This is a genomic window from Vibrio sp. QJM3NY_27, assembly GCF_057785955.1.
Genome location: NZ_CM173511.1, coordinates 1441788 through 1499458, shown reverse-complemented (window position 1 = coordinate 1499458; position 57671 = coordinate 1441788). Strand labels below are relative to the sequence as shown.

At 42.8% G+C, this 57671-nt stretch carries 46 protein-coding genes and 3 pseudogenes (2 of these 49 cut by a window edge); 26 read left to right on the top strand and 23 right to left on the bottom strand.

Features of this window, described 5'->3' with window-relative positions; translation table 11 throughout:
- The 5 genes from AC3CIA_RS06730 to AC3CIA_RS06710 form a co-directional block, all read left to right on the top strand.
- On the top strand, nucleotides 1–240 hold the 3' portion of the coding sequence (locus AC3CIA_RS06730; protein WP_249632665.1) for a YcxB family protein. The gene continues 264 nt to the left of window position 1, outside the view; the window shows 240 of its 504 coding nt (coding positions 265–504); its start codon lies off the left edge, out of view; its stop codon occupies nucleotides 238–240.
- Between the two features lie 79 nt (nucleotides 241–319).
- The gene (locus AC3CIA_RS06725) at nucleotides 320–1045 is read left to right on the top strand and encodes a metallophosphoesterase family protein (RefSeq protein ID WP_488518745.1); all 726 of its coding nucleotides are present in this window, start codon (nucleotides 320–322) and stop codon (nucleotides 1043–1045) included.
- A gap of 185 nt (nucleotides 1046–1230) precedes the next feature.
- Nucleotides 1231–3273: an FUSC family protein gene (locus tag AC3CIA_RS06720; RefSeq protein ID WP_488518744.1), complete on the top strand. Its 2043-nt coding sequence runs from the start codon at nucleotides 1231–1233 to the stop codon at nucleotides 3271–3273.
- Nucleotides 3274–3943: 670 nt separating this feature from the next.
- A complete protein-coding gene (locus tag AC3CIA_RS06715; protein ID WP_428786662.1) occupies nucleotides 3944–4912 on the top strand; it encodes a nucleoside hydrolase in 969 nt (322 codons plus the stop codon).
- Nucleotides 4913–5714: 802 nt separating this feature from the next.
- Nucleotides 5715–7334, top strand: coding sequence for an endonuclease (locus AC3CIA_RS06710; protein ID WP_065205425.1), 1620 nt, complete (start codon nucleotides 5715–5717; stop codon nucleotides 7332–7334).
- A gap of 370 nt (nucleotides 7335–7704) precedes the next feature.
- Here the strand turns inward: AC3CIA_RS06710 and AC3CIA_RS06705 are convergent, their stop codons facing one another.
- Nucleotides 7705–8616 (bottom strand): LysR family transcriptional regulator, encoded by a 912-nt coding sequence (locus AC3CIA_RS06705; RefSeq protein WP_488518743.1) that lies wholly within the window; start codon nucleotides 8614–8616, stop codon nucleotides 7705–7707.
- A gap of 121 nt (nucleotides 8617–8737) precedes the next feature.
- Here AC3CIA_RS06705 and accD point away from each other — a divergent pair, with 121 nt between their 5' ends.
- Together accD and AC3CIA_RS06695 are read left to right on the top strand one after the other, a co-directional pair.
- Nucleotides 8738–9604: an acetyl-CoA carboxylase, carboxyltransferase subunit beta gene (gene accD, locus AC3CIA_RS06700; protein ID WP_488518742.1), complete on the top strand. Its 867-nt coding sequence runs from the start codon at nucleotides 8738–8740 to the stop codon at nucleotides 9602–9604.
- Nucleotides 9605–9913: 309 nt separating this feature from the next.
- Nucleotides 9914–10156: a hypothetical protein gene (locus AC3CIA_RS06695; RefSeq protein WP_048611711.1), complete on the top strand. Its 243-nt coding sequence runs from the start codon at nucleotides 9914–9916 to the stop codon at nucleotides 10154–10156.
- A 331-nt stretch (nucleotides 10157–10487) separates the two neighbouring features.
- Here AC3CIA_RS06695 and AC3CIA_RS06690 read toward each other — a convergent pair whose 3' ends face one another.
- Together AC3CIA_RS06690 and AC3CIA_RS06685 are read right to left on the bottom strand one after the other, a co-directional pair.
- Nucleotides 10488–10850: a NirD/YgiW/YdeI family stress tolerance protein gene (locus AC3CIA_RS06690; protein WP_114633338.1), complete on the bottom strand. Its 363-nt coding sequence runs from the start codon at nucleotides 10848–10850 to the stop codon at nucleotides 10488–10490.
- 446 nt (nucleotides 10851–11296) lie between these two features.
- Nucleotides 11297–13108, bottom strand: a complete 1812-nt coding sequence (locus AC3CIA_RS06685; protein WP_488518741.1) for a PLP-dependent transferase — start codon at nucleotides 13106–13108, stop codon at nucleotides 11297–11299.
- A gap of 132 nt (nucleotides 13109–13240) precedes the next feature.
- Between AC3CIA_RS06685 and AC3CIA_RS06680 the strand changes: the two genes are divergently transcribed.
- Complete coding sequence (locus AC3CIA_RS06680; RefSeq protein WP_488518740.1) at nucleotides 13241–13696, top strand: Lrp/AsnC family transcriptional regulator; 456 nt, start codon at nucleotides 13241–13243, stop codon at nucleotides 13694–13696.
- A gap of 11 nt (nucleotides 13697–13707) precedes the next feature.
- Here the strand turns inward: AC3CIA_RS06680 and AC3CIA_RS06675 are convergent, their stop codons facing one another.
- A complete protein-coding gene (locus AC3CIA_RS06675; protein ID WP_488518739.1) occupies nucleotides 13708–14334 on the bottom strand; it encodes a type II secretion system protein in 627 nt (208 codons plus the stop codon).
- A 411-nt stretch (nucleotides 14335–14745) separates the two neighbouring features.
- Between AC3CIA_RS06675 and AC3CIA_RS06670 the strand changes: the two genes are divergently transcribed.
- The 11 genes and pseudogenes from AC3CIA_RS06670 to folM all read left to right on the top strand — a co-directional run bounded on the left by AC3CIA_RS06670 (nucleotide 14746) and on the right by folM (nucleotide 25996).
- A complete protein-coding gene (locus tag AC3CIA_RS06670) occupies nucleotides 14746–15654 on the top strand; it encodes a dienelactone hydrolase family protein (RefSeq protein WP_054546520.1) in 909 nt (302 codons plus the stop codon).
- Between the two features lie 184 nt (nucleotides 15655–15838).
- Nucleotides 15839–17170, top strand: coding sequence for an IS4 family transposase (locus AC3CIA_RS06665; RefSeq protein WP_488518170.1), 1332 nt, complete (start codon nucleotides 15839–15841; stop codon nucleotides 17168–17170).
- 238 nt (nucleotides 17171–17408) lie between these two features.
- On the top strand, nucleotides 17409–18212 hold the full coding sequence (locus AC3CIA_RS06660; protein ID WP_488518738.1) for a MetQ/NlpA family ABC transporter substrate-binding protein: 804 nt from the start codon (nucleotides 17409–17411) through the stop codon (nucleotides 18210–18212).
- 217 nt (nucleotides 18213–18429) lie between these two features.
- Entirely contained in the window at nucleotides 18430–19110 is a 681-nt protein-coding gene (locus AC3CIA_RS06655; RefSeq protein WP_428786941.1) for a haloacid dehalogenase type II, read from the top strand.
- Between the two features lie 76 nt (nucleotides 19111–19186).
- Nucleotides 19187–19282 (top strand): annotated as a pseudogene (locus AC3CIA_RS06650) (Lrp/AsnC family transcriptional regulator); the annotation flags it as partial.
- Between the two features lie 426 nt (nucleotides 19283–19708).
- Nucleotides 19709–20761 carry a polyamine ABC transporter substrate-binding protein gene (locus tag AC3CIA_RS06645; RefSeq protein WP_488518737.1) on the top strand — a complete coding sequence of 351 codons (1053 nt, stop codon included), beginning with the start codon at nucleotides 19709–19711 and terminating at the stop codon, nucleotides 20759–20761.
- Nucleotides 20758–23148, top strand: a complete 2391-nt coding sequence (locus tag AC3CIA_RS06640) for a putative bifunctional diguanylate cyclase/phosphodiesterase (protein ID WP_488518736.1) — start codon at nucleotides 20758–20760, stop codon at nucleotides 23146–23148. Before AC3CIA_RS06645 ends, AC3CIA_RS06640 begins: the two co-directional genes overlap by 4 nt.
- Before the next feature lie 453 nt (nucleotides 23149–23601).
- A complete protein-coding gene (gene folK, locus AC3CIA_RS06635; protein ID WP_488518735.1) occupies nucleotides 23602–24099 on the top strand; it encodes a 2-amino-4-hydroxy-6-hydroxymethyldihydropteridine diphosphokinase in 498 nt (165 codons plus the stop codon).
- A 157-nt stretch (nucleotides 24100–24256) separates the two neighbouring features.
- Nucleotides 24257–24634 (top strand): dihydroneopterin triphosphate 2'-epimerase, encoded by a 378-nt coding sequence (folX, locus tag AC3CIA_RS06630; RefSeq protein ID WP_054546529.1) that lies wholly within the window; start codon nucleotides 24257–24259, stop codon nucleotides 24632–24634.
- A 10-nt stretch (nucleotides 24635–24644) separates the two neighbouring features.
- Nucleotides 24645–25283 carry a GTP cyclohydrolase I FolE gene (gene folE, locus AC3CIA_RS06625; protein ID WP_488518734.1) on the top strand — a complete coding sequence of 213 codons (639 nt, stop codon included), beginning with the start codon at nucleotides 24645–24647 and terminating at the stop codon, nucleotides 25281–25283.
- Nucleotides 25280–25996, top strand: coding sequence for a dihydromonapterin reductase (gene folM, locus AC3CIA_RS06620; RefSeq protein ID WP_488518733.1), 717 nt, complete (start codon nucleotides 25280–25282; stop codon nucleotides 25994–25996). The genes folE and folM overlap by 4 nt, the downstream gene beginning before the upstream one ends.
- 123 nt (nucleotides 25997–26119) lie before the next feature.
- Here the strand turns inward: folM and AC3CIA_RS06615 are convergent, their stop codons facing one another.
- From AC3CIA_RS06615 to AC3CIA_RS06605, 3 genes are all read right to left on the bottom strand, one after another.
- A complete protein-coding gene (locus AC3CIA_RS06615; protein ID WP_488518732.1) occupies nucleotides 26120–26488 on the bottom strand; it encodes a hypothetical protein in 369 nt (122 codons plus the stop codon).
- 15 nt (nucleotides 26489–26503) lie between these two features.
- Complete coding sequence (locus tag AC3CIA_RS06610) at nucleotides 26504–27376, bottom strand: patatin-like phospholipase family protein (protein WP_017077913.1); 873 nt, start codon at nucleotides 27374–27376, stop codon at nucleotides 26504–26506.
- Between the two features lie 83 nt (nucleotides 27377–27459).
- A complete protein-coding gene (locus AC3CIA_RS06605) occupies nucleotides 27460–27798 on the bottom strand; it encodes a cytosolic protein (protein WP_488518731.1) in 339 nt (112 codons plus the stop codon).
- Between the two features lie 507 nt (nucleotides 27799–28305).
- Between AC3CIA_RS06605 and AC3CIA_RS06600 the strand changes: the two genes are divergently transcribed.
- Together AC3CIA_RS06600 and AC3CIA_RS06595 are read left to right on the top strand one after the other, a co-directional pair.
- A complete protein-coding gene (locus AC3CIA_RS06600; protein WP_488518730.1) occupies nucleotides 28306–29814 on the top strand; it encodes a DUF3360 domain-containing protein in 1509 nt (502 codons plus the stop codon).
- Nucleotides 29815–30496: 682 nt separating this feature from the next.
- A complete protein-coding gene (locus tag AC3CIA_RS06595) occupies nucleotides 30497–31579 on the top strand; it encodes an MBL fold metallo-hydrolase (protein ID WP_488518729.1) in 1083 nt (360 codons plus the stop codon).
- 179 nt (nucleotides 31580–31758) lie between these two features.
- Here the strand turns inward: AC3CIA_RS06595 and AC3CIA_RS06590 are convergent.
- The 4 genes and pseudogenes from AC3CIA_RS06590 to AC3CIA_RS06575 all read right to left on the bottom strand — a co-directional run.
- Nucleotides 31759–31866, bottom strand: a pseudogene (locus tag AC3CIA_RS06590) (alpha/beta fold hydrolase); the annotation flags it as partial.
- A 10-nt stretch (nucleotides 31867–31876) separates the two neighbouring features.
- Nucleotides 31877–33019, bottom strand: a complete 1143-nt coding sequence (locus AC3CIA_RS06585; RefSeq protein WP_473577390.1) for an MFS transporter — start codon at nucleotides 33017–33019, stop codon at nucleotides 31877–31879.
- A 45-nt stretch (nucleotides 33020–33064) separates the two neighbouring features.
- Nucleotides 33065–33796, bottom strand: coding sequence for a GTPase (locus tag AC3CIA_RS06580; protein ID WP_102551805.1), 732 nt, complete (start codon nucleotides 33794–33796; stop codon nucleotides 33065–33067).
- A gap of 75 nt (nucleotides 33797–33871) precedes the next feature.
- Nucleotides 33872–34015, bottom strand: a complete 144-nt coding sequence (locus AC3CIA_RS06575; RefSeq protein ID WP_157938716.1) for a hypothetical protein — start codon at nucleotides 34013–34015, stop codon at nucleotides 33872–33874.
- Nucleotides 34016–34744: 729 nt separating this feature from the next.
- On the opposite strand from AC3CIA_RS06575, the gene AC3CIA_RS06570 reads away from it, so the two are divergent.
- Both AC3CIA_RS06570 and AC3CIA_RS06565 read left to right on the top strand, forming a co-directional pair.
- Nucleotides 34745–35002 (top strand): hypothetical protein, encoded by a 258-nt coding sequence (locus tag AC3CIA_RS06570; protein ID WP_017085640.1) that lies wholly within the window; start codon nucleotides 34745–34747, stop codon nucleotides 35000–35002.
- Between the two features lie 60 nt (nucleotides 35003–35062).
- Nucleotides 35063–35185: a hypothetical protein gene (locus AC3CIA_RS06565; RefSeq protein WP_258183960.1), complete on the top strand. Its 123-nt coding sequence runs from the start codon at nucleotides 35063–35065 to the stop codon at nucleotides 35183–35185.
- A 118-nt stretch (nucleotides 35186–35303) separates the two neighbouring features.
- Here the strand turns inward: AC3CIA_RS06565 and AC3CIA_RS06560 are convergent.
- Nucleotides 35304–36176: pseudogene (locus AC3CIA_RS06560) on the bottom strand (alpha/beta fold hydrolase).
- A 336-nt stretch (nucleotides 36177–36512) separates the two neighbouring features.
- Between AC3CIA_RS06560 and AC3CIA_RS06555 the strand changes: the two are divergent.
- The gene (locus tag AC3CIA_RS06555) at nucleotides 36513–39128 is read left to right on the top strand and encodes a hypothetical protein (protein ID WP_488518728.1); all 2616 of its coding nucleotides are present in this window, start codon (nucleotides 36513–36515) and stop codon (nucleotides 39126–39128) included.
- 205 nt (nucleotides 39129–39333) lie between these two features.
- On the opposite strand, the gene AC3CIA_RS06550 is transcribed toward AC3CIA_RS06555, so the two are convergent.
- The 9 genes from AC3CIA_RS06550 to AC3CIA_RS06510 form a co-directional block, all read right to left on the bottom strand.
- Nucleotides 39334–39768, bottom strand: a complete 435-nt coding sequence (locus tag AC3CIA_RS06550; protein WP_479275223.1) for a hypothetical protein — start codon at nucleotides 39766–39768, stop codon at nucleotides 39334–39336.
- A gap of 576 nt (nucleotides 39769–40344) precedes the next feature.
- Nucleotides 40345–41676 (bottom strand): IS4 family transposase, encoded by a 1332-nt coding sequence (locus AC3CIA_RS06545; RefSeq protein ID WP_488518170.1) that lies wholly within the window; start codon nucleotides 41674–41676, stop codon nucleotides 40345–40347.
- Between the two features lie 136 nt (nucleotides 41677–41812).
- A complete protein-coding gene (gene pheT, locus AC3CIA_RS06540) occupies nucleotides 41813–44218 on the bottom strand; it encodes a phenylalanine--tRNA ligase subunit beta (RefSeq protein ID WP_488518727.1) in 2406 nt (801 codons plus the stop codon).
- An 18-nt stretch (nucleotides 44219–44236) separates the two neighbouring features.
- Nucleotides 44237–45220, bottom strand: a complete 984-nt coding sequence (pheS, locus tag AC3CIA_RS06535; protein ID WP_004734764.1) for a phenylalanine--tRNA ligase subunit alpha — start codon at nucleotides 45218–45220, stop codon at nucleotides 44237–44239.
- A gap of 395 nt (nucleotides 45221–45615) precedes the next feature.
- Nucleotides 45616–46788, bottom strand: coding sequence for a diguanylate cyclase (locus AC3CIA_RS06530; protein WP_488518726.1), 1173 nt, complete (start codon nucleotides 46786–46788; stop codon nucleotides 45616–45618).
- A 271-nt stretch (nucleotides 46789–47059) separates the two neighbouring features.
- Nucleotides 47060–48292 (bottom strand): hypothetical protein, encoded by a 1233-nt coding sequence (locus tag AC3CIA_RS06525; RefSeq protein ID WP_488518725.1) that lies wholly within the window; start codon nucleotides 48290–48292, stop codon nucleotides 47060–47062.
- Nucleotides 48293–48301: 9 nt separating this feature from the next.
- Complete coding sequence (locus tag AC3CIA_RS06520) at nucleotides 48302–49057, bottom strand: outer membrane lipoprotein-sorting protein (RefSeq protein WP_488518879.1); 756 nt, start codon at nucleotides 49055–49057, stop codon at nucleotides 48302–48304.
- A gap of 95 nt (nucleotides 49058–49152) precedes the next feature.
- A complete protein-coding gene (locus tag AC3CIA_RS06515) occupies nucleotides 49153–51699 on the bottom strand; it encodes an efflux RND transporter permease subunit (RefSeq protein ID WP_488518878.1) in 2547 nt (848 codons plus the stop codon).
- Nucleotides 51700–51819: 120 nt separating this feature from the next.
- Nucleotides 51820–52605, bottom strand: coding sequence for a TetR/AcrR family transcriptional regulator (locus AC3CIA_RS06510; RefSeq protein WP_017074568.1), 786 nt, complete (start codon nucleotides 52603–52605; stop codon nucleotides 51820–51822).
- A 553-nt stretch (nucleotides 52606–53158) separates the two neighbouring features.
- Here AC3CIA_RS06510 and AC3CIA_RS06505 point away from each other — a divergent pair.
- The gene (locus AC3CIA_RS06505) at nucleotides 53159–53932 is read left to right on the top strand and encodes a hypothetical protein (protein WP_004734757.1); all 774 of its coding nucleotides are present in this window, start codon (nucleotides 53159–53161) and stop codon (nucleotides 53930–53932) included.
- On the top strand, nucleotides 53853–54626 hold the full coding sequence (locus tag AC3CIA_RS06500) for a hypothetical protein (protein ID WP_488518877.1): 774 nt from the start codon (nucleotides 53853–53855) through the stop codon (nucleotides 54624–54626). The genes AC3CIA_RS06505 and AC3CIA_RS06500 overlap by 80 nt, the downstream gene beginning before the upstream one ends.
- Nucleotides 54627–54777: 151 nt before the next feature.
- Here the strand turns inward: AC3CIA_RS06500 and AC3CIA_RS06495 are convergent, their stop codons facing one another.
- A complete protein-coding gene (locus tag AC3CIA_RS06495; RefSeq protein WP_114633312.1) occupies nucleotides 54778–55272 on the bottom strand; it encodes an outer membrane beta-barrel protein in 495 nt (164 codons plus the stop codon).
- Between the two features lie 142 nt (nucleotides 55273–55414).
- Nucleotides 55415–57671: the 3' portion of an ATP-dependent RNA helicase HrpA gene (gene hrpA, locus AC3CIA_RS06490; RefSeq protein ID WP_488518724.1), read on the bottom strand. 1841 nt of this gene lie beyond the right edge of the window; only the last 2257 of its 4098 coding nucleotides appear in the window; its start codon lies off the right edge, out of view; its stop codon occupies nucleotides 55415–55417.

Here is a 57671-nt window from a genome sequence, read left to right as displayed (position 1 = left end):
TCAGGTGCTGGCAGCAAAGTGATCTTTCAAGGTGACGTTAACGGTGTGAGTTATAAAAACGCTAAAAACACCAATACTATCGCTTGGACTGACATCTCCCAGCTGCAACAAACCGATTTAGGTTTTATCCTTCATATTGGAAAACAGCGCCAATACGTCAGTAAGTCTTGTTTAAGCGATGAAGCCATTGCGTTCATGGTTGAGCAACACGAAGCGTCCAAAGCACCCAAAGCACATTAGCATCAATAAATGCCTGCCAATTTGGCAGGCATTTTTTTATCATCTTTAATAATTCGTATGGCATAACCGGACAACAACAATGAACACCGTTTACCAAATCAGTGATTGTCACCTTTCCGCTGAATCCAGCTATGAAAACCTGCGTAGAGCACTGGAATACGTCAGCAAAGACACAGCATGCAAGACCATTTTTCTAACTGGTGATATTTGTTGTAATCCAAAGTCTGGCGACTACATTCGATTAGAGGCGTTCATTAGGCAACACATTAGCGACCAATCCATTTACGCGATTGCGGGCAATCATGATGACTCTCGCTTAATGCGTACCGAGTTAAAAGGATCGTCGATTTTCGTCACCAATAAAGCAATGACCAATGAACGAGAGTTTGTATTTCTGGACTCTAGCTTCAAGCCGCTGGATAAACGTCATCCACTCGGTTCTGGGCGCATTGATAACCTTGGCATGGCTCGGCTAAAACAACAGTTGAGAAAGGCTAGTGATCCTATCGTGGTTGTTCACCACCCTGTTATTCCAGTCGGAGCTGACTGGATGAAAGCCATCCGTCTAGAAAACGATGCCGATGTGATGAACGTGCTTCGAAAATATCGCGTTCGTGACGTGATCTGCGGCCACGGCCATGACGGGATAACGGCGACACAACAAGGCGTAACCCAATACATGGCGCCTTCGACAGCCTATGGCTTTGACCACTCGATCAATAAATACAATCGCAGCGAGAAGATAGGATTAAGTCGAATTTCGTTCTCTGCTGATTCCATCGACTACCAAACTGTCTATTTTTGAACCCTCTATCTTAAATCTTGCTGTCTTAAACCTTGTGGATTCGCTTTCGAATAAACCAAGCTATATAGCGTTCTATGCCAATAGAAGAGGCTTGCAGCGATTCAATTTATCAATCTGTGATTGAAGACAGCACGCGAAGAGGTTTGGCGTTACACTCATTAAGATCAAACAAATAACGAGGGTCTATGACGTTTTCTCCTGCCATTTTGCGTAAAGTCTGGTACTCCCCTTCCATTAACCTTGGGCTTCGCGCCACCAGTGCCATTGTGCTGTTTCTTGGTTTAGGGGTGTTGTCGAATCAAACCACTATCGCCATGACCGCGCTGATGACCATGCCAGCCGCTCTGATTAGTGGCCTCGATGCAGCAGGGCCAAGGAGGTGGACACGTTTTGCGATCACCGCAACCGCTTGGGGCATGACTCTGGCCATCAGTTACGCTCTGCTGAAAAGCGGACTGCCTTTATGGGTGACTTATGGTGCTATGGGTGCTTTGCTTGCCAGTGCTGCGGTCAATGGTCCCTTTTGGGCGAGGCTCGGTATGTCGAGCCTATTGATAGCAGTCGTCACTCTCTCACTTCACAATTCCAACACAGCGCTAAGCTTGTACCAAATGTTGGTGCTTGGCCCCCTTACTTTTTCGCTGTTTAGCTGGCTTTGGTTTGCGTTGTGGAAGCACTATGCACTGCGCGTGTGTCTGTCCGCGATTTACGAAACCTTGGCAGACTACATCCAATATCGACAAGCATTCTTGTTAGGTAGCGAAAGTGATGCACCGAAAAGACGCATCAAATACCAACTCATCGAGTTGTTCCAACAGGCTCTTCAATCTGAATCTTTTCGATCTAAACAAGAAGATGCTAACTCGCTTCGACAAGCCTTGTTCCTCGCTCTTGATACGTTTGAAGTGATAATCAGCAGCCACACCACGAATCCCGATCTATTAAGCCAATTTCAGTCCAGTAAGCACAAACGAGACTTGCTATTGGTTTGGAGCCAACATTGTCAGCAAAGACTAAGACACAAAGCCAAACAGCTTCTACACAACACAAACGAAGAGGTGAAGCACTTAAGCTCATTAGAGCAAGAAGCTAATGACTTGATTGAAGCGGTCAAGCTCGAAGACCAACCCCGCTTTCGTTATTGGGCATACGCAGTGAAGCATATTTCCCGTCGTATTGAGCTTAATGAACCCGCTTATGAACGTTCTTTTGAAGTGCAGCCGTTCGAGTTGTCTTTTCGCCTACCAAGCCGAGGCAATCCGATTTGGCATCATGTTATCCGTGTCGGTTTGATGTTCGCACTTGGTGCTGGAATTGCGGAATACTTTGAATTGATTCGCCCTGATTGGGTTCTGATTTCGATGTTAATGGTTATTCAACCAAGCTTCTTGGCGACACGAAGTAAAACGTGGCAACGCTGTTTAGGTACGGCGCTTGGTGTGCTGTTCGCGACGTCTTTAATTCACATTGGCGTACCAACGACCGCGATGTATACGCTTATCGTTATCCTCTTGCCTGTCGCAATGCTTAATATCATGCGCCATTACTCGCTAGCCATTGGTTGCATTACAGCGCTATTGATTTTGGTGTATCAGACCATGGCGCATCAAGGGCTCGATTTTGCAGCACCACGTTTGATCGACAACATAGTCGGGGGCGCGATTGTCCTGCTCGGTTATGGTTTGTTATGGCCGCAATGGCGAGGTAAAGAGATCCACAATCAAGCGTTAAAAGCGCTTAATAGTTCAAAAAGCTTATTTGTGTATTGCTACGAACAGCTGCAAATTGGCACCGAACAACATGACCATATTGCGCTAACCAAGCAACGTGCCGCTATGCTAACCGCCGAAAGCGACCTTGAGCTGATTTACAATGAGATGCAGCAAGAGCCAAAACATACTCGAGCCGATCCACACTATTATGAAGATATGCTGAGTCACTATCGATTATTAAGCCATTACCTCTGCTTGCTGATCCCACTGGTCAGAAAAGGCACGCAATATCAAGGCTCTCAACAAGTCGAACGCTTGATTCATGATGCGATGGATGCATTGATCAATACCATTCGTGATAACCGCGTCCATGAGCTGCCCGCGCTCACCAATCAAACTGAAGCCCAACACCTAACTTCCACAACGGGTCAACGTTCGGTAGAAGAAATCATCTGGTTAGCACTGATGGCAGTAAAACAAATGCACGATTTAGTTCGGCAGAATCTAGAAGGCTAAATCAGGGCTTAACTATCAAAGGACTTAAATACCAAAGATCTTAAACACCAATAGCCACTCAGATTTTGACCTGTATTTTTAGAGCGAAGCGTTTGGCGCACCTTTGGGAAAAAGAAGAGTATCTAAAACTTGTTATTTAACCCATTCCAATACTTACGTTCCTTTTCAGTTATTGAATATATATGGTCATAACGACCACATCGACCTAATTGCCTTAAGTGACCGTGCAAAACCAATTCGTTTAGAGAATTTATAACGTTTACAACATCATTATTTGTAGATGGTATCCATTCCAAATCAGGACCTACTTCGCTGTTGGTCTTGGAATCTTAAAAATGAAAAACCCCATCATAAGTAACTAATTCACAAGTCATTATTAAACTCACCACATACATCGTGATAACTTTTTTTAATATCGAACATTCTATTCTACTGGTGGTCCATCACTGTCGAAAAACTTGTAGTGACATGGTGAATTTTTCCAATATTTTAAAGATACTAATACCTTAGAAAAGGCGGAAACAAAGTGACCGGAGTACAATATTCATACGAGCAATTCAAACCTTGAGAGTTTAAGTTAAATTGCTCTCATCATGAGATTCAAGTCACGTTCATCAGTGTTTTTTCTAGGTATCGTCTACTCCTCTCAACTGTTTAATTAGAAGCTGATATGACAAAGAAAATCATCCTAGATACAGATCCGGGCATCGATGATGCAATGGCAATCCTATTTGCAGAAGCACATCCAGATATTGATCTGATGGGGATCACGACCGTTTATGGAAATGCGACGATAGACAATGGCACTCAAAATGCTCTCTATCTGAAGCAAAAATTCGCTATGAAGGCACTCGTTGCTAAAGGTTCGGATAAGCCCTTATTAAGAGATCCTGTTGGAGCAACGGTTGTTGTGCATGGTGAAACGGGGTTGGGTGATGTGACGGCACCAAGTTCGCTAGATTATGAAGCGATTAAAAAGCCAGCTTATCAGTTCATTATCGACAGTGTTCGAGCTGAACCAAGAGAGATCACTCTTGTGGCTGTCGGTCCTCTGACTAATCTTGCACTTGCACTGGAAGCTGCTCCTGACATCGTCGACTTGGTAAAAGAAGTGGTCGTTATGGGTGGTGCATTCGGTGAAAACGGCCACAGAGGGAATGTAACACCATTTGCCGAAGCGAATATTCATGATGACCCTCATGCTGCCGATAAGGTGTTTACGGCATCATGGCCAGTAGTAATTATCGGGCTCGATGTTACAGAGGAGAGTTTTTTTACCAGTCAATACCTTGATGAGTTGCGAGATGACGCTGGAGAAGTTGGGCAGTTCATCTGGGACATTAGCCGTTACTACTTAAAGTTTTATTCTGACAAAGTAGGAATGGATGGTTGTCATGTTCATGACCCATCAGCCATTGCTTATGTTATCCAACCGTCTCTTTTTACAAGTCGTAATGGCCCGGTCAGGGTTGTCACAGATGGGCCAGCGGAAGGGATGACCATTCAGAAAGCTGATCAACGTAACTATATGAATGATGAATGGGGTTTATTTCCTGCACAACAAGTCGGCGTTCAAGTAGATAGCGATACTTTACTCTCACTCTACAGAGAGACATTGATAAACTATTCACAGCAGTAAAGTGGGCCTGTCGTAAATATTGAGAAATGCGCGACAGGCTAATGCTCTAGATACAATAATCCTACAATTGCGTAGAAACGCTCAAAGGCACTGTTAGCTTCATCTGGTTCAGATGAAACTGATCTTCAATATCAATACACGATCTAAGTGTCTATCCATATTAAAAAGTAATTTTCATTGACTAAGTTCGAGAATTGACTAGCTCACTTATGCCCCCAAAGTGAGCCTGAGAGGGATTGAACTCAGTTTCAAACCCTGCAACTTGCCTTACTTTTCCTGATGTCTAGAGTTCCAACAATGTAGCTAAATGTTTTAATCCACAACAGACTGACCTTTAATCACACTTACGCACGAATATGTTGTTCAACTATTTCTAAGCCATTGAATAATAGAAAACTAAAAGGAATTTTTTGATTGATAACGCGCCTTGAATCGGAAGCAACATGTGCTTGCACGGTTTTCAACTAGAAATTAGAACCAAACTGAATTATATGCATAATTTTCAGTTGGTTAGGCAAGGGCGGGATCGAACTTTAGTAAAGGTTACATTTACTGTAGGCAGGGCTTGTGGATAAGTGCTTCTTTTTGGTTCATCGCGGCTTTCCCCTGAAAGCCGAGATGAACCTTTTTTCAATAATCTAGCGTGTGAAAGCATTTGACAGATCGATAACGCATTGCTTTACATCACATATATTAATAAAAGTGACAATGCTTACATTTATAAATGTGATGTATATCCCCATTCATCTTTTGATTACTTTCTAAGCTTAGTTGGTTTTTATCCGATTAAACAGAAGGTTATATGATAAATAGAATAATAACACTAAGTGGCGTTGCATTACTTTGTTCAGCGAGTGCGCATGCGCAAATGCAAAATGGAAGTTTCGAAAACTGGGAAGGAAACGTACCATCTGGATGGAGTGTGATTGACTCCGGCATTGCACTTTCCCTCTCTACCGACCCTGTAAATAACGGCAGTTTCTCTGCGCAAGTAACAGTGAATACAAGTACTCAAAGTAATACCGACTTACTTCAAACGATAAGTGTTGAACAAGGGAAAACTTATGATTTCTCTGTCGATGTTTATCACACTGAAGGTAACGTGAAAGCTCGCCTTTTTGTTGATGGCTATTTAGGCTACTCGAATAATGGTTTAACGAATCAGTGGCAAGCATTAACTCACTCGTACAGCGCTACCAGCACTAAAGATATCGTTGTGGGCATACGATTTTATGATGATGCAGGTTTTGATGGTTCAGAAGTGGTGTATTTAGATAACTTTCAGCCTACGGAGACTCCACCAACACAAAGCTGCAATGACACAAGTGCCGCACTCACGCTAGTGACGGATAACTATGGTTCTGAAACCAGTTGGTCTCTCAAAAACTCAGTTTCTCAAACTCTTTATTCTGGTTCAGACTATCAAAGTAACACCAACAATGAAGTGGAAATGTGTTTAGCGGATGGTAGCTACACCCTAGAAGTCTCAGACTCTTATGGAGATGGAATGTGCTGCAGTGTGGGGAATGGTTCATACAGTTTGTCGGTAAACGGAACCGTTGTGGCATCTGGTGGTGATTTCCAAGCAAGTCAGAGTACAGAATTTACGATTGGTGGCTCAACGACTACACCACCAACTGAACCACCAGTGTTAGGTGAGTATTACAAAGACGCTGAAGGCAAAGTGGGCTTTGCGTTAAAAACGGCCTTATATCAAATTATTGATAATCATAGTAGTCAGGGTTACACCGCTATTTGGAAGTTAGTGTCTGAGGCTGACCTAGACGCATACTATGACACTGATGGGTCGATTCTCGATATGTATTCAGAGAAACCTTCAGGCTCAGATTCAATCCAATTTACTAAGGTGGCCGATCAATGTGGTCAATACAGCAAAGAAGGTGATTGCTACAACCGTGAGCACTCATTCCCGAAAAGCTGGTTTGGTGGGAAAGTCGAGCCAATGAACTCTGACGGTCACCATTTATTTGCCACTGACGGCTACGTTAACTCGAAACGTAGTAATTGGCCATTTGGTGAGGTAAGTAGTGCAACATACACATCAAGCAATGGTTCTAAATTAGGCAGTGCAGCAAACTCTCTTGGTTATGTGGGTACGGTGTTTGAGCCAATTGATGAGTTTAAAGGTGATTTCGCAAGAGCATATTTCTACATGGCAACACGCTATGAAAATGAAATCGCTAATTGGGAAGGGAACTCTACAAGCTCTGACGCCGTTCTGGATGGAACCAATACAACCGTTTTTGAACCTTGGCTACTTACCATGCTAAAGCGTTGGCATTCTGAAGATCCAGTAAGCCAAAAAGAAATCGACCGAAATAAGGCGGTACATGACTTCCAAGGGAATCGTAATCCGTTTATTGACCATCCTGAGTTTGTAAGCCAAATCTGGGGAAATTAATCGGAATATAACCACCATGACAATGGTTTTATGATTATTGAATTGAGCCCAATCCTTTGTTTGGGCTTCTTTTTTGATAGGCATTAGAGAGCATGATTTTAAATATTTGAAAAAGCATATTGTCATGAAGGTCCGTATGCTTGTCAGTGATCTGCACCATCAATACTAGACGCTACATTAAGCGACTTTCCATACCTTTAGTTATCTATGAATTGCTAACTTAGGGGAAGTTGTAGCTCATTTATGTCAAAAAGTTTGTTATCACTACCCGAAAAACAAAAATCCTCGCAAACGCGAGGTCTTAGTTTTATCCATCAATAGTGAGTACATCTCTAACCTAGGGAAGAGCCCCTAGCCTCCGCATTTTCTGTTATTTTTGCCCGTCTAGATTTGCTTGATGTAGTAAGTGCTCAATGAACACTGGAACCTTTTTCGCTATGTGCTTTCTAGAAGCATAAAAGGCATATAGCACCAAGTCCTCAGGTTCGTATTCAAGCTCTATAACTTCTAGAGAACCCGAATCTATTTCATTACGACAGAATTCAGCAGGGAGTATCGCAAGCCCCAAACCAGCCAATGCACCTGCTTTAGCGAGTTGTCCACTATTCACTTTAAATGCAGATTTTACTCTTTGAGTAATTACCTGACCTGTTTCGTTCTTAAATACCCATGGCATACCATTTAACGCGGTAAAGCTGCTAATACAAGGTACATGTTTCAAATCCGTAATCTTAAAAGGCTTAGAAGATGTATGAAGAAGTTTGGGTGAAGCCACAACAACACTAGTCCAACGCTTAATCTCTTTCGCTATCCAATTGTTATCCTCTAGCTTCCCTCGATGAAAACTCAAAATAACGTCAAACCCGTCAAGCGGATCCTCTTTAGGGCTGATACTCGTATCACAACATAATGAAATAGATGGATATTGAGTACAAAACGAAACGACGGCTTGGGCCAAGTCAGGTGAGTCTGGCATTAAAACATTGAGTTGCCCTATGACTTCACGAGAGTGTTGTGTCACCTCCTCAAGAGCATCATTGAGTTTATCCAACAATGGCTGAGTTCGTAGATAGAGGTGGTCCCCAGCTTCTGTCGAAGAAATTCGGCGAGTCGTTCTATCAAAAAGTCGAGCATCCAGCTGCTCTTCTAGCAACGCGATATGACGACTGACGTTTGATGTCGGCAAACACAGAAACTCCGCAGCTCTCTTAAAGCTATTGTTCTCATAGACACAGTGAAAACTTTTTAGCCATTGTTGATCAATCTTCTCAAGCATTCCCATTAATCCCACTCATTTCAATAATCCCACCAGATTGGATTATAAAGCCAATATTAGCCACTTTATTACCAGAAACAGGCTTATACAATACTCATCATTAAAAGTGAACTGGATAAGGTTACCAATGAGTTGGATAGAAAAACTATTAGATAAGAAAAATATAATCAGTACGCGTAAAGCGAATATTCCAGAAGGCATATGGACAAAATGCCCCTCTTGCGACCAGATTCTGTACCGCATAGCCCTTAAAGAAAATCTGGAGGTGTGTCCAAAATGCGACCACCACATGAGGATGTCCGCACGCTGTCGCTTAGAAAATTTTTTAGATAATGGCGAGCGAACTGAGATTGGCAGTGAACATGAACCGAAAGACTTACTAAAATTTAAGGATAAGAAACGCTACACCGAACGCCTGGCTCTTGCTCAAAAGAACACAGGAGAAAAGGATGCGTTAGTGGCCTTGAAGGGAGAGCTTTTAGGATTACCTGTTGTAGCGTGCGCTTTCGAATTTTCTTTTATGGCAGGCTCAATGGGGGCCGTTGTGGGCGCTCGCTTTGTTGACGCTGTTGATGCAGCAATCGAGGCTAACTGTGGATTAGTATGCTTTTCGGCTTGTGGTGGAGCGCGCATGCAAGAATCGCTCATGGCTTTAATGCAAATGGCAAAAACAAGTGCTGCTTTAATGCGACTATCAGATGCAAAGCTCCCTTATATCTCCGTATTGACCGATCAAACTTTTGGCGGTGTATCGGCAAGTATTGCGATGTTAGGTGATATAAATATCGGTGAACCCAAAGCGAGAATTGGTTTTGCCGGGCGTCGTGTAATTGAGCAAACAGTACGAGAAAAGCTACCTGAAGATTTTCAGCAGAGCGAGTTCCTATTAGAGCATGGTGCTTTAGACATGATTGTTGATAGACGTGAGATACGCGCCCGAGTAGCTAAGCTAATCGCAATGATGACCAACACTCAGATTCAAGTTGATCATTAAAAACCTCCCCCTCTAGCTCCCCCTCAAATGACCAACAACGACCTCTTTAGATTAAGGACCGAGGGGGAGAACATTCTTTATCGCTGAACATCTGGCCGTACTTGTAACGTTCGCATTCAGTTCCCCCCCTTTCCTTCCCTACGATCAATAAGAGATTGAGAATACGAACCGCACCCAGTACATTCCTTTAAATTACTGTATTTTCACTAGCTTCTTATAGTTAAAATACCGTATGGTACAAACCATAAAATTATTAAGACTTGTGGTCTTTGCCACAGAGACTCTCCATTTAAAGCGAAAAGACTTACTATGAATTTTGATATCAATGCACTGAAACACCACCAACTGGTCGAAGATGGTCAATTAGAAGGGTGTTACATTCACCAGCCTGTGCAGGGCAGTCAACCAGATGACAAGGCAGTTTTAGAAGAGCGCCAAGCGCTGGAAAGCCAAGGATATAAGGTAGTTCAGGTTAAAGCGAAAGGCGGAACAACAACGTTTGCCGAGGCTATGCAAGAGCTTGCGAAGAAGACAGGCCACCAGCCTAAATAGTAAACGAGTGAGCAGAGAGAGTTACACCGTTTTCCCCAAAATGAGTCACCGCTATATTTGGTCCCAAACACAAAAATGGGCTGGTACAGCCGAAATTCAGTCTATTACCTAAGAATCTAGCTTTATTAGAGACGGAGACTGTTTACTGAATTAATGTTGGACGGGTATGGCACTTAGCTATGAGTTATGAGTTATGAGTTATGAGTTATGAGCAATAACACAAAGTAAATACATGCTCTCTATTTGTCATAGTTATAAAACTTTAAAGGAGCCACAATGAGCTCCTTTGAGGTTTAAGTTATCGCTTCAGTTACTACTGCATTCACTCGATTTAGCTACCAATCGCAATTCTATCGACTTCAATTGTTGCCTCTTCCCAGCTATCTTTTTCAACGTTGCCAACAATCGTTATCTTGTCATTTGGAGCAATCGTCAAACCAGCCCAAGCTTCATCCTCTACTTCGATCACAATTGTGTTTTTGCCATCAGTAAACTTGTACTCGTCATCTCCCAAAGAGTGCACAATGTTACCCGTCACCTGAACTTGGGTATCATCTCTTGCTTCTAGGACTTGAGCAACCGTAACAGGAGCGCTAGCCGTCGGGCCACTAAATCCGCCCGTTGCTGGTAAAGTGTTTGCTGTTGCTAAGCCTGAAGCCAGAACCAGTGTAGTAGCAATAAGTACGTTTTTCATAAGAACCTCTAAGGAGTCATAGTTTGTTTTGATGGGTGTACTATGCAGGAGGTGGTATTAATCGCGGATGAAAGTAGCGTTCATAATTCATTCATGTTGAAAATACGTAGAATGACAATACCCAAAAAAACCATAACCATATGATCTTAAACGCTATCTTAATCGAATAATTTTACTTTTTACGAAAATCATTCCTTTTCTAGAGCTCTTGCTCTTTGTTATTCAGTATTCGCCCAGTAATAAGTCATCAACAGAGTCGCTTTCCAAGCACCAATTAAATAGCACTCGATGAAACTACACAGTGAGAGCTTTCTAAAACTAAGGCCTCGCGTGCGGCCTTAGTTTTTCTATCTAGTGATTATAACTGCACTCTAACGGTTACAGTTACCCTACTTCACTGACTTTTCTTGCTAACCTTTATTGCCAGCTTAGCTTACTGACCTAAGTTACTGAGTAAGCTGACTGAACTTCGGCAAGCTCTTCACAAACCTCTGATGTACATCCATATAGGTTTGCATATAGATTTCATCGATACTGTTACCACTAGGGAAACTCGATGAGAAGTCTGCGTGTTTGCGGTCGATTGACAATTTGGCTGCCTCGATAATGTGAGCAATGAACATTCGAGGATCTTCCAAGCCGATAGAGATACGCATTGTGGTCGGTTTGATGCCTGCTTCATTGAGCGCCTCGTCGCTGAGTTCAGAATGCGTAGTCAGTGCCGGGCACAGTGCCACCGTATTGGTTTGCCCTAAACTCACTTGCATGCCGATTGCGGGCTCAAGCATGTCGAAGAACTGTTTAAACCCATCTCGATTGATTGGCGCCCGATCGCCGTTGCCTTCCATGTCTATGGTAAACAGCGCTGCAGGTAACCCCAAGTACATGTTGTTCTGGCAGTGTTCATAGTTATCACTATCTGGCAAAGCTGGGCACGACACATTGATGTCTGGGTGAGCATCGAAGATCTTCGCGAGAGTCAGAGTATTAATGGTTTTCTGCACCACGCGCATCTCATAGGTTTTCATACCATTGAGCACTTCGAACGCTTTGTCTGCGTCTAGGAATGCGCCCTTAATGTAATACACATTCCAAAACAGCGTTTCGTTCCATGGAATGGTGGCCACATCGCCGTTAGGTTTGTTACAGGTGACCTCTTCTCCTTTTGGCACAAACATGGTCTCGTTACGACCGATGACTACCCCAGCCGTTGTGGTGCCGGAACCCGCCAGTTCTTTGGTGTAAGAGTGAATGACATAATCTGGCCTTTCCATAACATCATCGCGTTTTAGTACTGGATGCAGTAATGGTGTACCCACTGTAGAGTCGACAATCACATCCCAACCACGAACGTGACCAGCTTTACTGATGCTAGCAACATCTAACACGTATCCATGCGGGTTACACGGTGACTCTAGGTAAACGTAGATTTTCTTACCTGCGGCGAGGCGATCCGCGTATTTATCGGCAACCTCATCAAGACGAGCCGCAAACTCATCACCTGAATAGCCATCGACCCACTCTACCGCGACATTCAGATTAGAAGGCTTTCCAAACCAATCTTCCAATAGCTGATAAGAACCGCCGTAGATATTGCGTGAAGCCAAGACAATGTCTTCATGCCCGAGCAAGTGGCTTAACAACCCATCAATAGCCGCCATCCCCGAGTTAAAGTTCCATGCGAGGTATTCGTTGGCTCTGGAGCCTGCCTCAATATCAACCATGTGGTTAGCCAGTGAAATCGATGTTGGGTTAAGCAGTCGAGAGTAAATATCGTGCAGCGGCTCTTTACCGTTGAACGCATCTTCAATCCATTCTGTACACGCAAATAAATAGGTCGCAGTGCGTGTAATGACAGGGCTTGCAGAGAATATAGCAGCGACATTATCGAAGATAGGATACGCACCTTTAGACGCAAAATTACCATTATTGGTGGCAATGGATTGGTAAGTGGCACGCATTGGGTTTTGCAAATTGTCGAGGATCTTTGCGATCTGAAATGACAAAAAGCGTTTAGCGTTAAACCAAGCGATTCGGTCACTCTTGTCAAGCTCTGAAAGCCCATCAACGGTTAACGCCCAAAGGTCATGCGTCTTGATATTGGCTTTATACAATGTCGCCGCCAGTTCAATTAGTGTGATGCCGTAATCACTGTTTGGGTCGATACCAAAATGTTTTGCCTGCTCAATGGCAAGGGCTTCTGCTTGTTCGTGTTTGGTCGTTTTACGCAGCGGGCTAAGTTGAGTTGACGTATTCATAGTTCAGTCCTTTGTTATACCTCCTTTAATTTTAGTTTTGGGCAGATGTTAAAAATTGCTATTTGCGAAGTAAGACATACACTTTGAGCAATAATATTGCCAAACTAAATTCGATATTGATGGATTATACTAATGGACGAGATCGACAAGAAAATACTGGCTGAACTGCAAAGCAACGCTCGGCTCACCAATCAAGAGTTGGCCGATCGCGTGTCGCTATCGCCCTCTCCTTGCTTACGCCGAGTTCGAGCATTAGAGAAACAAGGGATTATTCGCGGCTATCACGCCAGTGTCGACCAAGAAGCATGCGGCTTGCCTGTGAATGTGTTTGTGTTAGTGAAGCTTGAAAAGCCGACAGAAGAGAACATGCGAGACTTTGAACTGCACATTGAAGCGATTGATGAAGTGTTGGAGTGCTTTTTGATGACAGGTAATCACGACTACCTATTGCATGTGGTCAGTGAATCGCTCAAAAGCTACGAGCAGTTTATCCGCAAGCAACTAACCCGCCTACCCAATATCGCTTCTATTGAATCCAGCTTCGCCTTCGGTCAAGTAAAAACAAAGACCAAGCTGCCAGTGAGATAATTAGAAACGACTTAGTTTGACTGTGCAGAAGGCATTGGATAGTCATCTCCAGTCATACAGATAAGTGCACCGCCAAAAGCTTTGTCGTAACGTACTTTTCCGGTCGTATTCGAACTTTCTATATCCGTGTTGCCGTCGATAATCTGATTAATTTCTTGTGCCACTTTTGTTGGTACCAACCATATACAAGCCGCAAGAGAACAGGTTGCTGACGACGATTCACAACCTGTCTCGGAGCTTCCTCGTGCCCAGCGGCTATCCTTTTCCTTAAGCAGTAATTGCGTTGCTATGTAATCTGGGTGATCGATGTACTGATCACCACCTATCCATGTATCGCCATAAGGTAGGTACGGCCCTTGCCATGTTGATAAGCCCAGATTTTCAATTAAGTGATTGATGTTTAAGTAGCCGAAGTTCGTGTCGGTATCGGAAGTAATTGGAGGTAAAGAGCCATTGTCATGAGAATATTGCTCCGCTGCATCCAAGACAGTATTCAGTTGCCCGATCAAAAATGTTGCCTCATCGACACGGGAAATACGATTACCGATCTGGTTGTAGATAAAAAATGCGGCAATGAACATGAGTAAACTAAACGATGCAAGTTTCCATTTTTTTATCTGACGCAAAAGTCTTAACATCTATTTTTTATCTCTCATCAAGAAGGTTCTGATAGCGCTAAGGCGATCCCTATCGGAAATGATTATACCAGAGTAAAATCAAGCGGTTTGTATTGAAACATTCTGCCCTATTGACCGTAAATATGCCTAGCTCTTAAAGGTCAATTTAGAACTAGACCCTCCCCAAAAACAAATAATAATCACCACCCTATTTCACTGACTTAATCACTTACATCAACCTTGTGTTGATTGATTCAGTAAAACAAACCTAAGAGATGGGAATCGATTCCGAAGTGATCGTTTTATCTGACTGTCATCTAATTTTTGTACTTTGATATAACAAATAGCCTAAAAGATATTGAGCGATCGTTCAAATATATTGAAATTTCCACTATAGTTGATTGGTAAAACAACTCACAACAAGGAAAAGTTATGAATCAAAGTACCGAGTCTCAATCAGATCCAACTCGATCTATCCCTCAAGAAGCATTTGATTGGTACGACGAATATGCGCACGGTCTGATTGATCGCAGAGAATTTATGGCTCGTCTATCTGGGTTGGCTGTACTTGGCTTAACCATGACAACGCTAACTTCTGCACTGATCCCTAATTATGCGCAGGCAGAGCAAGTCTCTTTCAATGATCCTTCCATCACAGCAACCTACGAGACATTTCCTTCACCTAAAGGATACGGAGAAGGCCGTGGTTATTTAGTGGTACCAAAAGAGTTAGCGGATAATGCGCCAGTTGTCTTAGTTGTTCATGAAAATAGAGGCTTAAACCCATATATAAAGGATGTGGCAAGACGACTCGCAGCCGCGGGGTTTATTGCGTTTGCACCTGATGCACTCTATTCGCTTGGTGGGTATCCAGGTAATGATGATGAAGGTCGAGCAATGCAAAAATCATTATCCAGAGAGAAAATCGAAGAAGACTTTATCGCCGCTGCAAACTTTTTGAAATCTCATGAAAAAAGTAACGGTAAGCTAGGCGCAGTCGGATTTTGCTTCGGTGGCTATATCGTAAATATGTTGGCGGCGGTAATGCCAGAACAACTGGATGCGGGCGTTCCGTTTTATGGTACTCCTGCCGCACCAGATTTAAGAAAGAATGTTAAAGGGCCATTGCTCATCCAATTTGCGGGAATCGACAAACGTGTGAATGCAACTTGGCCAGAGTATGAAGCTGAACTCAAAGAGATTGAGGCAGACTACACCGCTTACATCTATGACGGTGTGAATCATGGCTTCCATAACGATTCAACAGGTCGATATGCTGAAGAAGAAGCAGAGTTAGCGTGGGCACGTACACTTGAGTTCTTTAATAAAAAGCTTTCTTAATAGGCAGCTTTACCGAACCCGTTTTCTTTAAATTCCAAGTTACTGCCCTATACCTTATTCAACGAAACCCAAAAGGCCTCATACGTGCGAGTAATGCCGATCAGTTAAGAAATTTGTGAGATCATTTGACCGATCCTCAAAAGGCTTCAAAATCCGATATTAGGAAACTAATATCGGATTTTTTATGTCTTTAGAAAGCCAACTTGCGAATACTTTTCGATCATGTAACACCTTTCATCACTTTGATAGATATTCTGACATTCTTAGCCCAGACCTTATTCAGCAAGGCTTCGAACAAGCGGGGGTCGCAACGGTGAGAAGAAGGCGTTTACCTTTAGAGGCTGTACTTTGGTCCGTTGTAGGAATGAGTCTTTTTCGACAACAATCTGTTTGGGATATAGCTAATCAACTCGATATTGTCCTGCCAGACAAACAACGTTTTGTTGCCCCAAGCGCTGTTGTTCAGGCGAGACAGAGATTGGGCGAAGAAGGTGTTAAGCAAGTCTTTAAGAAGATGGCAGCGCATAGCTATCAATCGTCTAACTTCGAAACTTGGTGTGGACTAAACCTTCTATCCGTCGATGGTGTCGTTTGGAGAACGACAGATACACCTGAAAATCATCAAGAGTTTAAAGCACAGCGCAATCAATCAGCTGAAAATATTTACCCTAAGGTACGTATGGTTTGTCTGATGGAGCTTACGAGTCATCAGATAATCGATAGTGCATTCTCTGACTATCGAACCAACGAAATGCGCCTTGCAGAAGAACTCATTGAACAAACCCCCGATCATTCTCTGACTATTTTTGACAAAGGATATTACTCTCTAGGGCTACTTAATCGCTGGAATAAAGTAGGCCAAGAAAGACATTGGATGCTCCCTGTGAGAAAGGACTTTCAGTATGAAGTCGTTCATAAATATAGCCAGAGTGACGCTATCGTTGCTATAAAAACGACACCTCAAGCAAGAAAGAAATTCAGTGACCTCCCTGAGATAATAGAAGCACGGTTAGTGTCGAAAATTATCAAAGGAAAGAAATATCAGGTGCTTACATCAATGCGTGATGGGTTGCACTTTCCTGGTGAAGACATTGTAGAGCTCTATCGCTACCGTTGGGAAATCGAATTAGGTTATAGGGAAATGAAGCAAACCTTGCTTGATAGTGAGTATACATTGCGAAGTAAGCGCCCAGATATGGTCAAACAGGAGCTCTGGGGGATTTTGTTAGCCTATAACCTTATAAGGCAGGTTATGACAAAGGCAGCGAGCAAGTTAGATAGCGTCTGGCCGAATCAATTAAGCTTTACGAGTAGTGCCATGGCTGTGACTCAATACTTTGCAGCTTTACCTTTAACGAGTCCTGGGAAACTACCCAAACACTATGAAGTACTACTACAGCAAATATCGATGTTTATCCTACCACCTCGAAGAGAAGATAGAAGTTATCCTCGTTGGGTGAAACTGAAACCTAAGAAATATGCAACGAATAGAAAAAATGCCAGTCAGCTTAACTGACTGGCATTACTCATACGTGCGAGGCCTTTGTTTTCTCAACGCTATATGGGCTTGCCCTACAGATAGGTTTGGGGTGTCGACATTCTGGTATTAAGTACACCTAGCTGCTTAATATCAATCTAACCTCTTAATATCAATCTAGCTTTGCTTCTAACAAACCTATTGACCCGATCGTATAAATAGATAATATAGACATCTAGACGCCTACATGTCTTTTGGTTAATTAAATGGAGTTATCATGAACAGCTACAAAAAAATCACAGCATCCCTGTTGGCATTAGCTTTCGTATTCGGCGTAACAGGATGTGGAAAAAAAGACGAGGCTGTCATCAAGATTGGGGCGACAGTTGGCCCACATGCACAAGTTGTACAAGCAGTTGCCAAAGAAGCAGCAAAGCAAGGGATCAATATTGAGCTCGTCGAATTCTCAGACTACATCACACCTAACGCAGCACTGGACGATGGAAGTATCCAACTGAACAGTTACCAACATCAGCCATTTCTCGACAACTTTAATGCCAATCACGATAGCCAGTTAGTTTCTATCGGACGTTCAATTTTGATGCGTATGGGCGTTTACTCGAACAAGTACACTTCGCTTGACTCTATCCCAGATAACGCACGAATCGCGATTCCAAACGACCCAACGAATGGTGGGCGCGGACTATTGCTACTTGAAGATGCTGGGCTGATTTCTTTAAAAGACAACGCTGGTTTCAACGCTTCATTAAGCGATATTGTTGATAACCCAAAGAACATTCGATTTGTTGAAGTGGATGCCGCTCAACTACCCCGCTCTCTTGACGATGTAGATGCAGCTGCAATCACCATGAACTATGTGATGTCTGCTGGACTGGACCCTAAGAAACAAGGCATTTACTTAGAGAAAAAAGACGCACCTTTAGCCGTGATGGTTGTGGCGGCGCGAGAAGAAGACAAAAATAACAAAACGTATAAAAAGATCATTTCAATTTACCACTCACAAGAGATCAATGACTTTTTAAACAGCACTTTCAAAGGCACCATAGAAGCCGCAAATTAGACCAAGAAAGTCACCTTAGATTTGGCGTTGCCTGTTACTCATTAAGCAACGCCAGACATTAAGCAACGCCAGATTGAGTTGACGTGTTCATCGCTGACTCATTCCTGCCTCTTTTCAAATTTGAAGCAAAGCTTAAGTTACTTAAAGCAAGGTTGAAAACGGTGTGATGAGAGCAGATTATGTAAGTATGAAATTCAATTAATTCTGGGTTCTTCGCGTGAAAAAAGAAATGATACTGTTTGATATAAACGAAACGGTTTTAAATTTGGGGTCATTACAGCCTAAATTCAAAGCGGTGTTTGGCAGTGAGGATGCACTATCGCTCTGGTTTTCAAAGCTTTTACACTCCTCAACGGTTTGCATCGCAACAAACGTAAAATCTACTTTTTCTGAATTAGCGAATGCAGCGCTCGACGCTATTGCACAGCGGTACAAGTGTGATTTAACGACCGAAAGCAAAGGTGCCTTATTAACTTCCTTTGCCAATCTACCACCGCACACTGATATCAAAGAGTCTTTACATAAGTTGCGTAAAAGTGGTTTTAAAACAGTCGCGTTTTCCAACTCATCCCTCGACCTTATCACTTCTCAAATCAAGAACTCGGGCTTAGAAGATTATTTCGACACCGTCATTTCTGTTGAAGAAACAGGCAGTTTCAAACCAAATTCAGACGTGTATAAATTTGCAGCAGAAACTTTACAAGAGCCTGTCGATAACCTTCGTCTTGTCGCTACTCACGATTGGGACACTCATGGTGCACTATCCGCTGGCTTACAAGCAGCCTATATAGACCGTACAGGCGTTGAGTATCATTCCTTGTATTTGAAGCCGGAGATTAGCTCAAAGACGATGGATGGTGTGGTAGAACAGATTATTAAGCACAATTTAGACAAGTAAAACCTCAAGAGGCTTTTGCTACTTCCGCTCGATACAAACAAAAAGGCTGCGCACACGCGAGGCCTTAATTCTATCTACAGAGCAATTAACTCGCCTACCCAATATAGCTTCTATCGAATCCAGCTTCGCCTTCGGTAAGGTAAAAACAAAGACCAAATTGCCAGTGAGATAGATGAAGTTCGCTTTTGCTCGGGGTTTATGGGGCGCTAGAGGCTGCTCTTCAAAATTCCTGAACTGCACCAACAAATATTTCGCCCCATTCCGCATTAACGTAATTACTTCGTGGAAGATCGAGCTACTGGAATTTCAGTACTTTTTCTCAAAGCAAACTGACGACGTCGAGTTGCAAGTTGGTGATGTTGTAGTAAAGAACATGCTCCGATTTGATCCAATATGAAAAATAACGTTTAACGATGTTTTACACTTTCAATTCTCTATGTCTACTCTAGTTCCACAAATCAACTATTTGCACGATATCTAATATACATCTCACTAATATATTGAATGATGAGGCACAATTACGCCTATGTTTGATAAATAAGGCCAAAACCAACGTCATGGTTAAACACCATCGAAAACAATTAGTAATAGGTATCTGATGCGTTTTTTAACTTGTTTTACTCTAACGTGTACTATTTTTTTATCCGCTAGGTGTTTTGCCGAAGAGCTAAAAATTTTCACTTGGGAAGACTATATCTCTGACATTCTGATAGAAGAGTTTGAAGAACAGTACGGTCATACTGTTTCTCAAGTTTATTTTGAAAATGAAATGTTGCGTGATGCTGTGGTGTATTCAGGTAAAGCCCTAGCCTATGATTTGTTTATCATTGATGGGCAAACCATTGGCGAACAGGGCAAAGCAGGCACCTTAGGGGATTTGTCTAATACTTTGAAGGAAGGTAATTCAAACTTTACAGAGGTGTCTCGCAGAGCTTGCGGGGTGCATGGCATTCCGTACGCTAATGGTACCATGGGGGTCGCATTTCGGTCTTCAAGAGCTACCGAAGGTATAACCTCTTGGATGGACGTTTTCGACTACGCATTAGAGCACCCTCAAACTGTTGTGATTCCTGATGACGATGTAGATACCATTGCAATCGCATTATTGGCGTTAGGGTTCGATCCTATGACCGAAAATGAAGTCGAATTGGCACAAGCGTACAAACTGTTAATGAAGGTCCGTGAACAGCTATTAGTAATAAGAGCGGCTATTGGCTACGCTCTAGATAAAAAATCTGGCTCTAAAATGGAAGTTGCCGTTATCTATTCAGGAGAAAAAGAACAAATAGCGTCGTATACAGAGCAAGATGATTGGATCTATACCATTCCTCAAGAAGGTACTTTGATGTGGCATGAATGCTTTAGTGTCCATAAAGACAGGCCTATTAGCAAAGCGTCGATAGAGTTCCTTAACTTTATTAACACACCTGAAAGATCGGCATTAAATGCAGAAGAGATGTGGTTCGCAAGCTCGAACAGACACGTCTTGGGCTTAGCATCTGATGATTATCTGTTAGATGAAGAGTTGTTCCCAACGGGATTAGACAGCGGTTCATCGTTTACCTATAAGACACTAAGCAAAGAAGCTTCAGACCTGAGAAGCCAAATACTCTTTGTTATTCATAACCAAAGATATAAAACAAAAAAATGAAACTGTCGCTAAAGATCAATTATATTCTGCTCCCTGTTATGGTGGTAATTTTCTCCATCGCCGGAGTGTTTTCGTATACCAGTCAAAAAATGCAACTGAACTCGTCGCTATCGGAACAATTACAAAGTGAACTTACTCATATCTCTCATGAGCTTAATGAAGCGCTTAGAGAGCTCGATTCTGCGATTAGAATGAGTCTAGAGAACTACTACATTCAAAAGTATCTTATTGAAATATATGATGACACTGCTCAATATTACACGGAGAAAGAGCTAACGGCTTATATCAATCAATTAAAGCTCAATCACAGTACGATCGAGAGCTTTGCTCTAGTGGATATTAATGGCAAAGAGCTTATCTACTTTAATACGTCGGATCCATTTGCAAAATACTCTGCTGATACGGTTGTGACGGATCACCTTGCTACGATTCAACAAGCATTAGATTTGAAAGGTGTGGCTCACGTTAACGCTTCTACCTACAAACTGAACAATGGTGTTGAAGGCCCTGAATTTTTAGTTGTAAAAACATTTACACCTGAGCAGAGTTTTACTGTCCCAACCTTTTCTTATGGGCAGACATTACTTACTGCAGTGGTTCGCTCAAAAATCAGGCACTACGATGAATTTCAAGCATCTGTGAAAAGTAGGATCGGTCCTGACGCTCAACTGATACTTAGACCTAATGCCACCTCGTATTCGCTGGGTAACGAAGAACAGATAAAAGATATTACCCTGCCAGACTATGAATTAGGTTTTCAGTTAATACATGACTTATGGTCTATCAAAATTTGCCTATCTCAAATACACCTCAATAAGTTGTATAAACCCTTTCAACTTCTTTACGCTGTTATTGTTTTGTTAGTAACGGCTGTCACTTTCTTACTACTAAAGTGGCTTATCGTAAAACAAATCATTAAGCCAGTGGAGAGGCTGACTAAGAAAGTGGAGTCCGTAAATCATGATGGCTTAGTCTACATAGAGCGTTCCAAAAGTAACGACGAAGTCTCCATCCTTACCAATAAGTACATTAATTTGATCACTGATCTCGATGATCTGGCAAAAAGAGACTCTCTGACGGGCTTACCAAATAGGAAAAAATTCAATTTAGATATCACGCGTATAATGAATAACTGCACCGAAACAGATACAAAGTGCGCCGTTATCTACTTTGATATTGATAACTTTAAACACGTAAATGACAAGTACGGACATCATGTTGGTGACCACTTATTCGTAGTGTTTTCAGAACGCCTTGTCGACAGCTTTGTTGATTTTGAGTGGGGAAATCTAACTATCTCTGAGCTTGAGTTCGCCAGGCTATCTGGGGATGAGTTTGCCATCATAGTTGGTGGATTGGACGACTTAGATATACTTACCGAATTTGCCCATCGAATTCTCTCTCTCTTTGAGGACGGCTTCGAGGTGGATGGTACTCAATTTGATATTGGGGTCAGTGTCGGTATTTCCGTTTACCCTGATGATGCTAACTCTGTCACCGAACTGGTTAACAATGCTGATTCAGCGATGTATGCCTGCAAAAATGTCGCGGGAAGAAACCATTATCAATTCTACTCAAAAGAGATGGATAGAGAAATAAAGCGTCATACTCAAATTAATGAAGACTTGAAAGATGCGATTAAATCTAACGAGTTCTATCTAACCTATATGCCAGTTTATGATATCGAAAAAGGTAAGATAAAAGGTGCAGAAGTTCTAATCCGTACAAGCCACGAGGCTCTACTCTCCTACGGGCCAGCGGATTTTATACCTGTAGCAGAATCGTCAGGCTTAATTAAACATATTGATTATTGGGTTTTTGAAAATGCTCTGCAGACGCTGTCCGTCTGGATAGAAGAGCTGAATTTTGATGGTACATTAGCGATTAACTTCTCATCTTGGCAGCTCTCTAATTCCGACTTTGTCAATGTACTTTCTGGGTTACTGACGCGCTATAAGATTCCAGCCCACATGATTGAAATGGAAATCACTGAAACCTGCTTTATACCCGGAGACAAACAGAATATTGAGAGACTTAAGGCGTTGAAACAACTCGGAGTGAAGGTTTCTCTTGACGATTTTGGTACCGGCTATACGGCCTTTAGCCAACTGATAAATTATCCTATCGATACGCTTAAGATCGACCGTATGTTTGTCAACGCAATTGACTCTGAATCAACAGACAAACAGCTTATTGAAGTGATCATTGAAATGGCCAAAATTTATGATCTCAATATCATTGCCGAAGGCGTAGAAACAGTGAGTCAATTAGATTACGTTCGAAACAAAGGATGCCAGGAAGTACAGGGGTTCTTACTATCTAAGCCCTTAAAAGAAGATGATTTTATCGCGGCATGGAAAAGAGGGGGTTTGCCTGAATACAGTTAAAATATGTGACACCATAGAATATGGTCTAGTTCTGCGCCTTGGAATGACACATCGCTTTGCCCGCTCGATTGATGGCTGTATGTTGTGGCCTGATTAATCTAACCTCCTGATTAGAATTGTTGTCATGGGCTTTGACATGGGTAACGATAAAAAGCCAGATGCACCTCTATTTGAGGCGAGCCAACTTCAGTAAAGCGGTGTTTTCGATGCTATAACTAATCCGTATTCTATTAACTTAGCAAAACCACTGACAAAATAGTTATCCAATACCTTCATAGGCCGAGCTTTGACTCGTGGCACTTTCTAGCTCACAGGTGCCCTTTTTTCGGGCTCAAAACGGGCAAAACTTGTAACAGAACCGTATTTTTATTTTGTCTTCCTACCTTTAAGAGGATGCATTGCTGATCTTGATCGCGAGTTGGACGTATAGGCTGATTAAAAGGAAGGAAAACTATGGTCACCGTCTATGTCAGCATCGGAAGCAACATTAACCGCGAACATCACGTCACAGAATCTCTCAAAGCATTGCATAACCGCTTTGCACCTCTGCGCATTTCCAAATTCTACGATTGCGAGCCTGTCGGTTTCAAAGGGGATAACTTCCTCAACCTCGTCGTTGGGTTCGAATGTAACCTTCCTGTTGTAGAACTGGTTAAGGTTCTGCATCAAATCGAATCAGAGAACGATCGCAAGCGCCAGACTAAAGCCTATGCTTCACGCACGATGGATATCGACATCCTTCTTTATGGTAATCAAGTGGGCGTTATCGATGGCGTAGAGCTGCCTAGAGGCGAAATCACCGAGTACGCTTTTGTGCTCAGGCCATTAGTCGATATTGCTGCGCAAGAACGCCACCCCACTCTAGACATCTCATATCAGCAGCTCTGGGGAAACTTCGATCAGTTAAGTCAGAAAACCGAACCCATCCCTTTCGAGCTCGGTTTCACTTAGCGTTTGCATGACTGAAAAAAGAACGACTGCAACAGGAACAATTGCGAAAAGAACAACTGCGAACGGAACAACTGAACTCTTAATCGCGTGAGCTTTACTGATCTTTTCTTAAAACAAGTACGTAACTGACTTCACTTTCTAAGGATTGGACACTGTTATGAATCACAACGCCATTATCACCATTACAAACCTGAGACTAAGAACCTTCATCGGCTTCAACGAGGAAGAAAAGTCTAAGCAACAAGACATCGTTATCAATGCAGAAATCCACTACCCCGCCAATAACCTTTGCCTCTCTGATGATGTGGAGAACGCGCTCAACTACAAAAACATATGCAAGAAGGTCATTCAACACGTCGAATCCGGAAGGTTTCTGCTTTTAGAAAAATTGACCAGCGACGTACTCGGCATTTGTATCGATCATCCATGGGTGAAATACGCCCAAGTGAGAATTGACAAGCCTCATGCCCTACGTTTTGCCGACTCCGTTTCACTCACGCTTAGCTATGAAGCAGACAACGACAATAATTCATAAGGAGTGCGTTATGCTGAATACAGAAGCCGAAAAAGTAAGAGAAGCTTTGCTCGAAAAGGGACTAGAAACCCCGATGACACCGAGCGAAATGAACCCCAACCAGAAGTACAACCGCATCAAAGGACTTTTGACGGAAGTTGTCAGTACGCTTGGACTGGATTTAACCGATGACAGCCTTGCTGAAACACCTCATCGCATTGCAAAGATGTACGTCCATGAGATATTTTCAGGGCTCGATTACAACAACTTTCCAAAAATCAGTGTGATAGACAACAAAATGTCGGTTGATGAAATGGTGAAGGTATCGAACATAGATTTAACGTCGACGTGTGAACATCACTTCATCACCATTGATGGTTTAGCAGAAGTGGCCTATATCCCTGAAACTAAGATACTCGGGTTGTCTAAAATAAACCGTATCGTTCGATTCTTTGCTCAGCGTCCTCAGGTCCAAGAGCGCCTTACACAGCAAATCCTGGTCGCGATACAGACTCTAGTCGAAACAGAAAATGTGGCCGTGACAATTAAAGCCACTCACTATTGCGTTAAATCCAGAGGCGTCATGGATGCAAACTCTGAAACCTCAACGACCGCTCTCGGTGGTATTTTCAAAACTAACCCTCAAACCAGAGCTGAGTTTTTACGATGAGTGAAACGATACTAATAACCGGCGTGGGAAAACGACTCGGCTTCGCACTGGCGCAGCAACTTTTAACGGATGGATACAGCGTGGTTGGCACCTACCGCAGCGACTATCCTCAACTGCAACTGTTGCGCGACAGTGGAGCCGACTTACAACAGGTAGATTTTTATCAACAAAGCAGTCTAGAGGGCTTTCTTCATTACGTGGGTCAAGAATATAAGACACTTCGAGCCATCATACATAACGCTTCAGACTGGAAGCCGGAGAACAAGAAAAACCCCAGTGAAAATGCCTCACAAATCATGCATCAGATGATGACGATTCACGTTACCGTGCCTTATCTGTTCAATTTAACACTCAAAGACCAACTGATGTCTGGCGATAAAACGTCAGACATCATCCACATCAGTGATTACGTCGCAGAGAAAGGCAGTAAAAAACACATCGCTTACGCGGCCAGTAAAGCTGCGCTCAACAACCTGACGCTATCGTTTTCAGCAATGCTGGCTCCCAAGGTCAAAGTAAATACCCTCTCTCCAGCCATGATTAAGTTCAATGAACATGACGATGACGCATACAAAACCAAAGCGCTGAAGAAAGCTCTGATCCCTACAGAAGCGGGCTTTGAGGAAATAATAGATGGCATCAAGTATGTTTTGGCCAGTCACTACATGACAGGAAGAACCTTACACCTTGATGGCGGTAGGCATTTGAAGTGAAGCTATTGAATTGTCGGCTTACGTCAACATAGAAACGTTAAAGACTAGCGACAGCTGTTACCAATAAACCGCTAGAAGTTAGAAGCCAGAAGCCAGAAGCCAGAAGCCAGAAGCTACTATGACCTAGAAACTGCTAAAAGAGTGAGGAAGGCGTTTTTCTTCGTCCCAGCCGGATAGCTCAATATTGATCAACGATTTGCGCTTCTCATTACACAATGAAGCGATATTGATGATAGGTAATTGGCTACGAAACTGCGCGGTAAGTATCACCTTTTTACTTTCACTCAAGCTGTTTCGACATTGCGCCAAAATCGCTTCAGTATCGAGTTGATGTGCGTTCTCGATAATGTCGATATCAGTATTCTCTTGATAGCAATCTATCAGCCAAGATACAGCTGACACTTCTATGCTGGTGAGCACGATGACATCTTTTGTTGCCATAAGTTCGTGGAGTTCAAGCTCTTTTAGTTCAGTTTCCATAATTACTCTCATTCAGCAGCAAATACATTAAAGTCGATTGCCCAGTTTAGCCTGTGCCAAATGATAGCCTCTGTCTATCATCTCTTGTGAGCGATCAAACTCTAAAGTGCCACAGGCATTACGTGGGATCTCAAGCGTAATATCGGCGGGGTAAGCGGCCAGTTTTTGGCGAGCAATGGTCGATTGCATCGCATCAAACGCTTGGTTGGCAATGTCGTAAGCGGCAAAATTGAAGCTCATTTTACTTTTTACACTGCTACCGAGATTATCGATAAAGTGAACAACCTTCTCATGCAGGTTACTCTCTTTTGTTGGTAGGGAAACCGGTATCACTTCCTGTTGAAGCATTTCGGGTTCACCACCTAAGTTCACAGCCAACGTAAAGTCTGTCTTATCACTAAAGGTAGGCGCAATCGGTACGGGATTGAGCACTCCGCCATCAATCAGCACTTCACCATTAATGACATGTGGAGTGAAGAACAGTGGCAAAGAGATGGAGGCGCGAATGGCATCAAACAGAGAACCTGATTGCAGCCAAACCTCTTTTTCTTCGGCGACGTTGGCAGCAACTGCGGTATAAGGGATAGGCAGATCTTCAATTGAAATCTCGCCGATCAATCCACGCAGTGTGTCGATGATCTTGTCCCCTTTGAAGATACCACTCGATTGCCATGAAAAGTCCAACATCATCGCCATATCCGATTGGTCGATACTGGTGACCCACTCTTCAAATTCATCCAACTTGCCCGCCGCGTAGACACCACCGATAAGTGCGCCAATTGAACAGCCAGAGATGGATTTTATCTGATAGCCATGCTCGATTAACCAACGGATGATTCCAACATGAACCAAGCCTCTTGCGCCACCACTGCCAAGTACCAATGAGACCGTTTTTGCCATCGTATTAATCCTTTAGTTTTTAATTCTAGGGGAGCTAACTCGCCGATTTACCAATTCGTAGATCTCAACTCACTGAATCACTCTCAGTTCATACGGGTAATGAAGGTTTGATCGTCATCCACAAAAGCCACATAGTCGCCGTGATAGATAAACACCCGACCACGCCCTTCCACTATACACGCTAGCTGTGGGTTCAAATCTTCTTCAAGATTTTCACTTTGATACGTGCCGGTATCGGTGATCACACCGCGGAGTTTAGGCAAAAATCCATAGCTGCGCTTGGCTTGATCAATCAGGCTTAGTTCACTGGTGGTAGAGAAGTAAGCTGGGATGGGACCAGCATCTTCGATAAACATCGGTTTCAGTTCTTCAAAAGCTGTAATCACCAGCCAGTCGATGCCGTTTACGTGATGGATAAACATTGTTTATAAATACCTAGTTTCTCGATAGTTCTGATGCGGAGATTCTAACACTATCAGGGGCCAAACGTAGGAGAAATTGAGTTACTAGAGACAATCCCTACCCCTGTTTATCGCCCCATTATATCAAGTATAAAACCGGACCAGATGTCACTATCAAATCACACCAGAACGCAACCAAGCATGCAACCAAACGTAAGTTGTTAGACTTTTTTCTGGGTCTTTAGAGTCGAACTATTTGTTGTTGAAAGTGACTTTGTTATTCCTGAAATTAAGAGCCTACAAATAAACAGACACATACTATCTACAGTGTCTAATACTAGTCGTCCAACTCTACGACTAATGTCTAACTACCTGAGACTATTTGTTTTTTTTGGTTTGGTATAAGGTACTAACAACTAAATGTTAATGAATTTTTAATTATAAGTTGACATATTGTTTACGACTTTGCGTGAGTCAATAACGTTTGTTGGAATAACACGCCTTAGAGTGTGAACGAAAGGAATCAAAATGAGCAGCACTTTAGAGTCCGTACATATACAAGCAGATAAACCTCAAACCAGTGAGGATGAACTCACTTATGAACAACAACACAAACCAAGATCGGAATTTGATTCCCGCGAACAATATTTAGAGCATGAGTTACAAATCATGGCGCCTAAACGCTGGCGTCCCAATTTGCCGTTTAAAGATTATCGATTCGAAATAGAAGATACCATCCCAGCGATGGCGGCGACCATTGGTAAGATTGTTATGGTGGGCGCCATTGCAGCCACCTTTGCCGGGGCTCTCGGATTAAATGAAGACTTCATTCTAGAAAACGTTCGTTATGAACTACTCATAGCCTCTGTTTTCATCATTCTTTTCTCTGGCTTTTTATTGCCGACCGCGAACCTCGCAGGTACACACGGCCCACTCATTCCTTTAATCCCGATTGTCGTTGCAGCTGGCGGACACCCTATGGCGTTTGGGTTGCTGATTGGCGCTTTTGGCCTCATCTTAGCCATCAGTAAAGGTGGCAGTATGTTGGCCAACCTCACCAGTAAAGGCGTGTGTGGCGGCTTATTGCTCTACCTTGGCTTTGTTGGAACCGCCTCTCAAGTGAAAAAGCTGTTCGCTTGGGCTGAGGGAATCGGCATGAGCCACATCGCTTTTGTGGTGATCTTTTGCACCATTATTTTGTACGCGTTATTGGAACACTTCCGTAAACGTTGGTTAGCTGTGCCTCTTAGTTGCTTACTGGGTGGTACGATTGCATTTGCCATGGGTGCCCCATTTGCTTTCCACACGGAGCCAGGCTTGCCTAACATGAACCCTATGTATTGGTGGGGAGAAGATACAGGCTGGATGCTAGGCCTACCTACAATTGAACATTTCATGGTGGTATTACCGTTTGCGATTCTAGCCGTGGCAATGTGGTCACCCGATTTCTTAGGGCATCAAGTATTCCAAAAGATCAGCTATCCAGAACGTACCGAAAAAGTACACATGAACATTGATGACACCATGACCACGGCTTCAATTCGTCAAACGTTCGGTTCTCTACTTGGTGGCACTAACTTTACGTCTTCATGGGGTACTTATATCGTACCAGCAGCAATTGCTAAACGCCCTATTCCTGCAGGCGCTTTGCTAACAGCTCTGTTCTGTATCATCGCCGCAATTTGGGGCTACCCGATGGATTTAGCTATATGGCAGCCTGTACTGTGTGTTGCGCTAATTGTTGGGGTATTTGTTCCATTGCTAGAAGCTGGAATGGAAATGACGCGTGAAGGGAAAACCACCCAATCAGCAGCGATTGTTGTGTTTTCTTCAGCGCTCGTTAACCCTGCATTTGGTTGGGCTCTCACCATGCTGTTAGACAACTTAGGCTTAGTCGGTTGTAAAGAACGTAGCAGTGAATTGAGTAAAATGAGCCGCTGGGTGTTGCCTGGCACTATGTTCATTGTGTTAAGTGGTGTGATGGCGTTGGTTGGTCTTCTACCGGGCATACCGGCGATTATCCCAAGTTTTCGTTAACCTCTAGATTAGAATGATTGAGTGGTTGCTTCTTTCTGTTGTTAACTTTCAAACTGGATTCGTTATCTGCATTAAAAATTGAAGCTATCGTTGATAATCTTTTTTGACAAAAAAAAAGCCACTTAATGTAAAAAGTGGCTTTTCTATTTTTCTACAATGTACATATCTTTTCTTTCTTTTACAGTGTTACGGTTTACGTTGAAACTTGCTCATTTTCCACTGACGATGTTCCATCAGTTATTAAAGCGTAGTCTAATTGCTAGCCTTGTCAATAAACACGTCGACTCAGATGAACCAATCTTTTCTAATATCATTTTCTCCAGCCAGATTGGATTCTGGGCAGTCCAACTCCGTTAAGTCAGTGCCCAAAACTATTGATGCGGATCACTCACGAGCACTATGAACTTGGCTATGACAAATGAGATAACGTGCAAAACCATCGAGGCATGGTAATTCATTGAAATATTGATACTTAATAAAAGGCTGTAGAGACCTTACGTAAAGGCATTCACTTTTGGTTTTTGCGGGCTTGAAGTTGATAGAATCGGTTTTGAGCTATACGCTCGTTGTTAACGATACGCTCGTTGTTAACAAACAATTAGTTAACTTAGTGTGGTTATAGCTAAGTTTATTTTAAACTGGCACATTATCGAATCACCATATAAAGAGTTTTAGAGAGTCAATGATGAACGATACGAAAATTTTCATTAGTGCCATTTTAGTCTTAGTTACTTTATCTGCATGTTCTTCACTCTCGCCTGAATCCTCCCAAAAACCTTCATTGGTGGATGAGCTAAACCATCATACAAGTAACGGTTATCAGAACCACCCATTTGTAGAAACTGCCGCACCTAAAGGGGGCTTATTCTATATGCAAAGAGCATGGGACTCGGTGTTTGTCCCTGATATCCCCGATGGACATCAGCTAACAGAGAAGGAGTCTCTTCAACTTTTAAACTCTATTGAAAGCGATAGTGTTACTTGGTTAGGGCATGCAAGTTTTTTGATTACGACCTCTGGAGTGACGATCCTGACTGACCCTTTTTTGTCAAAATTCGCCAGCCCCGTCTCATGGGCCGGCCCAAAAAGGTTTGTTGATTTACCCATACCTATAAATAAATTGCCTCCTATTGATATAGTGATTGTTTCACATAATCATTATGACCACCTGGATGATCAAACAGTTAGGAAGTTAGAAAACAAAAACAATATTCATGTCGTTGTTCCTTTAGGACTTAAGTCTTTTTTTACCGAACGAGGGTATAACAAGGTTACTGAGTTAGATTGGGGAAAGTCAGTGTCAGTTTCAGGAATAGAGATAACAGCGGAGCCTTCTGTTCATGATTCAGCAAGAAGTACATCTGATCATAATGAAACGCTATGGGCCTCTTGGGTTATTGAAAGTTTACAAAATCGTCTCCTTTTTGTTGGCGATACAGGTTACTCAGAAACAATATTCAATAATGTCGGTGAGAAATATGGCTCCTTTGATTTTGCTATTTTGCCTATTGGAGCATATAAACCTAGGGAATTATTGTGGATGTCGCATGCCACACCTGAAGAGGCTGTTTCTATCGGCATAGATGTTCGCGCAAAAACATTGATTGCTTCTCACTGGGGAACCATTAGCGGTTTATCGGATGAGCCAGCATTTGAACCTCCGATACGTTTTAGGAAGGCGGGAAGAGATAGTGGATTTTCTGACAAAAATCTATGGACAATGAAAATTGGAGAAACAAGAAGGATCGCACCGACAACTAACTAACTACATTGCCCTACCAACGATAATCCGTCATTTACTAAATTAGGAATTTCACAAACTCACTTTGTTCAATTCCTCCCCTTTCTCATTACCAACAAGAGATTAGAGATGTCAATCAAGGGGAGCTCAGTATGGGATTGTTAGTCGAACCATTACAACTATCCTTTAACAACTACAACGCCCTACTTCACTGACTTAAACGCTTTCATCAACGTTGTGTTGAACTGTTCTGGTTGCTCTAACATTGGGAAGTTGCCCGAGTCTTCAACGTAGTAAATACTGTAGTTTCGATGAGTGTCACTATTGTTTCTGTAGCTTATCGAATCCATTAATCCGCTGATGAAGCTGCGTGCCCATAGTCAACGATACCAAGAGGCTAATCAAAGCAATAATTGATCCTGTAACAAACACCCATTGATAACCAGACATCCAGATGATTCCCAACAAAAAGGGTAGGAACACCGCTGCAATATGGTTGATAGTGAATGACAAACTCGCCGTTGAAGCCACTTCATCTTCCCTAATTGTCTTTTTAAAGTAGGTGTTTAAAGCTATGGCAAAACTAAAAATGATACTGTCGATAACATACAACCCCGCAGCCGCATAATGATCATCCACAAATGCGTAAGATAGGAATACCAACACTAACGCGGCATACTCAATGATCAAAGCTAGCCTCTCTCCTACTCGATCGATAAATTTCCCAACATAAGGTAGAGCAAGAGTCGCGGCTAAGCTGGATACCATAAATAAAGCGGCCATCATCGCAATCGTATATTGAAATTTGGTCACCATCAGTAAGCCAGCAAAGGCCACAAAGATCTGTCTTCTTGCCCCACTCAAAAAGGTAAGAATGTAATAGGTCGTGTATTCACGTCGGACAATGAGTTTAGTGTGTTGTTTAACCTTTGTTTGAGTATTTTTAAATGTGACTAAGTAAACCGCTAGCCAGAAACATATTGCTCCACAAGTAAAGAAAATGACCTTATCTGAAACGTCAAAAAGATAACTCGCGACCATAATGCACAGAAAAGTCACCATCGAGAAAAACGAGGCAGCAGAGCGAATCTTTCCCATTGATTCACTAAAGTTCTCGGTCGCTAACAATTGTGTTGAGAGTGATTTGTTCACCGCTTCTAAATAATGAAAGCCAATAGACATGATCGTTGTGCTGAAATAGAAGCCATAAATCGAAGGCAAATACCCAGTCACGGCAACACCTAGCCCTAATATTGCAACCGACAATACCGCGACTCTTTGTTCTGAAGCGATGAACAACAGAAACAAAACAATAAATGAGAGCAAGCCTGGGATTTCCCTAACACTCTGCAATACACCCACATCAGCCCCGGTCATACCAATAGTGTCGACAGCGAAGTTATTCATCACGACTCGCCATCCAGTATTCGCTATCACTGACGCGATAGCGATGATAACCAACATCGCGAATGAGCTCCGCGATGTTAAAACCCTAAGCCAGAGAGTCATTTAAGCCGCCGATTCTAAAAGAAAGTCTTGAATATGATCGCGCATGAATAAAGCCATCGAAGAAAGGTCTTCCCATGTTTCTTTATTCGTGTGAGTAATGCACTCAACAAAAACTTTGCTTAAATGTGGTTCAGCATGTAACCAACGACTGACATATTGTCCGGTGTAACACACGTGCTGCATTTCATCTTCTAAGATTTTTTGAATCGTTGGACGCATTTGTTTCATGTAATCATCGTCAGACTCATCAATGATCGCCAAATGCAGTAACAGTAAACGCCACGAACGTATTTCAATAGAATGAACCCTAAAGAGGAATGTCTTGAGCTCATCGTCAAAGTTCATGACTTTATCTAACTCATATTGAACTTCATGTTCATGCGTTTCTGTCTCGTACCCAGTAAAAGGGATAAGGCTGGCAAACAACGTAGAATGATTCATTTCATCGTTATAGTGACGCAACATAAGCGGCCTTAATTCATCATCTGCATACCGCTCTGCGATCATTCGTAACCTTGCCGCACCTTTAGCCTCATCGATTGCATTGTGCAAAAGGTAGTAAGCCATCATCTTTTTATTTTGAAAAATAGTTCGAGCCAAACCATTCATCATCTCAGAAGTGAAAGACAAATCAGATACTAAATATTTCTCGATGCAATCCTTGTACTCTTTTGAAAGACTCACACCTTGAGTATCGAATAAACCATAGAGACTGTTTTGTATATTATTCATAAACCATTCCTTTCCTCAGCATACATCTTCAATAAAGCACTCTCTCGAGTGCCTTATTAAGAGGGAGCAAGCTAGTTAGCGAGACTCTTTCTTGTGATGTTCTGACGGGGCTGGATTCGGTTCAAAGGCAGCATTTGATCGCACCAGTCTTGGAGGTTGGTTAGAGATATCTTGCTTCTTAAGTTTTAACGATAAAGCCGTTCTTAGTTTTCCGTTCATATTCAGATCCTCAAAATAATGGAATGTTCTGGGCTTGGTAACGATATGCAACAAAGACAAAGAACACTGAGACAATACAGCTCGTTAACAAATTGTTACACGATCATTTTTAGAATGTTATTTTTTGGGATTAATAAGTATTCAGAGAGCTTTTACTTCTTTGAGAAATTCATTGGAGATTATTATTTGTCGCTGACGATGATGTACAAATCAGGTCTGTACCAGTTGGATTGAATAACAAGTAAAACGAAGCCGCGGACTTATCGCTGTTAATGAAATCCCGTGGAACGATTCTAGTAAACCAAATCCTCCCCCCTCTAGCTCCCCCTCAAATGCAGTTCACCGATCTCATTAGATTAACGTTCGAGGGGGAGAACACTCTTTGGCGCTGAACATATAACTGTACTTGTCACGATCGGTATTCAGTTCCTCCCCTTTCCCCGTTACCAACAAGAGATTGGAGATGTAAACCAAGGGGAGGTTAGGAGGGGATTATCAGCCTATTCTCACGTGCAACCGCCCTACTTCACTGACTGCACCGCTTTCATCAACGTTGTGTTGAATTGCTGTTATTGCTCAAGCATTGGGAAGAGGCCTGAGTCTTCAATGTAGTAAATGCTGTAGTCCTTGATGTGTTTCTTGTTCGCTCCCAAATCTATCAACCTCAAAATTTCCTGCTAAAAAGGTAGAAAAGTTTATGGTATTTTTTAGATAAAGTTGAGAATCGATATGTCATTACAGAAAAAACAATCCAAAGTATCACTGAACATCAAAATCTCATCAGACTTAGATGTTCGTCTTAAACGAGCGAGAAAAGCAGCGCGTGAACAGGGCTTAATGTTCAACGTATCTCAAGAAGTTGAAAAGTTTCTTGAGAAGGAAATAAAGAAAGTGGAACGCCAGCTATCAATCGACGAAGAGATTAAGAATAACCTCGAGGATCTTGGTGGGCTTAATATCGATAAAATGATGAAATCAATGGATTAATCAAAACACTAACGTATTGATTAAACTGAATTTAAAAAATGACAAAGTGTGGAGATGATTATGGGCACAATAATTGGACTGTTAATTTTGGCTGGTATCAGTGTATTCCTAAAGCGTCAAACGGGGCTTCATTTACATGAGTGGATTGCAAAGAAATATAAAGAATCTCAAGACAAAAAATAATGGACTCTATCAGATTGACAGGCTCCATCGATTTAACTTAAAAAACTAAGGCCTCGCAAACGCGAGGCCTTAGTTTTTATATCAACAGTTGCAGCCGTCATTTAACAACTACAGCGCCCTACTTCACTGACTTAGCCGCTTTCATCAACGTTGTGTTGAATTGCTGTGGTTGCTCTAGCATTGGGAAGTGGCCTGAGTCTTCAATGTAGTAAATGCTGTAATCCTTGATATGTTTCTTGTTCGCTTCCGAATCCGTTGGCCATAGGCGAGCGTTAACCAATATTACTGGCACATTCACGTTCTCATACACGCGGTGAGCTTCGCCTGTCACGTATTGGCCTAGATAATGGCGGAACTGGTTTATCGCGATAGCTGGCGGCGCTGATGCCATGTCTTGCGTTACCCAGTATAGTAAATCCGCGTCTACGTCTTTTGGTAGCGAGTCTTTCACGAACGTAGTGATACCCGCTTGAAAGTCTACTTCAAATGGTTTGGTCATTGCATCTAGGTCGCTTTATGAAACCGCTAGTGCGACGTTTTGCGATGTATCGACGCCAATAATACCCTTCACTCTTTTCGGCATCAGTTTAGCGGCTTCTGCAATCACACCACCTGCCATGGAATGCCCGACCAAGATGACGGATTCAAGTTGTTCTTTCTCGATGACTGCTTTGATGTCTTCAGCGAATGCAACCATGGTGTACTCTTCACGATTAAACGATGAGTTACCGTGGCCTGCTAAGTCCATGGTGATCACTTGGTACTGCTTTGAAAACTCACTCACTTGGTTTTGCCATAGCCTGCTGTCTAAGCTCCAACCGTGAATGAAGATCAGTGCCGCATCCCCGCTCCCACTTTTGCCATACGCAATTTGCTCACCATCGTGAGATAACGCGATACTATACTTAACCATTGAATCATGAGCCATGGCATTCATGCTACTAAGCGTCATGAATACCAAGAGTGTGATGTTCAGAATTAAACGTTTCATAGTGCCTCTCTACTTACTTTGGAGGGAACATAGAAAGCGCCCCTCTCAATCAATATAGCCACTATAAAGTGTGAAGTTGTAGACGGGTCAATGATAGCTTGAAGAAAAGTATAAATAAGCTTGGATCTAAAATGATTCACCAGCTTTGGTTACACTGCTAGCTGTTTCGCTTAAAAGATTCGATAACATCAATCAATTATCGAGAATATTCCTAACTAACTCCCTGTGTATGAGCTAAAAAATCGATTGAGTTATCATAACAATAGAATCTTTTAATGGTTGATTTATATGTTACTAATTACAATGCCACTAGTTTATTAATTAGGACTCATACAAATGCAATCAAGCTTGTATCGCTTTAAAGAATTCATCCACAACTCTTATGAAGAGTTAAGTGAAGGTGAATTGAAATTTGCAAATCTTATTCTGAATAACTTTGAAGAAGTGGAAAAAATCGGCACAGCAGCAGGAAAAAGAGCAAAATATATATCTTCAATTTACGATAAAATAGCATGGCCTCCTGCGACCAAAGAAACAGCTTTTGAAGACAATCAAAACAACAATATCCAGAGACTCTCCTCTATAGATATCCAAGGATTTCGTGGTTTTGTGAACAATGAAACCTTCGACTTATCGAAAAAGTACAACTTCCTTTACGGACCTAACGGTACTGGCAAATCAAGTTTTTGCGAAGCTTTAGAGTTCTCTCTGACAGGGAAGATTAACGAAGCAGAGAGTAAAGGGTTTAAGATCAAACCGTATATCAAAAACATGTACTGTAAATCCTCAGCAGTCACACTTAAAGTCATCAATCCTCAAGGGGACGTCGTAGATTTGACTGAACCAAAGAGTGGACACGAGTTTATGTTTATAGAACGAAACCGTATTGAGGGTTTTGCTCGTGTTTCCTCTTATACTGCATCAGCACAACAACAAAGATTGTCTCTATTGTTTGGCCTTGAAACGTTCAACAATTTCTGTAATGGCTTTAGCGATTCGATAATCAATTATATCGACCTCAAAACTCCTGTCTTAGACAAGTATAAAGAAGCAGTCCTCAAAATAGCACAAGCTCAACAAGCTATCAGCAGAAAAGAGCAAGAGCAACAAGAGCTTAATAACAAAAAAATTGGTCTGTTATCCGGTTACCCTATGTGTGAACTGGCATCAGACCTTATTGCGTACTTAAGCCCCGATAATGGCTTAATAAAAGAAAAACAGGACTCAATTTATAAATATAACAACATTAAGCTTCATAACGTTAAGCCTCTTGAGAGCCTACTTACTGAACTAACAAATATTGATAATGACTTGTTAAACTACGAACGAACAAGAAACGACATTGAAAATAGTTCATCTAAAGTCGAATTCCTAAATTTGTACACCGCTATAAAAACCATCGCTTCATCCAAGGATACTGAGCACGATTGTTGCCCAGCTTGTGATACTCCTTTGCACCAAGTTAAAAACGACCCTTTCCTTAAATCCATAAAACAACTTGTTTTACTTAAAGAACTTTCTGAAAAACAATCACTAATGTTGTCTTTGCGAAAAAGAATAGAGTCAGCTTGCAATGTATCTAACCAGAAATTTTTAAATCACAATATACAATCAACCATCGATTACGACCTTACAGATACTGAGCAAGGGATTGTTTTTCAAAACACCCAAACCTCATTGAAAAATACAAAATTATTGGTCCAGAAGAAAATAGAAGAGTTAGAAAATCAGAACCTTATAAATAAACCTTTGGTTGATAGTGTTTCAGCAATGACATTGGAGTTAAAAAAACTCAACCATGACTTAGGTGTTGCAAATCAATTATCAGCATTATTTAAGCTTCACATAAAAGATATCAAAGATATTCGCGAGCAAATAGTTGTTATCGAAAAAGAAAAATCTATGTTAGAGAACAAACTACAACTCGAAGAAAAGCGTCTAGCAAAAAATAGTACCTTTATTGCAGATTACTGCACCTTTATTGGTAAGCTTAAAAAGTACAACTTAGAACTCCCGTCTGTTCTTTCGGAATCTTTAAGTGAACGTGTACTGAAAATTTACAACTTAATTAATAACCACCCTTACGACCATGAAATACTTAAAAGTTTGTCTCTACCTAGAAATTCTAGTGAGAAGATAAATATAGAATTTTATGATGGGAATAAAGATGACGCCCTTCGAATTCTAAGCGAAGGGCATTTACGTTGCTTAGGGTTATCGATCTTATTGGCAAAAAACATACATGATGGGCACAACCTAATAGTTTTCGATGACGTGGTAAATGCCATTGACGATGAACACCGCTCAGGTGTTTTAGAAGCAATATTTTCCGATCCTGACTTAAGCCAAAAACAATTAGTAATCACTACACATGGTGAAGATTTCCTCAAACGATTAGAGAATCGAATCCCATCGAAGGATGTAAAGGTTAAGTTGAATCGCTATGACTTCAAACGCAACTTGGATCAGAGAACAATCTTAATAAGTTCTAATGATTTTCGACAATACATAGTTAAAGCTCAGTTAGCACTAATGGAAGGTAAAACCAAAGATGCACTGATGGAAAGTAGAAGAAGTTTAGAAGGTTTAACTAACGAACTATGGAAACACATTGGAAAACAAAGGCTAGACTCGAGTGTTTCAGTTCAGCTTCGCCAGCCCGGAGGCTCCCCTGATCTTTATGGAATTGTTTCCGGGTTGATAAAGTCACTAAAAGAATTTGAGAAAAAACCTGGATTCTTTGGATATGTTCCTATCAAACAAATCTTGATGGATATTCAGGGAATCAGCCAAAAGCACAATGTAACTTGGCAATTGTTAAATAAAGGTACGCACGAAGAAGATAGAAATGAAGAGTTTGATGAGCATCAAGCCGCTGCTCTACTGAAACAACTCGAAGCATTAGAGTCTGAGATTTTGGATTACAAAAAGCCGACACCGGTAGTTTCTTAGCCAACAAGTATATTTATTGTAAATACAAATCGACTACAGAAGTCGAACTATTCTAGTTCGACTTTTTCTCACTAATCTCAGCCAAATAGACAAATTGCTCAGTAAAAAGGGACCTCTTATATAAATTCCTGAAAGTCTAATAGATAATAAAAATACACTTTATGATTATTAACAAATTATTTCTCATTAACGAAGCATATAATATCTAAAGAGCTTCTATGTTGTTGCTATCCCAATACTTTGTGAATCCTTTGGCTGTAAACTTAATTTTCTTAAACTCCCCTCCCAAACTAGTCTCAATGGTCACAGAATTTCTATCTTTAAATTGCTGAACTATAAACTCCAGACCTTCATCGGTTTGAGGTCTGAAGTAAACTAAAGGAGGAGTTTGTTCCGTTTCACCAACACAAAAACCCGTCATTTTCACAGGTTGATTATTAAACTTATGAACTGAAGTCCCTTCAATCACATGCTGTCCTTCATTATTAAAATCTTTTGTTTTGTTATAATTACAAACCGGTCTCATTCCATCATTAATAATAAAGTAATTAAAGAACATTGTCAGATTTCCGCTACTATCTCGACTTATTTCGGCAACACTAACCTTACCAGATTCACTTTTCTCGTCAAAAGTAAACATTGTTACTCCCCCCTTTGACCAATAACTATCAGGTGCTTCAGTCCATGGTAATGAGGCAAAAACATTGAAACTAATGAACGAACAAAATATAAAAATTATTTTTATCATAAATAAACAGCTCTACTCTTGTACTTAAATTCGGAGTTATGGCTATTTTAACTAATAATAAAAACCATTTCAGATAGACGCATCTTAAAAGATAGATTTTTTGTTTCAAAGTGTTTAATAACACAAAAATCAAGTCTTTATATTTGTTATAGGTGCAGTGATCGGTTGAAATGCAATGTAAAGATATGCAACATGACAATTTGCAATTTATACCCAAGCAGAAACTTATCATAATATCTAAGTGATTCTTATTTCTTCAATTTTCAAAACAATGCAGTTGTAGCAATCATGAAGCAAATAAGGGGGAATTTAATACTTAGCTTCGTTGCACAAATAGAACACTATAACTATTTCTTAATGTAGAAATATTGAAGACGCGACAGGAAAAAGGCATGATTTCATTCACAATATGTTGGCCAATACAGTCGATACACAACAAAAAAGGCCTCGCAATGCGAGTAATGCCAGTCAGTTAAGCTGACTGGCATTTTTTCTATTCGTTGCATATTTCTTAGGTTTCAGTTTCACCCAACGAGGATAACTTCTATCTTCTCTTCGAGGTGGTAGGATAAACATCGATATTTGCTGTAGTAGTACTTCATAGTGTTTGGGTAGTTTCCCAGGACTCGTTAAAGGTAAAGCTGCAAAGTATTGAGTCACAGCCATGGCACTACTCGTAAAGCTTAATTGATTCGGCCAGACGCTATCTAACTTGCTCGCTGCCTTTGTCATAACCTGCCTTATAAGGTTATAGGCTAACAAAATCCCCCAGAGCTCCTGTTTGACCATATCTGGGCGCTTACTTCGCAATGTATACTCACTATCAAGCAAGGTTTGCTTCATTTCCCTATAACCTAATTCGATTTCCCAACGGTAGCGATAGAGCTCTACAATGTCTTCACCAGGAAAGTGCAACCCATCACGCATTGATGTAAGCACCTGATATTTCTTTCCTTTGATAATTTTCGACACTAACCGTGCTTCTATTATCTCAGGGAGGTCACTGAATTTCTTTCTTGCTTGAGGTGTCGTTTTTATAGCAACGATAGCGTCACTCTGGCTATATTTATGAACGACTTCATACTGAAAGTCCTTTCTCACAGGGAGCATCCAATGTCTTTCTTGGCCTACTTTATTCCAGCGATTAAGTAGCCCTAGAGAGTAATATCCTTTGTCAAAAATAGTCAGAGAATGATCGGGGGTTTGTTCAATGAGTTCTTCTGCAAGGCGCATTTCGTTGGTTCGATAGTCAGAGAATGCACTATCGATTATCTGATGACTCGTAAGCTCCATCAGACAAACCATACGTACCTTAGGGTAAATATTTTCAGCTGATTGATTGCGCTGTGCTTTAAACTCTTGATGATTTTCAGGTGTATCTGTCGTTCTCCAAACGACACCATCGACGGATAGAAGGTTTAGTCCACACCAAGTTTCGAAGTTAGACGATTGATAGCTATGCGCTGCCATCTTCTTAAAGACTTGCTTAACACCTTCTTCGCCCAATCTCTGTCTCGCCTGAACAACAGCGCTTGGGGCAACAAAACGTTGTTTGTCTGGCAGGACAATATCGAGTTGATTAGCTATATCCCAAACAGATTGTTGTCGAAAAAGACTCATTCCTACAACGGACCAAAGTACAGCCTCTAAAGGTAAACGCCTTCTTCTCACCGTTGCGACCCCCGCTTGTTCGAAGCCTTGCTGAATAAGGTCTGGGCTAAGAATGTCAGAATATCTATCAAAGTGATGAAAGGTGTTACATGATCGAAAAGTATTCGCAAGTTGGCTTTCTAAAGACATAAAAAATCCGATATTAGTTTCCTAATATCGGATTTTGAAGCCTTTTGAGGATCGGTCAAATGATCTCACAAATTTCTTAACTGATCGGCATTACTCGCAATGCGAGGCCTTTGATTTTTCTATCTATCAGAGGAGATTAGTCGCGAAGTGCTGCGCCGAATTTCTCTGAGATTGAAGCTACGATAGCATCTACTGAACCAGCGATGTCTGCATCTTCAAGTGTGCGCTCTACAGACTGTAGGCTAAGTGCAATTGCTAGGCTCTTCTTACCTTCTTCAACGCCTTGACCAACGTATACGTCGAACAGTTTAGCGCCTGTTAGGAATTCGCCACCCGCTGCGATACACGCTTCTACGATGTCGCCAGAAGCGACTGCTTCGTCAACAACAACCGCGATATCACGACGGTTTGCAGGGAACTTAGATACGGCTACTGCTTCTGGAAGCACACGAGTGTTGATAGCTGCCCATTCGATTTCGAATACGATAGTACGGCCGTTTAGACCAAACTTACGCTCTAGTTCTGGGTGAACAGTACCAATGATACCCACGTCTTTGCCGTCTACTACGATAGCCGCAGTTTGACCTGGGTGAAGTGCTGGGTGCTTAGCAGATTTGAAGCTGTATGCGATTTCGTTTGCAGAAAGCTCAAGAACGGCTTCTAGGTCACCTTTAAGATCGAAGAAATCTACAGTGTTAGTTGCAATGTCCCAGTGCTCTTCGCCACGAGTACCAGAGATAACGCCCGCAAGCATCATTTCTTGGCGCATGCCGTTTTCAGCAGTTGCTTCAGGGATGAAACGTAGGCCTGATTCGAATAGACGAACGCGAGACTGTTGACGCTTCTGGTTGTGAACTACTGTGTTTAGAAGACCTTGGATTAGGCCAAGACGCATTGCTGACATGTCCGCAGAGATTGGGAATGGCAGGATTAGCGGCTCAACACCAGGTACAACAAGTTTTTGCTGTTCTGGTTCTACGAAGCTGTATGTGATTGCTTCGTGGTAGCCACGGTCTACAAGAAGGTCACGAACGCGCTTAAGCGGTTGGTTAGCTTCTTTGTGATCATTCATTTTAAGTGCCGCTTTAGGCGCTTGGTTTGGAATGTTATCGTAACCGTAGATACGACCTACTTCTTCAATTAAGTCTTGCTCGATTGCGATATCAAAACGCCAAGATGGAGACGTTGCCGTCCAACCAGCATCAGTGCTTTCAACTTCACAACCTAGGCGAGTAAGAATTTCCACTACGTCTGTAGATGGGATTTCGTGACCTAATAGGCTGTCTAGCTTAGCGCGACGTAGAGCAACTACGTTTGCTTTAGGAAGATCAGCTTCAGATTCGCTGCCGTTTACTGGCGCAACTTCACCACCGCAGATTTCAACTAGAAGCTGTGTTGCACGCTCCATTGCTGCTGCTTGTAGCGTTGAATCAACACCACGTTCGAAACGTAGAGAAGAATCAGTGTGAAGGCCGTAAGCACGTGCGCGACCACGGATGTGATCCGGTGCGAAGAATGCCGCTTCAAGAAGTACGTCAGTTGTTTCAGTCGTAACACCTGAATCTTGACCGCCAAAGATACCAGCGATTGCTAGTGCTTTGTTTTGGTCAGCGATAACAAGTGTGTTGCTGTTTAGTTCAGCTTCGTTGCCATCTAGAAGTGTTAGTTTTTCGCCCTGCTCTGCTAGACGAACCACGATACCACCTTCGATCTTAGCTAGATCAAATGCGTGCATTGGTTGGCCTTGCTCTAGCATCACGTAGTTTGTGATGTCTACAACTGGGTCGATTGAACGGATACCACAACGACGCAGTTTTTCTTGCATCCAGATTGGAGATTCCGCTTTCACGTTTACGTTCTTAACCACACGGCCAAGGTAACGTGGACAAGCATCAGTTGCTTTGATTTCAACAGATACTGTGTCTTCAATGCTTGTTGCAACAGCTTCAACTGCTGGTTCTGTAACGTCTGCGCGGTTTAGTACGCCAACTTCACGAGCAAGGCCACGGATGCTGAAGCAGTCTGCGCGGTTTGCTGTTAGGTCTACGTCGATAGTTACGTCGTTAAGCTCAAGAAGCTCACGTACGTCCATACCTAGCGTTGTGCCTTCTGGCAGCTCAAGGATGCCGTCTGACTCTACGTCGATACCTAGCTCAGAGAAAGAACAAAGCATGCCGTGCGATGGAACGCCACGTAGTTTTGCTTTCTTGATTTTGAAGTCACCAGGAAGTACTGCGCCAACTGTTGCTACTGCTACAGTTAGGCCAAGACGACAGTTAGATGCACCACATACGATGTCTAAAAGCTCTTTATTACCTTCTGCATCAACAGCGCCGATATCAATTTTTGTAACTTGTAGTTTGTCTGCGTCTGGGTGCTGACCGCACTCAACCACTTTACCTACTTTAACGCCGGTGAAAACACCCGCAACAGGTTCTACATCGTCAACTTCCAAACCAGCCATAGTGATTTGGTGAGCTAGCTCTTCGCTGTTAATTGCAGGTTTAACCCACTCGCGTAGCCAAGATTCACTGAATTTCATAGTTTTGACTGCCCCGGATTACTTGAATTGTTTAAGGAAACGAAGGTCGTTCTCGAAGAACGCACGAAGGTCATTTACGCCGTAACGAAGCATCGTTAGACGCTCTACACCCATACCGAATGCAAAACCAGAGTATTTCTCAGGGTCGATGCCAACAGAGCGAAGTACGTTAGGGTGAACCATGCCACAGCCTAGAACTTCTAACCATTTGCCATCTTTACGTTTCACGTCAACTTCAGCTGAAGGCTCTGTGAACGGGAAGAATGAAGGACGGAAACGCACTTCAACTTCTTCTTCAAAGAAGTTACAAAGGAAATCGTTAAGAATGCCTTTAAGTTGTGCGAAGTTTACGTTTTCATCAACTAACATACCTTCCACTTGGTGGAACATTGGCGTGTGAGTTTGATCGTAATCGTTACGGTAAACACGACCCGGAGCAATGAAGCGGAATGGCGGTTTGCCGTTTTCCATCGTACGGATTTGAACACCAGAAGTGTGCGTACGTAGCATTAGATCAGGGTTGAAGAAGAAAGTATCGTGATCAGTACGAGCTGGGTGATCGTCTGCGATGTTTAGTGCATCAAAGTTGTGGAATGCATCTTCGATCTCAGGGCCAGACTCAGTGCTAAAGCCAAGCTCACCAAAGAACTGTTCGATACGCTCAACTGTGCGAGTCACTGGGTGAAGACCACCATTCTCAATGCGACGACCTGGTAGGCTCACATCGATAGTTTCTTCAGCTAGTTTCGCTTCAAGCTCTGCACGTTGTAGTGCGTCTTTGCGAGCTGCGATCGCTTGTTGAACAGCACCTTTCGCTTTGTTGATCTCTTGACCAGCAGTGCGACGCTCTTCAGGTGGAAGTTTACCTAGGCTTTGTAGTTGAAGAGTTAGTTCACCCTTCTTACCTAAATACTGAACTCGCACTTCATCAAGTGCGACTAACGAATCTGCTGTATCAATAGCAGTCGTTGCATTAGCAATGATCTCTTCTAGATGTTGCATCATTTCCTCATCTACCAGTTGGTAGTGTCCGTATCGGATGATTAGTTTTTTTAGATAGCTACACATACTAATCAAACACGCTAACAATGCCAAATTGAATCGCTAAAAGAGCAAGTTATTGGCTAAAAACACGGCAAATTTAACAGGATATTAATGAGGAGTAAGAAGAAGTGGAACAATTACTGGTTCCACTTCTTTATTTGGAGGTGAGCTAGGTTCTAAATTTAAAGCGGCTAGGCTCTAGATTTAAAGTCGCTAGGTTCTAGATTTGAAGCGAGCGGAGCTCTAAAACTAAAGTGAACTGTGTTCTAAATCTGACGTGAGTTATGTTCTAAATTAAAAGCGAGGTACGTTCTGGATCTGAGGTGAACTAAACTCTAAGTCTAAGTCTAAGTCTAAAGTGAACCGTGCTCTAAATCTGAATGGAACTGCGCTCTAGATTTTAAATAAACTGAGTTCGATATCTGAATCGAGCACACGCTGTTTTTGCCCGCGTTTTTCGCTAAATAAACGGACTCATCGGCGGCTTTAACCAACTCATTCATGGACTCGAATTCTTGGGTTATTTCAGCCACACCGACACTAATACTGCCAATCCAAACTTGATTACTGGTTTCAACCTCTAATTCAGACACTTTCTGTCGAGTCGTTTCCGCGATGTGCATACCGCCTTTAAGGTCGGTATCTGGGCAAATAACCAAGAACTCATCGCCCCCTAATCGACACACAATATCGTCATTGCGAAACGCATTTTTCAGTTCACGCGCGAGGGTTTGTAACACCAAATCACCTGCATCGTGGCCACTGGTGTCGTTAATGCGCTTGAAGTGGTCGGCATCAATCATAATGCACACTAAAGGCATGCCAAATTCTTTCGAGTCTTGCCAATGTACCGCTAACTGTTTAAAAGCACTGCGACGGTTGGGTAATTTAGTGAGTGAATCTGTTAACGACAGTTCTTCAAGTTTCTTGTTCGCTTGTTTTAACTCTGCCGTACGTTCCTCGACTTTTTCTTCGAGTAACTGGTTGAAACGTAACAACTGCTTGTTGCGCTCAGAGACTTGTTCAAATAAGCCGTTAAGAGCAGCGAGTAAAGGGATGGTTGAAGAATCTTTCTGCTTTTCTTCTGCTTCAAACGCTTGTTGGGGTGTTGCCCCCTTTTCTATCGCGGCCACTTGTCGAGCCATGTTTTGGTCGATACCGAGGATGTGGTATGCCAGCCAATGGATGAGGAAATCAAGTAACTGTCGTGCTGACGCCTGATCTTCTTCCAAGATGAATGCTTGCATGCTGTAGATATCTCGCATAAACATGCGATGAACTTTGATGTGTTCTTCAATGTGTAAATCGTATACACCGCAATCTCTCATTAAAGATTCTTCTTCTTTAAAATGAAATTCGGCATAGCGTGTGAGATCGAGTAAAGCGACGCTCATGTCGTCTATAGAGATAGTATTCTCTGACAACAGGTTTCCGTAGTGGTTGATAAAACCAACAAGGTATTGATGTTGTTCGTCTACGACACCAATGCCTGTTTCAAAGTTATTATCCCAATTGAATGAATTCATATATCCCTTAGGGCCGATACCACCAGCACATTTCGCATGCATATTCGGAGGTTATAGATGCTCGAAAAATATAACCATTTTACCTGTGGGACTATTCGATTGTTTGATCCATTTTATAAAAATACGACTTTGAACATTCTAAATATGGCTCATCTTAAATTTGAGACGTTCCCCTTAGGAAGAACGCCTCACGGAACCAATGCTAGCTTTTCGGGAAATGCTAACTTGTTGGAAATGCTAAATGGTTGGAAATACTAACTTTTTGTAAAGACTAAAAATAATATTCCAACGCCAGTTCAACAAAATCATCCTTCCGCGCGAAGAACAACAAGTCTTCTAGGGTTTCGTTCTCAAACAACCACGCGTTTAATCGCCACTTGAGGTTGTTGTTAATTCGGCTAGATGCTTCGAGCTTTGCACTGTAGACATCGCTGTTATCTAAGTCTTGAGTGATGCCCGTTAACACCTCGGTCCCGTCTTCATCGTTCAAGGCGAAGCGCGCCCCAAGAAACACATCGTTTTGACCGACACTTTGGGCATTGTTGCCTCGGCTGTCGTACAGGTATTCAGCAATAAAGCCAATATCCCAATACGACTCTAGCGCGCCAACCCATGTGTATTCAAAGCCTGTCGCGACACCTGTGTGGTTGTCGTAGCTGTCACGATAAATGCTTTCAAGCTTCCATAACCAGTCGCCCATAATGCCTTGCACATCGAACCCGAAGTGCTGCATTTGCGCGTAATACGGCTTGAGCTCATTGCCTTCTACACGGTAATAAGGGTCGCGATTGGTGCCGCCTAAGTAGCTTAAACCGACATCCCAATCGCCGTACATTTGGCTATAACGCAGTGCCACATCAACGTGCTTTTCTTCTTTCGATGATTCGTAAAGCGCATCGTCTGAAACGGGTACGAGCGTTCTTAACCGACCGTCTTCCCCTGCAAAGGTACGTTCACGAAAATACGGCAGTAACATAGCATCGATGGTTCCCCAGTCTTTGATGGACGTAAAGTGCACCATAGGCTGACCCAATTTCGATTCGCCATCGACCGATTCAATCGCATCGGTTTGGTTTACTACGTCCACTAAGTGCGCTGATTCAGTCACACCCCAGAACACTTTGCCGACACCCACTCGCAGTTCATAATCGTCCCAATAATTGAGATACAGAGCTTCACGAACGTCGCCATGGGTTCGCTCATCGTCTTCGCTGTCTAGGCGATAAAACGGCGTGAAGGTAAAGCTGCTATTGCCCTCTTGTTGCTCCCAGTAAAACTCCGGTTGCAACACCAGTGAACTTTGCCCTTTATCCTGCCCTTGTAAGCCGTAACTAAAGAACTGCCTGTGTTCAAGGTTAACCTGCCCTGCTAGCTGTGGGGTGACCTGTTCTACGAACTCAGAGCTAAAACCTGCCGCCACACATGGCAACGACACCTGCATTAGCCCAACGGTCGCCGCCAAGGTTAAGGATAACTGCGTTCCTGTTAACACAATCCTTTTCATATTCTTGCCTTACTTTGCACGTTTAAGTGTGTTTTTTTGAAAATCCTTGTCCTTAAGACCGGTCTGGAACGCTAAATCTGTCGTGGTTAATACCGTACTTTTGCCTGTTTGGTGGTTTTGCATCGACATGGTGTGCGCGCGCCAGTATTGGTTTAGGTATTGTTTGTAGTCTTGGAACGAGAGGGTTTTTAACAATGCGCCTTTACGGTCGTAAAACTCCACTTGAACTGGGCGGAAATATTGTTGGTCTAGCCATACTTTCTGCATGGTGTAGCCAGAGCTTTTGTCGGTCGGAACTTGCTCCAATACAAAGGTATCCACGCCTTGGATTTTGGCGTCTTCAATGTAGTTAAAGGTGTACTTTCCTAGCTCGAACGAGCTCAAGTCTTCGTAAGCAAATTCACTGCCCATAAACGGGCCCGATTTGTTACGTGAAGAGATGCGTTTTACTCGTTTCAATGCTGGCAGATACAGCCATTGATCATCTGATTTCGCTATGTGTGAGTGGTTCAAGAAAGCCGTGCCTTTTACGTCACGCGGCTCATCAAAAATGGTCAACCCTTTGTCGCCATCGTCATCCACTTCTAACGACTTCAATCGCATTAGGCGCGAGCTACTTTCGCCTTGTTTGTTGCGAAGTAGCATTTCCATGGTCGCAACAGAATCGCCCCACCCCATATCGACGGCTTTGCGTTGCTCAGCGATCTCTAGGCCTTTCGCAGGATCGGCTAACGCAGGGAAAGCCACGAATGCGCCAATAGTCATCAATGACGTTATTAGTGTTTTCTTTGTAATAGAGTGTTTAAAGCTTTTCATAATGGTCTCCTTGAGTCAGCCCACCGCAGCAGGCTGACGATTCCTTATTTGGTTGAAGTAGTCAGTTCGCCAACTGGATTAGATTGCGCTGTTTTAGATAGCTCTGTTTTAGTTAGTTCGGCTTTAGATGGCTTTGATTCGTGCTGAGGTTTATCTGAATAGTGCGTCTGTTTGTCGAAGATCATCAGTAAGCTAGGTAGCAAGATGAAGTCGACCACCAACGCAATGAAAATCACAATCGCGCTGAGTAAACCCATGTCGGAATTAAGTCTAAAGCTCGACATCACTAGTACAGAGAAACCCGCCACTAGCACAACAGTGGTGATCCACAAAGCGCGGCCTACGGTGTGGAAAGCGTAACGAACCGCTTCTTCCGCTGATTTACCTTCTAATCGTGCACGTTGGTATTTACTTAAGAAGTGCACCGCATCATCGACAACGATACCCAGTGTGAGCGTGACCACGACTGACAAACCAAGGTTGATTTCACCCGAAATAAGCGCCCACAAACCAAAGCCGATAATCGCCGGGGCAATGTTTGGCACTAGGCTGATTAGACCTAAGCGAACCGAGCGCAGTGCAAATATCATCAGGCCAGAGATAAGCACTAAGGTGATTGGCAGAGTCGATAGCATGCTTGCCATATTGGTTTCACCGATGTGAGCAAACATCAATGACGGGCTAGATGCGACCACTTCATATTGCGGCGCATTAGCGGCAAACCATGAGTAGATGCGCTCTTCGAGTTCCACCAATTCCACACTGCCTAGGTTGTCGACCGTGAGTACCATTTTGATCGATGATTTATCGACGTTGATTTGGTTGTTCAAGTCCAAGCCGTACGGCAGAGACATCTCGTAAAGCAGTAGGTATTGTGCGGCAAGTTCACGATTAAGTGGCAGTTGGTAGTAGCTGTCGTCGTCACCATGCATGTTCTTATTCAAACGCATGTAGACATCAGAAAGTGTGGCAACATGGTCAGTTTCTGGTTGAACACGCAGCCAATCGGTAAAGTCACCAATCGCTTGCAAAAACACAGGATCAGCAATCGCTTGAGATTCGTTGGTTTTCACTGCGATGCTGATGGTCGTCATGCCACTTACGGTCTGTTCCATGAAATCGGCTGCTTGTCTGAATTCACTTGAGGTATCGAAATACTTCACCGATTCATCATTCACTTTGTTCAATGGAATTAACGCGGCAGCGCCCACAATCACTAAGGTAGAAATCGGCAGCAGTGCTTTGCGGTTGGTCACCACAAAGTCGCCCAACTTATCCATGAAGGTGACTTTGTTTTGTGCAGCATCATTCGCTGGCAAGGTCTTCACTGGCAAGAGCTTTAGCAGCGCAGGAAGCATAGTCACGGATAGGAAACACGCGATGATAACGCCCAATGCCGACAAGTTACCGAAGTCTCGCAATACTGGAGAATCCGACATGTTCATCATCAAGAAGCCAATCGCGGTGGTGACAGAAGTAATCAAAATCGGCATCGCATTAAGCTTGATACTGTATTGAATGGCTTGGGCTTTCTCCATACCGCGTTGCATCGCTTGTCTCATGGTCACAATCACGTGAACACAATCGGCAACAGCAAGGGTTAAAACCAAGGTTGGCACGTTAACCGTTGCGGTGCTGAGGAACATCCCTGCCCAGCCAGATAAACCCATGGTCGCGACAATCGAAGAAATAATCACAACTAAGGTAGCAAGCACGCTAAAGAACGAGCGCAGCATAAAGGTCAGGAACACCAACACCACTAACAGCATTAACGGCACCAGTGTTGAGCTGTCTTCTTGAGCCGAGGTCATAAAGGCGTTATTCATGGCAATGATGCCCGCCTTGTGGAATTCGACATTAGGATATTGTGCTTCATAGCGGTCAATCATGGCGTTGATGGCCGCAATGACTTCTTGCACTTCCGCCGTTTTGTCCACTTCGGGCAATTGCACCGTCACGTTGACAATGGTCACGTCACCAGAAGCCGATACCAATGCATTCTTAAGCAGTGGTTCGTTGAGGGCGATCTGTTTTACTTTAGCGATCCGCTCTGGTGTGTGCTCGTATTCTTCGTACAGCAAATCTTCCACTAACAAGTCGTCTTCAACGGCTTCGGTATGCTGATAATTGGCCAGCGAATCGACACGGCTTGAGTACGGGATCTGCCACGCATCGACCGTGAGGTTTTGAATTAAGGTGAGGGTTTCTGGAGTGAAGACATTGCCGCCTTCAGGTGCGACAACAATCGCAAGGTTGTCGGTTTTCGCAAAGGTAGTTTGAATTTCATCGAACGCCATCAACTGTTTGTTGGTGCCTTCGAAGAAGATGTTGTAATCCCCTCTAAAGTAGAGGTTCTTTGCCCCTAATGCAGAGAGCATGATGATTGAAAAAACCACCAGCAGAACGATAAACGAACGCTTGGTCGGTATTGAGTGCCAACTGTTATTTAGATCCCCGTTTACGCTATCGACATTACGGTTATCTCGATTTTGGTGATCGAAAGCGGGCTTCTGGCTGTCATGTTCCATCACAGTCTCCATTTGTGACGATTCGTCATAGTTGTGTCTTAAAAAGCCAGCCGAAGCTGACAAAAACACAATTCTTAGTCATATATTCAAGAAAACCAAAACTACACTAGGCTAAACTTAAGTTTATGACGAATCGTCACTAATGGTTATTAATAAACCCACATAGGTGGGTTTAGTTGAAGCTTATCGACCTACTGACTCTAAGTAAGCGACTTCTTCACTGAACAGTTCTTGTTCTACACGGCGCCAGGTTTTACGGTAATCCCAATCACTCGAAAGGGGCTGCCAGTTGAGGCCGTCTAAAATCATGTTCGCGTTATGTAATACTGAATACGGGTCTTGTAACCGCTTGATACAATGACTGTTTGAAGCATTCTGAGACAAAGCATTTGAACCAAATGCGATTGACCAGTTGGCGAATACGATGGCATCTGAACCCACGCCAGAAGAGAACTTTAGGTCACCGGCTTCTACTGCTTGATTGACGAGCAGATCCGCTTGTTCGATAACGATTTCTTCTAATTGATTCATCTCGGCCACGCGTGCACTGGAGGCTTTCTCTAGTACCCATGGGCTTTTCGCCATAATCGCGCAAGTTGATAATACCGGTTCCATACGAGCATAAACTCGGTACGCAACGTGCAATGCGACAATCTTTTCGCGTGAGTTGCCTTCAAACTCTCCAGAACGAGCAAACAACAGTGCCTCAGACTTAAGAGAATGAATACATAACGCTAAAACCACGTCTTCTTTGCTGCAAAAGTGATTGTATATCGTACCTTTAGAATAAGAGCTTGCCGCCGTTAGCCTATCCATCGTGAGGTTTCCGAACCCTTGTTCTCGAACCAGATCTTTTGCTAACAACATCAATTCTACTTCTCGGTCGGCTATGGATTGCTGCTTCTTAGACAGCACCGCCTTGCAACCAAAGATACTTTGTTTATCGCCTTTACAACCAAAGCCAAACATAATTTTTCAGTCCGTATTTGAGCTTAGCTATTACCTAAGCTTAATCAGCATTTAAAACGCTCCTGTCCAATATATTAACACGAATAGTAAATTCATGTAGTTAACCATTTTATGACGCTTCGTCATTTCTGACTTATCGTCATAATAGCGCAAATATTGATCATATCAAGGTGTTTTATAAATTAAATACAACTTATGAATGGATGGATAAATATGTCAGTAAGTAGATAGAGAAATCATCAGCAGTCACTAGAGAGAGAAGATAGGCGCTTTCATGGGACAACACGAAAGGTGAGAAGCTCATTCTTAACGTTAATAGACCACGTTATTTTAAGTCTTGGTGCAGAATCAGACCCGAAAAATGCGCGCGTAAACCCCATCTTTAGCCACCTTCTGACCTAGAATGAATGAGTGTAGGCTTACTTTTTGGGGCAGACCTCTCCTTATGGTCAATATTTGGCTTACTAATGTCGTTTTCTGTTAAGTTGCTATAAATTCGGTAAGGGGTGACTTACAATAGTGACAACGACTTACCTTTTTTGAGAACACGATATTGAGCGCCAAATATTCTTATTTAGCTTGGCAAGTGAATACTTCTAGCCCAGCGGAAAAGCTGGTTTTATTGATGCTTGCAGATGGTGCTGATGAATTCGGTTACACCAATGTGTGCCTGCAAACGGCAGGTCAGCTTTGTGCTCTCTCTACGTTTGGTTTAGCCGACTGCCTTAAGTGTTTAGTCGACCAAGGTTTCCTCGATAAGGTGAAAGTAGACTATCGAGATAAGAAAGAGATTCACGTTTTCAAAATGCTCATTGAGCAAGAGCAAGCTACGGCGCACGTTGAGGTTCAACCGACCAATAGTATTCCGGTCTACTCTACTGCACCTGCACCTGCACCTGCACCTAAGTTTCAGCCTGCTCCGGCACCAATGCAACACATGCAGCAGGCCCCTCGCCCACAAGGTCGAGGCTCAATGAACAGCAACACCGTCTCTACTCATGATCTCAACGAAGAAGAGATACCATCATGGGCAGAACGTGCGTTTAAATTCTCCGGTTTGACCGGTGACCATAGTTTAGTATGGAAGAAATTTGTCCTCTGGTATAAAGCCAAAGCCAATGAATTAATGCCATTATCTCGGATTGAATCCAAGCTGCAGTACTGGCTAGTTAACGAGAAGCAAAATGAAAGACAACAACAGCAGAAGACCTCTCAATATTCAGGAAATGCAGGACAAGCTCAAGGAAATGGGTATAGACAAAAGCTTAGCCCATCTGAACGCTTCAGGCAGCAGCTCATTCAAAAAGGCAAAAAGCCAACCTTCTGAGCCAGCTTCACCTGTTGTACCTGACGCTACCGTACCTGAAGTGATTGAAGCACAAAGTACAGAAGTAAAAGTAGCGACACCAAACGCTGCGGGCTCTGGTGCGTCTCCACAAGTGCCTGTTGTTGATCAAGATCCAGCAGAGCTTGAGCTAACCGATTGGTGTATCCATGTGTTCGGTTCTTTCTTGAGCGTGTACGAAACTCAGTGGGAATACCAATACGGTAGTGAACCGAGCGGTAAGTTTCTTGAGTTTGCCCACTCTGTTGACTCAGACGGCCTTAACCGTGTGCTAATGCACTGCCATGAGCGTATTCAACTTGGCAACAGTTGGCCTCCGCAAATGGGTGAGCTTTGGATCCTTAAAGATTCTTTGACTGAAGAAGAGCTGCTTGATAGCCGTATTCGTGTGTTGTCGCGCGCAGCTGTTAACAACATTGAAAAATGGCTTATCCAAAACAAACTGTACGACTTGAAGCGCACGGCTGAAAACAAGCTCGATGGCCTGTTTAAGAAATACTACTTGGAAGCAAAGCGTTTAGATGAGAAAGGTATGCTGGAAACAGAATTGCCGCAGTTCCTGCTTGCCGCTAACTCAGTGAAGAACCTAAACGACTTGAAACGCGAAGAGTATGAGAGCCAACACGGCAAAGCGATTAACCCAAGAATTCAGAAGATTCTAAACAGTAAGAAATAGCGCTGCTCGCTTAACTTATACCGCTTAAGTCAGCGACATTACTATTCTACAGATACAAAAATGCCAGCTATCAAGCTGGCATTTTTTATTGAATTCTTACGAACTCTTTAACGACTATCCGACCGTTATTTACGATCGCCTTACTGATTAATTACAGTAGGTGAATAGTTGCGTTTAGCGTAAATACGCCAGAGTCGTCATCTTTCATTTTGAAGTTTTGGTAGCTAGCGCCTACAGATAGTGGGCCAAAGATGAAGTATTCAGCGCCTACACCGTACATGATATCAACGTCGTCTTGTTTGAAGCTATCGCCTTTCACTTCGTAAGAGTGAAGACCACCCTTCGCATATACGTGAAGAGGACCGAAGTCGATACTTGGTTTGATTGCTAGGTAAGCAGTACTTACGTCAACACCTTGTTTAGCACGGTTACCGTAGCTAACGTTGTCGAAAGAACCAAGATCCCAGTAACCCGCTTCAACACCGATTAGTGGAAGGATACCTGTACCTACGTGGATGCCCATCGCCGTTTCATCTTCACCAGCAAATGAGTTTTGACCACCCATAACACCACCGTATAACCATGAATCAGCCATTGCTGTTGAAGATGCACCTAGCAATACTAGTGCTAATAACGTTTTTTTCATATTCGACCTTTTTCGTCCTAGTGGCAGGCCTTGAGTGGTAATAAATTGCCACCAAGTCGCCCTGTATGTAATAACTATTCAATTAGTAATGCAATAAGCAAGATTTATACCTAAACCTTGCTATTGCGTCTAGCTTTATTCCTTAGCAAGCATCAATCGCGTTTTTAACACGCTTATCTGATACTGGGTAAGGCGTTCCGAGCTGCTGTGCGAAAAAGCTTACACGAAGCTCTTCTACCATCCAACGCACCTCTTTTACATTTTCAGGAACCGCGATCCCTTTTGGGATTTTATTCAGCAGCTCTTTGTAATCATTCATTACTGACTCAACTTTGATCATATGCAAGCGATCTTTGTTCGGGTCAATCGGCAGTTTTTCCATGCGGCGTTCAATCGCTCTCATATAGCGTAGAATATCCGGCAGGCGTTTCCACCCACATTCTGTGGCAAACCCCTTAAAAATCAAACCTTCTACCTGAGCTTTTATGTCAGAAAGTGCGAATGCCATTGAAAGATCGACACGTCCTTTGAGCTTCTTACTGATGCTGAATGCCGTGGTTAAGATAGTTTCAACCTGTTGAGCAATCTCAACTACGCTGTCACCAAGCTCAGCACGTACGTGTTCTTTCAGTGCTTCAAACTGCTCTGGCTCCCAAACTAAACCGCCCTTCTCTTCAATCAGCTTATCAATACCACAAGCGATACAGTCATCGATAAGATCGAGTACCTGTCCGTATGGGTTGAAATACAAGCCAAGCTTAGATTTGTTCGGCAAGTTAGAGTGCAAATATTTGATCGGCGATGGCACGTTCAACAGGATTAAACGACGCTGACCCGATTTCATTGCCGAGATCTGCTCTTGCTCGGTTTCGAACAATTTGATCTCTACGCTGTCTTTAGAATCCACCAGCGCTGGGAAGGCTTTAACATCGTAGCCGCCACGCTTCTGTTGGTAGACTTTTGGTAACTCACCAAAGCTCCACGTATGCAGGTTTTGCTGTTCGATGTCATCGTCTGCCACTTTAGAAAGCGTTTCTTGAACCTTGTCTTTTAGGCTCTCTTTCAATTCATGCAAGTCTTTCTGTTCTTTAAGCTTACGCTTGCGATGATCTACAGCGCGGAATGTTACCTTCAAGTGCTCTGGAATCTGGTCTAACTTCCAGTCATCACGTACTACTTCCACACCTGTCATGCGGCGCAGCTCTTTTTCAAGAGAATCCAACAACGGTGCTTCAAGTGGTGTCACACGAGCCAAGAACGCATCAGCGTAGTTTGGCGCAGGCACAAAGTTACGGCGTAGCGTTTTAGGTAACGACTTGATTAGGCTAATTACCAGTTCCTGACGTAGGCCTGGGATCTGCCAATCAAAACCGTTTTGGTCAATCTGGTTCAAGATAGGCAGCGGGATATGGACCGTTACACCATCGTTGTCGTCGCCCGGCTCAAATTGGTAGCTCAGCTTCAGCTTGATACCATTTTGGTGCCAGAAGTTCGGATAATCCAAGTCAGTAACGTGGCTTGCATCACCGCGGAACAGCATCGACTTTTCGAAGTTAAGCAGCTCTGGTGTTTTCTGGCTGGTTTGCTTCCACCATGTATCGAAGTGACGGCCTGAAACAGCCTCTTCGCCAACACGTTGGTCATAAAAGTCGAACAGTTCATCATCATCGATCAAGATGTCACGACGACGCGATTTATGTTCTAGCTCTTCTACTTCTTGCAGTAGCTTACGGTTCTGCTTGAAGAAGGCATGTTTGGTTTCCCACTCACCTTCAACCAAAGCGCTGCGCACGAACAATTCACGGCTGACAGTGGCATCAATCGCACCGTAGTTCACTAAACGTTTCGGGATGATTGGGATTCCGTAAAGCATCACTTTTTCGTGTGCCATTACTGCCGCTTGCTTCTTCGACCAATGTGGTTCGCTGTAGCTGCGCTTAATCAGGTGTTTTGCTAGTGGTTCAATCCATTCAGGCTGAATCTTGGCGATAACACGACCCCAAAGTTTTGAGGTTTCCACCAGCTCAGCAGACATAATCCACTTAGGCTGTTTCTTAAATAAGCCAGACGCAGGGAAGATATGGAAGCGCGCATTACGAGCACCTTGATATTCATTCTTCTCTTGGTCTTTCATACCGATGTGCGAAAGCAAGCCAGATAACAAAGACATGTGAATGCCGTCGTAACTGCCCGGTTCTGTATTCAGCTTGGTATCCAATTCACGCATCGCTTGGTGAATTTGGAAATACACATCTTGCCATTCACGGATACGTAAATAGTTCAGGTAATCTTGCTTACACTGTTTGCGGAACTGGTTACTCGACAGCTCTTTTTGTTGCTGCTTAACGTAATCCCAAAGGTTCACAAACGTGATGAAATCTGACTCTTTATCGAAGAAG

Coding starts and splice junctions, on each gene's coding strand:
- AC3CIA_RS06495 (WP_114633312.1), bottom strand. CDS start 55,272: ATGAAAAAAACGTTATTAGCACTAGTATTGCTAGGTGCATCTTCAACA.
- AC3CIA_RS06565 (WP_258183960.1), top strand. CDS start 35,063: ATGGGCACAATAATTGGACTGTTAATTTTGGCTGGTATCAGTGTATTC.
- folM (WP_488518733.1), top strand. CDS start 25,280: ATGAGTGAAACGATACTAATAACCGGCGTGGGAAAACGACTCGGCTTC.
- AC3CIA_RS06690 (WP_114633338.1), bottom strand. CDS start 10,850: ATGAAAAACGTACTTATTGCTACTACACTGGTTCTGGCTTCAGGCTTA.
- AC3CIA_RS06500 (WP_488518877.1), top strand. CDS start 53,853: ATGGGTATAGACAAAAGCTTAGCCCATCTGAACGCTTCAGGCAGCAGC.
- AC3CIA_RS06720 (WP_488518744.1), top strand. CDS start 1,231: ATGACGTTTTCTCCTGCCATTTTGCGTAAAGTCTGGTACTCCCCTTCC.
- AC3CIA_RS06660 (WP_488518738.1), top strand. CDS start 17,409: ATGAACAGCTACAAAAAAATCACAGCATCCCTGTTGGCATTAGCTTTC.
- AC3CIA_RS06685 (WP_488518741.1), bottom strand. CDS start 13,108: ATGAATACGTCAACTCAACTTAGCCCGCTGCGTAAAACGACCAAACAC.
- AC3CIA_RS06520 (WP_488518879.1), bottom strand. CDS start 49,057: ATGACTATTGGCGCATTCGTGGCTTTCCCTGCGTTAGCCGATCCTGCG.
- AC3CIA_RS06575 (WP_157938716.1), bottom strand. CDS start 34,015: ATGAACGGAAAACTAAGAACGGCTTTATCGTTAAAACTTAAGAAGCAA.
- AC3CIA_RS06570 (WP_017085640.1), top strand. CDS start 34,745: ATGTCATTACAGAAAAAACAATCCAAAGTATCACTGAACATCAAAATC.
- AC3CIA_RS06670 (WP_054546520.1), top strand. CDS start 14,746: ATGAATCAAAGTACCGAGTCTCAATCAGATCCAACTCGATCTATCCCT.
- AC3CIA_RS06680 (WP_488518740.1), top strand. CDS start 13,241: ATGGACGAGATCGACAAGAAAATACTGGCTGAACTGCAAAGCAACGCT.
- AC3CIA_RS06600 (WP_488518730.1), top strand. CDS start 28,306: ATGAGCAGCACTTTAGAGTCCGTACATATACAAGCAGATAAACCTCAA.
- pheS (WP_004734764.1), bottom strand. CDS start 45,220: ATGCAACATCTAGAAGAGATCATTGCTAATGCAACGACTGCTATTGAT.
- AC3CIA_RS06580 (WP_102551805.1), bottom strand. CDS start 33,796: ATGAATAATATACAAAACAGTCTCTATGGTTTATTCGATACTCAAGGT.
- AC3CIA_RS06675 (WP_488518739.1), bottom strand. CDS start 14,334: ATGTTAAGACTTTTGCGTCAGATAAAAAAATGGAAACTTGCATCGTTT.
- AC3CIA_RS06640 (WP_488518736.1), top strand. CDS start 20,758: ATGAAACTGTCGCTAAAGATCAATTATATTCTGCTCCCTGTTATGGTG.
- AC3CIA_RS06525 (WP_488518725.1), bottom strand. CDS start 48,292: ATGAAAAGGATTGTGTTAACAGGAACGCAGTTATCCTTAACCTTGGCG.
- AC3CIA_RS06705 (WP_488518743.1), bottom strand. CDS start 8,616: ATGGGAATGCTTGAGAAGATTGATCAACAATGGCTAAAAAGTTTTCAC.
- AC3CIA_RS06710 (WP_065205425.1), top strand. CDS start 5,715: ATGATAAATAGAATAATAACACTAAGTGGCGTTGCATTACTTTGTTCA.
- accD (WP_488518742.1), top strand. CDS start 8,738: ATGAGTTGGATAGAAAAACTATTAGATAAGAAAAATATAATCAGTACG.
- AC3CIA_RS06695 (WP_048611711.1), top strand. CDS start 9,914: ATGAATTTTGATATCAATGCACTGAAACACCACCAACTGGTCGAAGAT.
- AC3CIA_RS06610 (WP_017077913.1), bottom strand. CDS start 27,376: ATGGCAAAAACGGTCTCATTGGTACTTGGCAGTGGTGGCGCAAGAGGC.
- folE (WP_488518734.1), top strand. CDS start 24,645: ATGCTGAATACAGAAGCCGAAAAAGTAAGAGAAGCTTTGCTCGAAAAG.
- AC3CIA_RS06645 (WP_488518737.1), top strand. CDS start 19,709: ATGCGTTTTTTAACTTGTTTTACTCTAACGTGTACTATTTTTTTATCC.
- AC3CIA_RS06555 (WP_488518728.1), top strand. CDS start 36,513: ATGCAATCAAGCTTGTATCGCTTTAAAGAATTCATCCACAACTCTTAT.
- AC3CIA_RS06585 (WP_473577390.1), bottom strand. CDS start 33,019: ATGTTGGTTATCATCGCTATCGCGTCAGTGATAGCGAATACTGGATGG.
- AC3CIA_RS06605 (WP_488518731.1), bottom strand. CDS start 27,798: ATGTTTATCCATCACGTAAACGGCATCGACTGGCTGGTGATTACAGCT.
- AC3CIA_RS06595 (WP_488518729.1), top strand. CDS start 30,497: ATGATGAACGATACGAAAATTTTCATTAGTGCCATTTTAGTCTTAGTT.
- AC3CIA_RS06715 (WP_428786662.1), top strand. CDS start 3,944: ATGACAAAGAAAATCATCCTAGATACAGATCCGGGCATCGATGATGCA.
- AC3CIA_RS06510 (WP_017074568.1), bottom strand. CDS start 52,605: ATGTTTGGCTTTGGTTGTAAAGGCGATAAACAAAGTATCTTTGGTTGC.
- AC3CIA_RS06545 (WP_488518170.1), bottom strand. CDS start 41,676: ATGTCTTTAGAAAGCCAACTTGCGAATACTTTTCGATCATGTAACACC.
- AC3CIA_RS06550 (WP_479275223.1), bottom strand. CDS start 39,768: ATGTTTACTTTTGACGAGAAAAGTGAATCTGGTAAGGTTAGTGTTGCC.
- pheT (WP_488518727.1), bottom strand. CDS start 44,218: ATGAAATTCAGTGAATCTTGGCTACGCGAGTGGGTTAAACCTGCAATT.
- AC3CIA_RS06725 (WP_488518745.1), top strand. CDS start 320: ATGAACACCGTTTACCAAATCAGTGATTGTCACCTTTCCGCTGAATCC.
- AC3CIA_RS06530 (WP_488518726.1), bottom strand. CDS start 46,788: ATGAATTCATTCAATTGGGATAATAACTTTGAAACAGGCATTGGTGTC.
- folX (WP_054546529.1), top strand. CDS start 24,257: ATGAATCACAACGCCATTATCACCATTACAAACCTGAGACTAAGAACC.
- AC3CIA_RS06615 (WP_488518732.1), bottom strand. CDS start 26,488: ATGAGAGTAATTATGGAAACTGAACTAAAAGAGCTTGAACTCCACGAA.
- folK (WP_488518735.1), top strand. CDS start 23,602: ATGGTCACCGTCTATGTCAGCATCGGAAGCAACATTAACCGCGAACAT.
- AC3CIA_RS06665 (WP_488518170.1), top strand. CDS start 15,839: ATGTCTTTAGAAAGCCAACTTGCGAATACTTTTCGATCATGTAACACC.